Below are 55,014 nucleotides of genomic sequence, written 5' to 3' on the forward strand. Positions count from 1 at the left end.
TTTTATTTTTTTTAAAGGAAAAAAAACATTTTCACTTAAAGATCTAAGTTGAACAGAGCTACACTTGGATGCTAGATCGTTATTAAATATCAATTTTGAAAGATGTGCAGCCGAACGATTGGAGTAAACAAAGATCAGGTCGATGCTCTGGTCTTTTAAAATTGTTAAAGTTTTCTGACCGAAATCTGGATTGAGAGAAGTGGTATAGTTAATGACGCTGTCGATACGATAGCCACTTGCTTTTAAGTCTTCTTCAAGGTTATGAGCAATGTCTTCTCCTCTGATGTATAAAAATTTTCCATCATTTTTGTCTGCCATATTTAAGATCGTTTCTTTGAGCTGCAAGTAATTTCCTCCAGCAGTAATAATGTTATTAAATCCTTTTTGTTTAGCCTGTTCTGCTGTTGCTTCTCCCACACAAAAACATCTAATATTAGATTGGATGTTTTGATCTAAACACAATGCTGCATTGGAGCTAGTAAAAACTACAGAGTTATAATTAGTAAAATTTATATCTATAATTTTTTTTTTAACAATATTGAGAATTGGAAACACACTCACTCGGTGTCCTAATTGAATAAATTTTTTAGCTGAATAAACTGAATCTATTTCAGGTCTTGTGAATAGTATGTGCAAGTTTAGTCTCCGATACTACAAAATCATGGCCAGCTTTATCTAAAATTTCTTCAGCAACATCCAGCCCTATGCTTACTGCTTTTTCCGAAATACCCGTTCTATGAGCATTAAATACTTTTTTTCCATCTAAAGATAGTATCTCCGCTTGAATAAAAACTTCACCATCGTCATTTAAAACAGCATTTACAGCAACAGGGGTATCGCAAGCACCATTTACTCTGTGAAGAAAACTTCTTTCTGCACTAACAATAATTTCTGTTTCTTTATCGTTTACAGATTTTAACAACTTAATTAGCTCTCCATCATTAGACCTACACTGGATTGTTACTACGCCCTGTCCTGCAGCTGGTAGCATTTTTTCCTTATCTAAAATTTCTGAAACATGAGTATGAAATCCTAATCTTTTTAATCCCGCATAGGCTAATACAATGGAATCATAAATGCCCTCTTTCACTTTTTCAATTCTTGTGTCGATATTTCCCCTCATGCTCACAATATTCAAATCACTTCTTAATTTTTTTAATTGGGCAATTCTTCTAACTGATGATGTCCCAACGGTAGACCCTGGCTTAAGTGTCTCAAAAGATTTTGCAACAGGGGAAATAAAAGCATCCCTTTCATCTTTTCTTTTTAAAAATGCAGCTAGCTTTAAAGAAGGTACACCAAAAGTGGGTACGTCTTTTAAAGAATGAACTGCACAATCAATATTGTTCTCGAGGAGCTCTTGTTCGATTTCTTTTACAAAAAGGCCCTTACCTCCCATGCTTGCCAAATTTTCTGTCTTAAATTTATCTCCAGATGTTTTAATAACTTTAAGCTCAATTTGATCGGGGCGAAGATCTGGATTGGCAAGAAGCAGCTCATCTTTAAAGTGCTCGGATTGAGCCAAGGAGAGCCTGCTGCCACGACTACCAATTATTAACTTTTGTTTTGCGATCATTTTTTCTGTTTAAATATTATTTTTCATTATATTAGTATTAAATATTAAGCGACGGGAGGTCGCATAAAAATGAGCAAAGAATTGATTTTTTTAGGTATTGAGAGCAGTTGTGATGAAACTGCGGCTTCAATTGTCAAAGAAGACAAAAAAGGCAATGTTACTATTTTGTCTAACATTGTTTCTAGTCAAGTAGAAGAACACAAGCCTTTTGGAGGAGTAGTACCCGAATTGGCAGCAAGATCTCACGTAGAGAAAATTGATACTATTATTAAAAAAGCAGTTCAAAAAAGCGGTGTTGTGCTTGAAAATATTACTGGAGTTGCGGCTACGGCAGGACCAGGGTTGCTTGTTTGTTTAATGGTTGGAATGAGTGCGGGAAAAACGATTGCAACTTTTTTAAAGAAACCATTTTTAGCAATTAATCATTTAGAAGGTCACGCATTAACTCCGAGACTAGTAGAGAGGATTAGGTTTCCTTATTTGTTATTATTAATTTCAGGAGGTCACAGTCAATTCTTAGAAGTGCTAGGAGTTAATAAATATAAAAGATTGGGAACTACTATAGACGACGCGTTAGGCGAAGCTTTTGACAAGACTGCAAAAATACTTGGGATAGATTTTCCAGGTGGTCCACAAATTGAAGAGTATGCAAAACTTGGAGATGAAAATGGGTTCGTTTTACCAAAACCGATTCTAAACAAGAGTGGCTGCAACCTTTCTTTTGCTGGACTAAAGACAGCTGTGCTTCATGCTTCCAAAAAAATAAAAAACAAACAAGACAAGTATGATTTAGCCGCATCTTTCCAGTTTACTATTAATGAAATTCTAAGGGTAAAGAGCAAAAAAGCTATGGAATTATTTTTGAGTAATAATAAAAAAAATAAAAAAATTATTTTGTTATTGCGGGAGGGGTAGCGTCCAACAAAACTATTAGGTCTAATTTACAACAAGTCAGCAAAGAAATGGGTTTTGAATATATTTTTCCTCCAGCAAATCTTTGTACAGATAATGCAGCTATGATTGCATGGGCTGGAATAGAACGATATAAAAAAAACCTAATAGATGATGTGACTTTTTCTGCTAGACCGAGATGGCCTCTAGATGAAAAAGCGCCATTTTTAAAAGGAGCAGGAGTGGATCATTCATGAAATATTGGTTAATGAAATCAGAACCTAACGTATGGTCTATTGATCAGCAAAAAAAAGTTGGCGTCAAAGGAACTGCTTGGGACGGTGTACGAAACTATCAAGCTGCAAATAATCTGAAACAAATGTCTAAAGGAGATCTCTGTTTTTTTTATCACTCAAATATTGGAAAAGAAATTGTTGGGATAGTGGAAGTTATTAAAACTGCATTTATAGATGTAACCGATCCAGATAAACGATTTGTCGCGGTTCAAGTAAAATTTAAACAAAAATTAAATCAGCCAGTTACGCTAGAAAATATTAAAAAAACTAAGGAACTGCAGGACTTATCGCTCGTCAAGCAAAGTAGACTATCCGTTACGTCTATTGACCCAAAGAGCTGGAAAATCTTATGTAAGATGGGTAAACTGTAAAAAATTCTAACGGGGGAAAACTAAGTGTCAAATACAGATAAGGTTTTTAAAGTTAATGATGAGTGGTCGAAAATTGCTCACGCTAATAAAGAAATTTACGAAACAAAATATAAAAAATCTTTAGAAGATAATGATGCTTTCTGGGCAGAAGAAGGAAAGAGAATTGATTGGATTAAGCCCTATTCTAAAATCAAAGATGTGATTTATAGTAAGGCCAAAACTGAAATAAAGTGGTTTTATGATGGAACGTTAAATGCTTCATACAACTGCATTGACAGACATCTAAAAAACAAAGCCAATCAAACTGCCATTATTTTTGAAGGAGATGATCCTACCGTCTCTAATAAAATCACCTATCAAGAATTAAGTGATGAAGTTTGTAAATTAGCCAATGGCTTTAAAAAAATTGGAATTAAAAAAGGAGACCGAGTTACTCTATACATGCCCATGGTTCCAGCTGCCGTATATTCTATGTTAGCATGTGCAAGAATTGGTGCAATTCATTCTGTAGTATTTGGAGGATTTTCTCCAGAATCTTTAGCTGGAAGAATTGTTGATTGTAAATCTGAATATGTCATTACGGCAGATGAGGGTGTTCGGGGACAGAAGTCTATTCCTCTAAAAAAAAATACAGATGAAGCATTAAAAAAATGTCCCAATGTTAAGAAAAATATTGTTTTAAAACATACGGGTGGTTCTATTGATTGGAATGATAAAATTGATGTTTGGTATCATGATTTAATTAAAGATGAATCTACTACCTGCAAACCTGAAGAAATGAATGCAGAAGATCCTCTATTTATTCTTTACACGTCTGGTTCTACAGGAAAACCAAAAGGCGTTATGCATACGACGGGTGGTTACATGGTGTACGCATCCATGACCCATGAATATATTTTTGATTACAAAGAAGGTGATGTTTACTGGTGTACGGCGGATGTAGGTTGGGTAACAGGCCATAGTTACATTGTGTACGGTCCTCTTGCAAATGGAGCTACTACTTTAGTGTTTGAGGGAGTTCCAAACTATCCAGACGCTGGAAGGTTTTGGCAAGTATGTGACAAGCACCAAGTAAATATTTTTTATACTGCTCCTACAGCTTTACGAGCTCTCATGAGAGAAGGAGATAGTTTTGTCAAAAAACACAATCGAAAATCTTTAAAACTTTTAGGATCTGTTGGTGAACCAATCAATCCTGAGGCTTGGCTTTGGTATCATAAAGTGGTTGGTGACTCTCGATGTCCTATTGTAGATACGTGGTGGCAGACTGAAACGGGTGGAATATTGATTTCCCCCCAACCAGGTGCAATCGATTTAAAACCAGGATCAGCAACAAAACCGTTCTATGGCATTAAACCAATTATTGTCGATGAAAAAGGAAATGAGCTAGAAGGTGCTTGCTCCGGAAATTTATGCATTGGTCAATCGTGGCCTGGACAGATGAGAACTGTATATGGAGACCACCAGAGATTTATTGAAACATATTTTGCAGCCTACGAAGGAAAATATTTTACAGGTGATGGCTGTAGACGAGATGAGGATGGCTACTATTGGATTACTGGACGAGTAGACGATGTCGTTATTGTTTCAGGTCACAATTTAGGAACTGCTGAAATTGAAAGTGCCTTTGTATCACATCCAAAAGTAGCTGAAGCAGCAATTGTGGGTTACCCTCATGATATTAAGGGACAGGGTCTATATTGTTATGTCACTCTTAATGCGGGCCTAGAAGGGTCGGAAGAACTTATCAAGGATTTAAAACAATGGGTTCGAAAAGAAATCGGTCCCCTTGCAACGCCTGATCTAATTCACTTTACTCCAGGTTTGCCCAAAACCAGGTCGGGGAAAATTATGAGAAGAATTCTAAGAAAGGTTGCTGAAAATGACTATGGTAATCTTGGAGATACCTCGACTCTAGCAGATCCAACAGTGGTACAGAGTTTAATAGACAATAGGTTAAATAAATAATCTAAAAGTCAGAAACTATTCCCTTTTTTTCCCAATCTCCATACCTGGTAGGCTCAGGTCCGGCAGGACCATTTATTTCCTTTGGAGCTTTTTCTACAGATTTTAACTTTTTCCTTTTTTTGGCCTCTTCTAGCGCCTTCTTAGCCATTTCTTTAAAATTTTTGCTCATATTTTTTTTACCAATTGATAAAATTCCTTCTGTACGTTTTCCCATTTTAAAATCATCGAATTTAATACTATTTTTCTATCTAAAATTTTTAAGTTTTCGGCAATAGGCGCCCACTCGTATAAAGCCAAAGCGCTTTCATTAAATGGCCAAGATTCGTAGTATTTATTCCAATCTATTTTTGTTAGCCTTTCTTCAAAAAGATTTTTACCCTTCGAGACAATGTCTTCGGGCATTCCATTAATTATTTCATTATTTAAAATTTCTTCGTAAATTTCTTTTGCCTTTGTTGTTTCGTGTGAATTGTAAAAAACTTTTAAATAAGAAAGCGTAAAGAGTGTTAGATCTTGTAACGCTATAGAGTAAATATTCCACTTAGCCAAATTGATGGAGGCTAAAAATTTTTCGTCATTAAACATAAGAACATATCTAGTTCCCATTCTTGTTTTTAAATAACCATACAGTGTTACTTGGGATACCCATGCTGACTGCTTTTGAACATAGGACTTAAGGTCATCTAGGTTTTTTATTTTTTTTTTAGGCAGAATAGATTTAAAGAGCCCAAAAAAATAGGTATCGAAGTAAGTCTTGAAATCATCCCACTTAATATCCTTAATTTTTAACGAATATTTTAAAGCCATAATTTGTTTGGTGAGCCTAGTTTAGCTGAGTTAATTTACACATTTAGATCCTAATATATTATAAAAACCTTTATTTTTCGAGGGTTTTTAATGCTTTTCATACATGATCGAAACGAGTATGTTTTTTTCAGTTAACTATAGGGAGAAAATAAAAATGTCAAAACAATCAGAACACTGGGAAAAAACCAGAGGATTGCTATTCAAGACTTTAGCAATTTGGTTTGTATTCTCAATCGGCATCTTTTTTTTCGGAGCAGAAATGCAAGCATCTTCCTTCAAGCCTTTTGGATATCCACTGTCATATTACATGACGTGCCAAGGGTCTCTTTTAGCTTTTGTATTAATCATTTTTTGGTTTGCAAATAGTCAAGAGAAAATTGATGAAGAGTTTGGCTACTCAGAAAGAGGAGATTAATATGATAAAAGGTAATTTTATAGACAACTTGCCTAAAGTATATGGAATATATACTGGAGGCTTTATTGTTTTCATCATATTGATGGCAATATTGGAACAAATGGGCGTAGGTGCGAAAGCAATTGGTATTGCATTCGTTGCCTTCACCGTCGGTATCTATGCATTTATTGGATGGTTATCGCGTACCATGAACACGGGTGCGTATTACGTAGCAGGAAGACAAGTCCCAACTGTATTCAACGGAATGGCTACTGCAGCAGACTGGATGTCTGGTGCTTCATTCGTTGCAATGGCAGGTGGAATTTACTTTAAGGGCTATGGATACATGGCACTTCTTGTTGGATGGACTGGTGGTTACGTTCTAGTCGCTTCGCTGTTAGCACCATATTTAAGAAAATTTGGTTGTTACACGGTGCCTGACTTTGTTGGAACACGATATGGTGGAAATGCTGCAAGGCTATCTGCTGTTCTTGTTTTAACTGTAGCTTCATTCACTTATGTGACTGCACAAATCAATGCAACGGGAACTATTGCCTCTGTGGCACTAGACATTCCTTTTGAGATTGCTGTGTATGTTGGATTAGCAAGTATATTACTTTGTTCTATGCTTGGTGGAATGAGAGCTGTTACATGGACACAAGTTGCGCAATATATCGTTTTAATTATAGCGTACCTACTTCCTGTATTCTGGATCAGTAGCAAAATGGGAGCTGGATTCTTTCCGCATTTAATGTTGGGTGATGAGGTTGCTAGGATTGCTGAACTAGAGGGTCAATTTGGTTTTGTTAAAAACTCTGCAGCAGACTTAGCTACAGTACCAAAAGGCTTAGCGGGAATAACTAAAGCTCACTCGGCGGTAAACACAACGCCTTGGAAATTTATTTCATTAGTGATTTGTATGATGGCAGGAACTGCTTCATTACCTCACGTTATGATGAGATATTTCACAAGTCCAAGTGTTAAGTCAGCAAGAAGATCAGTGGCATGGTCACTATTTTTCATCTTCTTATTGTACTCAACTGCACCGATGCTAGCTACACTATCAAAACTTTCATTGATGGATCCAACTCTTGCAACTGGTATTATTGGTAAGCCAATAGCACAGGTTCAAGCGTTAGATTGGTACCAAAACTGGAACCAAGCGAAATTGATGTTTGTCAGCGACTTTAACGGAAATGGAACTCTTGAGTTAAACGAGTTTTTCATGGGTGGTAAAGCCGTAGTGTTAGCTACACCAGAAATTGCTGGTTTGCCTTACGTGATCTCAGGACTAGTTGCGGCTGGTGGTATGGCTGCTGCCATGTCAACTGCTGATGGTTTGGTTTTAGCAATTGCAAATGCTTTGTCTCATGACTTGTATTACAAGATCATTGATCCAAAAGCAGAAACTGCAAAAAGACTAATTGTTGCAAGGGTATTACTTGTTCTAATTGGTTTTGCTGGAGCAACTATCGCTGCAATGAAAATCCAAGGTATCTTAGGTTCCGTTATTTGGGCCTTTGACTTTGCGATGTCAGGATTGTTCTTCCCACTTGTACTAGGAGTATGGTGGAAAAGAGCGAACAAACAAGGAGCTGTTGCAGGTATGCTACTAGGTCTTGCTTCCGGAACTGCGTATCTAGTTTGGGTACGTAATGGTGGAGCTGGATTCTGGGGTATAACTCAACTTACCTTCGGTATCGTTGGTTCATTGGTTAGTTTAGTATCTATGGTGGTTGTTAGTTTAGTAACACCAGCACCAGATGCCAAAATTCAAGCAATGGTTGACGAAGTTCGTATCCCTAGCGGAAGAACCGTTACAGGAAACTAATAAACTATTCTTTAAGGGGCGAATTTTTTCGCCCCTTAATAGCAATACCCACTCCAACACAAATCAAAATTCATGGGCAATATTCATCCGTTTATCTTATTCATCGACTACGTCATGGGTGTAGTGATGTGGACTCTAATTGGAAGGGTTGCGATGAACATCTTTCAAAGAGAAGATTCAGAATTTTTCTTTATGAAAGTATTTGTTAAACTTACCAATCCAGTTATCCGTCCATTTAAAATTATAACCCCTAATTTTATAGTAGAGCCTCTAATACCTCTTTATGTAGCTTGGTTTTTTTTCATGTTTAGATTCTATTTTATGCCTTGGATATTGGGATATCACGTAATGGGGATGCTATCATTTCCACTAGAGAGTGAGATCGCACTAGAACTTCTAAAATTAAAGCACTTTTTGTTGGGTAACTGATAAAAAAGAATTCAAATTAAAAAATAAAATTGATACTAAGTTAGTTAGTATTAATGAAAAAAATAAAAATCTCTCCTTCTATCCTATCATCTGATTTTGGTCAGCTAAGCACTGAAATAAAAAAGATAGAAGATGCTGGAGCAGACATGATTCATGTAGATGTAATGGATGGACACTTTGTTCCCAATATAACTATTGGAGCTCCTGTTGTTAAAGCATTAAGAAAACACACCTCGTTACCTTTTGATGTGCATCTAATGATAGCTCCTGTCCATAAATACGTAAAAGATTTCGCTGCTGCAGGTGCCGATATTATTACTGTTCACCCAGAAGCCACGGATAACTTACTTCAAACTATAGAGCTTATTAAATCTCTTGGCAAAAAAGCAGGCGTTTCTATTAATCCCGAAACTCCTTTGGACTCGATATTTCCTGTTCTTCACTTAATTGATCTTGCATTAATTATGAGCGTTAACCCAGGATTTGGTGGACAAAAATTTATTCCAGAAGTTTTATCTAAAGTAAAAATTCTAAGAGAGAAAATAGATGAGGAAAATTTAGAAGTTGAAATTGAAATTGATGGGGGAATTAATTTTGAAACTGGCAAATTAGCAAAGGAAGCTGGCGTGGATATTTTAGTATCTGGAACCACCTTGTTTGCGGGTAATGACGGTCTTAAAGAAAACATTAAGAAATTAAGAAATTGCTAAGAGACTAATGAAAGCCGGGTCTTTAATTTTATGGCTAACTGCAATTTGCAAGTTTCTAAGAAATAAATATAGATTTATTTATTTTAACACTAAATATTATAATCATTCATTAAAAGCAGAACCGGTATCTAGAATATACGATCTTCACAACACTCATTTTTTAGGTGAACTACATGATAAAAGTAATAAAAACTATTTATTAGCTTTAAAATTTAAAAAAAATATTTGGAAATTAAATAATCTTGATCAGAATAGTATTAATGACTTGCATAAATTTTCTTGGCTTAATTATATAAATGCAAATAAGGATCTTGAATATTCTAAAAATATTATCCAAGAATGGTTGAATAACTTTTCTAACTACAATTCAAAAATTTGGCATCCCACTGTCATTGCGCATAGGCTTATTTTTTGGATTTCAAATACTTCCTCCACTATTCGAAGTGAAGACTTGGTATTTCGAACAAAAATTATTCATAATATTTTAAAACAAACACTGCATCTTTCTAAAAACATATCTCTCATTAATAGCAAATTAGACAGGATTTTAGCTATTTTTTCGTTAATTTTAGTTAGTACTAGCTTTGAAGGATATAAAAAACTTTTCGATTCTTCTTTAAAAAAACTTAATGAATTGGTTAAAGAGCTGATTGATAAGAGGGGTTTGGTTAGAAGCAAAAGTATAGAAGATCAATTTTGGCTACTCCACCACTTAATTGCAATTAAAGAAAGTCTTAAAATTTCTCAAAATTTAGTTCCAGAAACCTTGGAAGATAACATTGAAATTGTTGGTAAAAATTTTGTATCTCTTTTATATGCCAACAATACAGTTCCTCTTTTTAATGGTTCTAAATTTTATGATTGTTCCAACTTTTTAAAATTTATTAAATTAAAGGGTTATAAATTTGATAACAGCTCCAACGATACTAATTTTTTATTTGGTAAAATAAATAAATTAGAAGTCTGCATGGATACCAATTCACCTCCTCCTGACACCCACGCTCGTCATTATCAGGCGGGCTGTTTATCTTTTGAGCTATTGTACAATGGGACTAAAGTTATAACTAATTCAGGTTCAGCTAAAAACTTTTCTAAGGAACTTTCTTATTTAGCTCAATCTACCGCTGCCCATTCTTGCTTAACTATTAACGATACTTCTTCTTGCCTGTTTCAAAAAAATTCTTTTATCAAAAAATATTATGGGGATGCTTTATTACAAAGATTCAAAGTAAATCGGAAAGAGTTTGTGCAGAACTCTGTCACTGCCACTTTAAGTGGGGGCCACGATGGATATCTTAAAAAATATTCTACTTTGTTTGACAGAACTATTTCTATGAATGGTGCAGACAACATAATTCAAGGAGAAGATTTACTAACGGTTTCTGAAAATGACTATGCTTTCCTAAATTTTTCAATCAGATTTCATGTGCTTCCCGATACCAAACTAATCAAAACGAACGGCGGAGATGTATTGATTAGTATTAAAAATCAGGGTTGGAAATTTAAATCACAGGGTCAAAATATAAAAGTTGAAAGCAGTTTGTACTTTGCGGAACACAATAAAATACAAGAAACTAGCTGTATTTTAATAGAAGGAACTCTCAAACAAACAATAAACAAAATTCTTTGGTCTATAGAAAAAACTAATTAATAATTTATAAGTTGTGAACGAATGGAATTAAAAAAAATCTCAAGAGCTCTTATCTCCGTTTCAGATAAGGCAAATCTTGCAGACATGCTCCAGATTTTAAAAGAGTTTGATGTTGAAATTTTAAGTACGGGCGGTACTTACAGAACCATTAAGGACCTTGGGTATAAATGTATAGAAATATCAAGCTACACTGGTTTTCCTGAAATGATGGATGGTAGGGTTAAAACTTTGCATCCTAAAATACACGGTGGCTTATTGGGAGATGTTGAAAAAAAATCTCACTGGGATTCTATGCAGAATAACAATATTCCTGAGATCAATTTGGTGATCGTAAATTTATACCCCTTTGAAGAAAAACTTTTAGATAAAAAATCAACTAAAGAAATTCTTATTGAAAATATTGATATTGGTGGTCCTTCAATGCTTCGGTCTTCGGCCAAAAACTTTAAACATGTCACGGTTCTGCCCTCAACTAAATATTATGAAGAATTTATTACAATAATGAAAAAAAATAATGGTTCGATAGATTTGAACTTTAGAACTAGAATGGCTAATGAGACCTTTAATGAGACTGCATACTATGACTCCATGATTTCTAATTGGATGAATCAGATCAACAAAAACAAATTCTCTGAAAAAAAAGTAATAGGTGGGAAATTAACAGCTAAATTGCGCTATGGTGAGAATCCACATCAAGAAAGTGCTGTTTATGAAATACCAAATAACGAACCCGGATTTTCAAACCTAATACAACTTCAAGGAAAAGAATTGAGTCATAATAATTATTTGGATAGCTACAGCGCCTACAGTTTAGTGACTGACTTTAGAGTACAAGATCAAATTTGCGCTATTATTAAGCATAATAATCCTTGCGGTTGTGCAATAGACCCGGATGGCAAACTTGCCTATTTAAAGGCCCTTAGCGGTGACCCAATCAGTGCTTTTGGAGGGGTTGTTGCTTTTAATTATGAAATTACAAAAGAAATAGCTGAAGAACTGGTAAAGACATTTTATGAAGTAATTTTAACGCCTCTTATCACCAATGAAGCTTTAACAATTTTGGCACAAAAGAAAAATTTGCGCGTTTTAAAATATAACTATCCCGAAAAAAATAAAATTCAGCACTTAACCTTCCTACAAAAAACTTTTCTAGCACAGGATGAAAATATTAAACAACTAACAAGGGCTGACTTAAAAATTGTAACTAAAAAAACACCCAGTAACGAAGAAATTGAAAACTTGTTATTTGCTAACCAAGTTTGTAAGCATGTTAAGTCTAATGCTATTGTTGTTACCAAGGCCAATAAAACTTTAGGGATTGGTGCAGGTCAAACTAGCAGAGTTGGCTCTAGCGAAATTGCATGCGAACATGCAAACAAATTTTTTTCGGGTAAATTAGAAAATTGCGGTGCAGCTTCAGATGCTTTTTTTCCTTTTGCAGATGGTCTAGAAAATCTCATCGAGCTAGGAGTAAAGTCAATTATTCAACCAGGCGGATCAATTCGTGATCAAGAAGTAATTGATGCGGCTGATAAAGCTGGAATATCTATGGTGTTTACAGGCACTAGGAATTTTAAGCACTGATTTGGTCAATTTTTGCGGCTAATATAAAATCACTTTCTGTTAAACCTCGAACGGCATGAGTAAAAATAGTGATGTTTGCATAACCCCAACCAAATGAGATATCAGGATGATGTCCCTCATTCTCCGCAATAGTAGAGGTCTTGTTAATAAAAGCCAAACTTTCTTCAAAATTTTTAAATTTAAAATATTTACTTAGCATAAAAATACCGTCCTGGTTTTTTATGGAATTCCAATTATTAATTTGTTTATTAAAAGTTATAATTTCTGTCTCAGAAAGGGCAGGAGTATCTCCGCTGCAAGCGATGCACTTTTTTTTATGAAGGTTACCCATCTTTATTTATTAAAAAAATTTAGGAAATGATTAATAGTATCTTTGGGCTTTTCTTCTTGAATGTAATGACCGCAGTCAACTGCAGCTCCGACAACTTTTTTACTACAATAGTTTTGCCATACGTTTATTACGTCTCCCCAAATAATTCCTGTGTCACCTTTTCCTCCCCACAAAACTAAAGTGGGACAATCAATTTTACTTTGGCTATCATAATCTTTGTTATCCATATCAAGATCGCAAGAAGGTGAGGCTCTATAATCTTCGCAGGATGCTCTAATCGTTTTAGAATTAAAACACCTTACATACTCTTGAAAAGTATCTTTACAAAAATCTAATCCTCCACCTCTTTTGGACATTTTTTTTTCTAAATAAAATTCTGCTGGGACGGAAGAAAGCATGCGCTCCGGAAGATCATAAGGTTGCATCATTAAAAGCCAGTGCCACTTGCTCTTAGCCCAATCTTTTTTCTGAACCGTCCAAATATGCCTATTCGGCATAATATCTAAAATGGCTGCTTTAGTAATTTTATCTTTATGATCGAGGCACATTCTATGAGTGGTTCTTGCTCCACGATCATGACCCGCAACTTGGAAGGATTTAAAACCACATTGTTCCATTACATGTATTTGGTCCATAGCCATCGCTCTAAACGAGTAGTTAATATGATTGGTTCCGCCATCCTCCGGTCCAATGCTGTCTCCATAGCCTCTAAGGTCAGCTGCAATTATATGAAAATGTTTTTTTAGTTTTGGAACTATTTTGTTCCAAGTAATGTGCGACATGGGATTTCCATGTAATAATAAAAGAGGTGGGCCGTCTCCTCCTCTTTGTAAACGAATTATAGCCTCTCCATAACCCTGGTCAGGCACTTTCATGTCTTGCTTTTCGAAACCCTCGAACATAATTTAATGGAGCGGGTCAAGGGAATCGAACCCTCTGCCTAATCGTTGGCAACGATTCGCTCTACCAATGAGCTAGACCCGCTTATAATTTTTTTGTTTAAAGTATTATCTATAATGTATATTTTCAATATAATTATTAAATGAATAAAAATAAAATTAATTTAGAAAATATTCCGCAGGAAATTCCTATATTTCCTTTGTCCAATGCAATTTTTTTTCCTAATACTGTTATGCCTCTAAATATATTTGAACCAAGATATAAACAAATGATTGAAGATGCTCTTGATAAAAATAAATTTATCGGAATGGCCCAGCCTAATTTACAAAATTTACAATCAGAAAAACCAGATTTATTTAATATTGGGTGCGTGGGAATGATTAGCAAACACAACAAAACTTCCCAAGGAACTTACCTGGTTAACTTGGAAGGTGTTGTTAGGTTTAAAGTTATTAAAGAAGTAGAAAATAAAAAAATGTACCGAACTTTTAGAGTATCTTACACAGAGTTTTCGGATGATTTAGATGAAAAGGTTAAAAAAGAAATAGACGATCAGTCCTTACTAGAATTAATTGATAAAACAAAAAAATTTTTTAAAATGTTTCAACTATCGACTGATTGGAGTGTGATAGAAAAAGTAGAGCCTAGTCAATTAATTAATTCGCTAGCTATGATTTGCCCTTTTACTTCTGGAGAAAAACAACGTCTTTTAGAAACAAGTTCTCTTCAAGAAAGGAATAGCATTTTAAACCAAATTATTAATTTTTATATTTTGGGTAACACAACTGACTCTCACAAAAAAATTCACTAATGGATTTAAGGACCGATTTAACGTCGATGCTTGTATGTCCCTTGTCTAAAGAAAAGTTAATTTATGATAAAGATAACCAAGAACTCATTGCTAAACGTTCGGGCTTAGCCTATCCAATAAAAGAGGGCATTCCTATTATGCTTCCAGACGAAGCACGAAAATTAAAAGATTAAATTGTATTTTAAGACTTATTCATAGAGTCAAAAAACTCTGCATTATTTTTTGTCTCTCTTAATTTTCCAATCATAAATTCAACCGCATCCATAGTTCCCATCGGGTTGATAATTCTTCTTAGTACATTCATTTTAGAAAGTTCTTCTTTAGACAAAAGCAGTTCTTCTTTTCTAGTTCCAGACTTGGTAATATCTATTGCAGGATAAATTCTTTTATCAGCAACTTTTCTGTCCATAATTACTTCTGAGTTACCCGTACCTTTAAATTCTTCAAAAATAACTTCGTCCATTCTCGAACCTGTTTCTATTAGTGCTGTTGAAATAATAGTTAGTGATCCACCTTCTTCTATGTTTCTTGCAGCACCAAAAAATCTTTTTGGTCTTTGTAATGCGTTCGCATCTACACCACCAGTTAACACTTTGCCGGAACTTGGGACCACAGCATTATAAGCTCTTCCTAATCTTGTTATAGAGTCTAGTAAAATGACCACGTCTTTTTTATGCTCCGCAAGTCTTTTTGCTTTTTCTATTACCATCTCAGCTACTTGTACGTGTCTCATTGCTGGTTCATCAAAAGTAGAGCTTACGACTTCTCCTTTTACAGATCTCTGCATATCAGTTACTTCCTCTGGTCTTTCGTCAATCAACAAAACAATTAAGTAAACCTCTGGGTGATTGGTTGTAATAGAGTGAGCAATGTTTTGTAACACCACTGTTTTTCCGGTTCTAGGAGGCGAAACAATTAGTGATCTTTGTCCTTTTCCAATAGGCGCGATTAAATCTATAAGTCTAGTTGTGACGTCAGCCTTTTTTTCAATTTTAGTAGTTTCAATTTCTAGTTTTAATTTATCCTGAGGATACAGTGGAGTTAGATTGTCAAAATTAATTTTATTTCTAGTCTTTTCAGGATCTTCAAAGTTAATCTTGTTAACTTGAAGTAATGCAAAATATCGCTCTTGTTCTTTGGGCGCTCTAATTTCACCTTCTACCGTATCTCCTTTTCTCAAACCAAATCTTTTAATCTGGCTCGGACTAACATAAATATCATCTGGTCCAGGTAAGTAATTAGACTCCATTGCTCTAAGAAAACCAAAACCATCTTGCAAAGTTTCCAAAACCCCGCTGGCCGTAATCTGTTCATTTTTTTCTGCAAGTTTTTTTAGAATTGCAAACAAAATTTCTTGTTTTCGCATTGTACTAGGGTTTTCAATGTCTAGTTTTTCTGCTTCTAAAATTAAATCGGCGGGCGTTTTATCTTTGAGTTCTTGAAGGTTCATTTGTATTAGGAGGGTTTTTTTACTTTTGAAATTATTTTATAGCGGATACTAAGTTTTTTGCAAGTCTACAGTGGTTTAAAGATAACTAAAAAAATAATAATAACCATTAAAACAGTAGGAATTTCATTAATTAATCGATAAAAATTTTCAGTCTTAACGTTTTGATTATTGATAAACTTTTTTCTACATACGCCTAAAAATCCATGAAAACCTGACATTGCAATTACCAAGACTATTTTTAATTGAACCCAAAACTGCATAGCCGTCTCATGTCCCAACATTCCCAACAATCCAACTCCCAAGATCCAGGAAACAATCATGGCAGGGTTCATGATAAACTTTAATAATCTATATTCCATTTGGACAAACTTTTCATGTGTCTCGGAACCAAAAGAGGTTTGACAATGATATACAAAAATTCTTGGTAAATATAAAAGTCCTGCCATCCAAGCAATAATGGAGATGATGTGCAAAGATTTTAATAAAAGGTAAATATCCATAACTAAACTATATGTTTCTTAATAAGATATTCTAAGAGATTTATATGATCATTGCTATCATTTAAACAGGGCACCATAGAAAAATTTTGTCCTCCGTGCTCTCTGAATGTCTCTTGCCCTTCCATTTCTATTTCTTCTAATGTTTCAACACAATCAGAGGAAAAGCCAGGGCATATAATTAAAATATTTTTCTTTCCTTCTTTTGCCAATCTTTCTAACGTTTTGTCTGTGTAAGGTCGTAACCATGACGCCGGTCCAAATCTAGATTGAAAAGAAAGTTCTATAGGAATTTTGGTGCCAAACTTTTCTATTAAAAGTCTGTTTGTTTTGTGACAATAACATTGATACGGATCGCCTTTGTCAAAATATTTTTGCGGTATTCCATGGTAAGAAGATAAAATTACATCTGGAATCCAATCAATTGTTTTTAAGTGATTCTCAATGCTATTGGCTAGAGCCCCAATATACAGCGGCTCCGACTCATAGTGTGGAATAATTTGTAGACTTGGTTGCCATCTCATTGTCATTAGATTTCTATAAACCTCATCGCATACTGTTGCTGTTGTTGCTGCGGCATACTGCGGATACAGGGGTAGAATGATTAATTTTTCGCATCCTTGCTCCTTCATTAATTTCATTTTGGAACGTATGCTTGGATTGCCATATCTCATAGCATAATCGACGTGAATATTTTGATTAGAAGAAAATTTTTGAATAAGTTTTTCTGATTGGTTCCTAGTGTAGAATCTTAGAGGAGATTCGTTGGTTTCTTTCATCCAAATTTTTTTATATGCCCTGGCTGTTTTGTGGGGCCTTAGGTTAAGAATAATAAAATTTAAAATAACCCACCATAAGATCGGGTTTGTTTCAATTACTCTTCTGTCCGATAAAAATTCTTTTAAATATTTTCTAATATCCCACCAAGAAGTGCTATCTGGGGTGCCCAAATTAACAATTAAAACACCGGTCTTTCCATACTTTACTTCAGGGTGATTAATTTTTTCTAAGTTGGTGTTCATGAAAAAGATCTTACTACTTTAACCAGCTTATGAACAGTGCTGGGGCTTGTTTCTTTTGGGACCCCGTGCCCCAAGTTAAAAATATAATTTCTGCTTTTAAATTTATTTAAATAAAAATGTATTTTTTTTTCCATTAGTTTTTTTTTCGAGTTTAAATACTTAGGGTCCATTCCTCCTTGAATGGTAATTTTTTTGCCGATTTTTTTTAATATTAGATTCACATCTATTTTACTATCTATACTTAGGCCATCTGGCTTAACAACATTACAAAACTCCACTACTTTTTTGCCTATGCCTTTCGGGAAGCAGACAGTGGGAATGTGCGGGTATTTTTTTTAATTTTTTTAACAATCCTTTTGGTTGGTTGAAAACAAAAAAAATCGTAGTGTTTTTTTTCTAGCAGACCGGCCCAGCTGTCAAATAATTGAATAGTGTCTGCTCCTGCCTTTATTTGCTGTTCAATATGGATGTATATAAATTTTTCTATTATTTTTAGTAATTCTTTGGTTTGTTTTGTGTTTTTTAAAATTTCTTTGTAGACCTGACTTTTTTTTGGGGATTTTTTATTTAAGATATAAACCAAAATAGTCCATGGAGATCCTGCAAATCCTATCAAAGATTTTTTTTTGTTTAGTAATTTTCTGGTTTTTTTAATTGCCAAATAAACATTTTTTAATTTTTTAATAAATTCTTTTTCTTGTGTTTTTTTAAATGTGCTTAATTTAAAATCTCCTAAAATGGGTCCTTCGTTTTTCTTAAAGTCCACTTGCTGCCCCAGTGCATAAGGTATTACCAAAATGTCTGAAAATATAATTGCAGCATCCAAATCATATCTTTGAATAGGTTGTAATGTAACTTTTGTTGCGGCGTTTACATCCAGACAGAAATTAATGAAATTTTTTTGTTTTTTTCTTATTTTTTGATATTCAGGTAAATAACGACCTGCTTGTCTCATTAACCAAAGAGGATTTTCTTTATTTAGCGATTTTTTAAATAGTTCACTCATATATATAATAATTAATTATAAGTATTGGTATTGGTAGGTGCTGTTAGTTTCGTGGTTAAGTTTTAATTAACATTTTATACATAAGTTTTGCAAATTTTAATCTTTTAATCGTTAAGAATTTGTACTTTATAAACACAACTAACTTGTAATAAAAAACTCACAAAATCTAACACTTTTTTAACAACCGACTATCAAAAAAAGGACCAATAAACCGGCCGCACAAGAAGAGTGTATTAATCCGGGTTATATATTATTATTAACAAGCTTATGAACAAGAAATATAATTTTTTTTTAGTTTCTGACTCCACGGGAGAAACCCTAGATCGTATTTTTTTGGCTATAAAGGCCCAGTTTAGAAATATAAAATATTCCCTTCACCACTTTTCTTTTATCAGAACAAGCGCTCAGACAGCCCAGTTAATGAATAAGTGTAAGCAAGTAAAAAGTCCTATTATTATTTATACTTTAGTTGAGCCCTCAACTTCTAATTTTATTATAAATGAAAGCAAAGCTTTAAACATACCTTGCTTTGGCGTTCTGGATCATCTCATTCCTAAATTTGAAACCTTGCTTAATGAAAAAGCCACCAGAATGCCAAGTGGCCAGCATGAACTGAATAAAGAATATTACAAAAAAATAGAAGCCATTCAGTACACCCTTGCCCATGATGATGGACAACAAATAGAAAGCATTGTTGATGCAGATATAATTTTAATAGGTGTCAGTAGAACCAGCAAAACACCAACATCAATTTATCTTGCAGAAAAAGGATTCAAAACAGGAAACATTCCATTGGTTAATCATCAGGAAGTTCCAGATTCTGTTTTTCAATCAAAGGCATTATTAATAGGGCTTTATATTGACCCAGAGAGGTTGGTAGATATTCGGAAAACAAGAATGAATATTTTAAATGATAAACAGGAAGATCATGGATATGCAAATATAGAATTTATCAAGGAAGAGGTTGCAAGATCTAAAAAAATGTTTGCCTTAAAAAAAATACCTACGATTGATGTTACAAGAAAATCGGTGGAAGAAACTTCTGCTGCGATTGTAAAAATTTTTGAGATTAGACAAAATTCATGATTAAAAATATTATCTTGGCTTCTAAAAGTGAAATTAGGAAAAAGATTTTGGAAAAAGAAGGCTTTGATGTTCGTGTAGAAGTGTCCTGTGTAGATGAGGATATTATTAAAGATTCCATGAAAGCTGAGGGTGCAACTAGTATTTCCATTGCCAAAAGCCTAGCGGAGCACAAAGCGAACAGGATTAGTTCAAGATTTTCTAACCTTTTCGTTTTGGGAGCAGATCAGGTATTAGATTTTAATAATGATCAAATTAACAAACCCAACAATTTAGAAGAAGCCAGATTCATTATGACTAAATTGCAGGGCCAAACGCACTTACTGCACAGTGCTGTTTGTGTGTCTAAAAATGGAAGCATGATCTGGAATTATCATGAAACCTCAACATTAAAAATGAAAACCATTTCACCCAAAGATCTAGAGCTTTATTTAGAGGATGTAGGTATAGAGCTTATGCAAAAATATGGGGTTTATCAAATAGAAGGAAAAGGGAAAAAACTGTTTGAAAAAATTGATGGAGACATGAATGCAATTATGGGGATGCCCATTGTTGCTGTAACTAACTATTTTAACCAACAGGCATAATGAAAAAATTTTTTGTTATTGGTAATCCTATAGAACATTCTTTGTCTCCCACTGTTCACCAGCATTGGTTTAAAAAAAACAATGTTAAAGCTACCTATGAAAAAAAATTATTAGAGGAAAAAGATTTAAAGAATATAATTAAGGATATTAAAAACGATCACGTGGCAGGCATTAATGTGACGGTACCGTTCAAACAAAGAATTATTCCTTTGCTGGATGAGCTTTCCACAGTTGCTCAAAGCACACTGTCTGTGAATACAATTTATAAAAAAAATAATAAGGTAATAGGTGACAACACGGACGTTGGAGGTTTTCAAAAATCTTTAATGGACAATATTTCCAAAGAATCCATCAAATCTGCATTACTAATAGGGGCTGGAGGAGTTGCTCCGTCTATTGTTTACGCTCTAAAAACATCAGGAGTAGAACAGATTTTTATTGCTAATAGAACGGTGGAAAAAATAGTTAATTTACAAGAAAAGTTTGGTCCCCTATTAACCAAAATAGCGTGGGAAGATTTGAGCAAGCAACAACTCAATGTTGATATTATTATCAATGCTACTAGTCTCGGTTTAAATAACGATCACATGATAGATTTGAATTTTTCTAGCATAGATAAAAAAACTATTTTTTATGATGTTATTTATAATCCAAGTGAAACCAGACTTTTACAAAAAGCAAAAAAACATGGATGTCATACAGTAAATGGAATGAAGATGTTTTTATACCAAGCACAGCTAGCTTTTGAAATTTGGAATCACATTAAACCAGTTATAGATGTGGATTTAACAAATATTTTAGCAAAGAAGCTATATGATTAAAATATGTGTAGTTGGAGAGATTGGATCGGGAAAAACATATATATCTAAATTGTTTTCTCCTAAAAAAAATTTAATATTTAATGCGGATATTGAAGTAAACAAAATTTACAAGCGACACAGACCTACATTTGCTAAATTAAAAAAAAACTTACCTCTTTTTATTAGAAGCTTTCCTGTAAAAAAATCAGAACTTTATGATTCTATTTGTTTTAATAAAAATAATTTAAAAAAAATCATTAAGATTGTGCACCCAGAAGTGAGAAAAAAAATGAATTCTTTTTTAAAAAAAAACAATAAACAAAAATTTGTTATTTTAGATGTGCCGCTGCTATTAGAAAATAAACTAAATAAACCCGAAGATGTTATTATTTATATTGACGCAAAGAAAAACATATTACAAAAATTTATAAAACAAAGACCTGGCCATAACCCAAAAATAATTAAGTTGTTAAAAGAATTGCAAATTACACCGAAAAAGAAAAAATTTTTATCCGATATTATTATCAACAACAATTTTAACCCTAAAAAAATGAGATTGAGAGCCAAAGAGCTTATTGATAGTATTATTATTTAAATGTTAGAAATTATTTTAGATACTGAAACTACAGGCCTTTCTTTTAATACAGATAAAATTATTGAAATTGCTTGTATTGAGCTCGAAAATCAAATTCCAACCAAGAATAAATTCCACGTTTTCATTAATCCCAACATGGACATTTCAGATGGTGCGTATCAGACTCACGGAATTTCAAGAGATTTTTTACGAGACAAACCAGTCTTTAAAGACATAGCGAAGGAATTCTTAAACTTTATAAAAGATTCCAAATTAGTTATTCATAATGCTGACTTTGATTTGGCTTTTTTAAATAAAGAACTTCAAGAATTAGATCTAGAGCCTTTGTCTAAAGATCGTGTAGTAGATACGTTGTTTCTAGCTAGACAAAAATTTCCAGGATCTCAGGCTAGCTTAGATGCTTTGTGCAAAAGGTTTAAAATAAATACCTCAGAACGAGAAAAACACTCTGCGCTAGTAGACTGCAATTTACTTACGGAAGTGTACATCGAGTTACTTGAAAAGAAAGAACCTTTGTTAGATTTGCAACCATCACAGGCTGATATTAATGACTTAGATAGTTCTAAAACAATAAACACAAATAGAAAAAAAATTATTGTTCCAATCACAGAGGAAGAAAGAAATCTACATAGAAAATTTTTAAAAGTTCACGTTCCTAAGTCTTCTATGCTTAACTAGGAAACTGCTGGTTATACAATTCTTCAAAATTTACCTCTTTAGTAAAAGAGAATTCTTTAAATCCTGATTTTTGAAAAATAGTGGTAACCATTTCTTTCATAAAAGAAAAATTTTCAGTTGGTAGTTTTACTAAAATTAATTTTTTTACCTCATCGGTAGTTAGTTTTGTATTTATTATTTTAAAGACAATAGCCAAACAAACCTCCGTATGAATTTTCTTCTTCGTCGGTTCTGGAGCTTCTAAAATAAATTTGCAGTTAAGTTCAATGAGATTATTTTTAAAAGGTTTGCTGCTTAGATCTAACTTAGTAGCATAGGTCCCTAAGTTTTGAGCTGCATCAATAAAGCAATCTGGATCAGGAATTTCAAAAGAAATGTCTTTGATATATTTGGCAACTACCTCATAATCTTTATTTAAATCTGTCATGCTCGTCTATTTCCTCTGGTTTAATTTCTATAATATTGTCCTCTACGTTTTGAGGTTTATTAAAAAAATTTTTTAGAATAAAATTTCTTGTAAATGGTACCAATAGTAAAAACCCAATTGTGTCAGTTAGAAAACCCGGAAATATTAAAAATAAACCAGCTATAAGCAGGCAGAAGCCACTGAGCATATCTGCAATAGGTTTTTTATTCACTCTTAGGTTTTCCAAGGCAGAACGTAAAGTTGCAATACCCTGAAGCTTTGCAAAATACATTCCCAGAATAGCAGTTAAAATTGTTATAGAAATTGTATTGAAAGCTCCAATCGCAGATCCAACTTTGATCATTAGATAGATCTCGGTGAGTGGTAATAATATTAAAATTAGTAGTGCTATTTGCATATTGATGATTTATATATAAGCATTAATATTAAATATTCAAATATGAGCGAAAACTTTGGTTTTATAGACATAATTTTGCTGGCTATGATTGCTGGTTTCATCTTTTTACGTTTACGAAACGTCCTTGGAAAAGGAGCAGATAATTCTCCCATCAAACCAAATTTTGCAAACAAATCGCGAGATGATTTTTCTTTTGTAAAAGAAGTTAGAACGGAATCTAATAAACCTGTTTTTGACGAAGCCTCTTTTAAAAAAGGAGCAGAATATGCTTACGAAATGATCATTAATGCCTTTGCTAAAGGAGATAAGCAAAGTCTAAAACCACTTCTTACAAAAAAATTATATCTAGATTTTGAGAAAATTATAGATGATAGGAATGAAAAAAAATTAACTTCAAGCTTAACATTTATTGGAATTGAAAAAATGTCTATTGATAAGGTCAGTAACGTAAACACAAAATATAAAGTTACTGCACGTTTTATAAGTCAAATAATTAACTGTCTTAAAAACGAAAAAGGCGAAGTGGTCGAGGGTGATGCGGAGAAGACCAAAACCACCACAGACGTTTGGAGTTTTGAAAGAGATCTAAAAGATTCAGATCCTACTTGGTACTTAACAGAACTATCTGCTGAAACAGAAAATAGTGAAAAAGAAACTAAGCACTAAAATATCTAAAGAAGACTTAGAGACTTGGGATAATTTTATTAAAGAAACAAGGTCAGTAGAAGATAAAGACATAAAGTTATCTCCTGAACAAAACTTTGAAAATACCAAAACGTATGATCTTCGAATAGATTTGCATGGATATACTATTGAAGAGTCTTTTCGCAAAATTGATCAGTTATTTATTTTTGCAAAAGAAAACAACGTTAAAAAAGCCCTGATCATTACCGGCAAGGGTATTCATTCTAATAAAGAAAATGATCCTTATGCATCTAAAGATTTAAGCCTTTTAAGATATGCTGTGCCAGATTATATAAACAAAAATTATTCTCAAAACATCATATCTATCGAAACGAGTCCCATTAGTCTTGGAGGTGAGGGGTCGATGATAGTTACACTAAAAAAAATGTAGCTTAGTTGATAGCTTTTAAAGAATAAACTTAGATAAGTCTTTGTCTTTGATAATATCACCAAGATTTTTTTGTACAAAAGATTTATCTACTACAATCTTTTCCCCACTCTTGTCAGGAGCTGAAAAACTAATTTCTTCTAACACCTTTTCCAAAATAGTATGTAATCTTCGAGCACCAATATTCTCAATAGTAGAATTAATTTGACTAGATATTTCTGCAAGCTCCTCGATTCCATCGTCAGTAAATTGTAGCTCTACATTTTCTGTTTTCATTAAAGCGACATACTGTTTGATTAAACTGTTATCTGGCTCTTTAAGTATTCTAACAAAATCTTGTTTTGTAAGTGGTTGTAGCTCTACTCGAATAGGCAATCTTCCCTGAAGCTCTGGTAATAAATCTGATGGTTTTGCTAATTGGAATGCACCAGACGCTATAAATAGAATATGGTCAGTTTTAATCGGTCCGTGCTTAGTGTTAACCGTAGTACCCTCAATAAGTGGCAATAAATCACGCTGAACACCTTCCCTAGAGACATCTGTCCCAGAGCGTTCGCTCCTAGCCGAAACCTTGTCAATTTCATCAAGAAAAACGATACCATTATTCTCAACAGAAAATTTTGCTTCTTTTATAATCTGATCTTGATCTATTAATTTATCTGATTCTTCCTGAATAATGTATTCATAAGATTCTTTAACAGACATTTTTTTCTTTTTCTTTTTCCCAGCAGACCCTTTGCCAAAAATATCTCCAATATTAACCATGCCGACACCACCTTGCATTCCTGGAATTTCAAATGAGGGTGTAGATGGATTGTCCTGAACAGCAATTTCTATAACAGTGTCATCCAAGTCTCCTGCTCTTAGTCTTTTTCTAAAACTTTCTCTTGTAGCGGGCGTTGCACTTTTTCCAACTAGCGTATCTAAAACTCTTTCCTCAGATGATAGCTGGGATTTTGCCTCTACTTCTTTTCTTTTTTTCTCTTTAACAAGAGCAATAGAAATTTCTATTAAGTCTCGTATAATTTGCTCAACATCCTTACCAACATAACCAACTTCAGTAAATTTAGTTGCTTCAACTTTTATAAATGGAGCTTCCGATAGTTTAGAAAGTCTTCTGGATATTTCTGTTTTTCCAACACCTGTTGGACCAACCATTAATATATTTTTTGGAAGAACTTCTTCTCTCAAATCGTCTGGCAATTCCTGCCGCCGCCATCTATTTCGAAGAGCTATTGCTACTGCTTTTTTCGCGTCCGCCTGTCCAATTACATAGCGATCTAACTCAGACACAATTTCTCTTGGTGAAAAAGAAACTATTTTTTGTTCGTTTTCCATTTATAATTTTTCGATAGTGATATTGTTATTTGTGAATACACAAATGTCCGAAGCTATTTCTATAGATCGTTTGGCAATTTCTTCTGCAGTTTTGGTCTTGTCATCTATCATAGCTCTAGCAGCAGCAAGTGCATAATTTCCACCCGATCCAATGGCTACCACTCCGTATTCTGGTTCTAGAACGTCACCCTGCCCAGTAATTACAAAACTCTTATCTTTATCGGCGACTAGCATTAGCGCCTCTAGTCTTCTCAAATATTTGTCTGATCTCCAGTCCTTTGCCAATTCCACAGCAGCTCGTGTTAGCTGTCCTCCATGTTTCTCTAGTTTAGATTCTAACCTTTCAAACAAGGTAAATGCGTCGGCAGTAGACCCTGCAAATCCTGCAATAATATTTCTTTTTTCAATTTTTCTAACTTTTTTAGCAGTACTTTTCATAACAGTATTGCCAATGCTCACCTGTCCATCTCCTGCAATTACTACGTCTCCATCTTTTCTAACCAGTGCAATGGTAGTTCCGTGCCAGCTATTATTGTCCATATTTTGCTTTATTTAATTATTAAATATATGTGGTGACGAATTCCATATCTTCAAGGTATAAATTTTATAGTATTTATTATATTAAATAAGCATACTTCATTATGAGAACAGCAAGCATAGAAAGAAAAACAAAAGAAACTAGTATTAGCGTTGATATAAATATTGATGGTACGGGGAAGTACGATATCCAAACTGGAATTGGTTTTCTAGACCACATGTTAGAACAAGTTTCAAAACATTCTTTGATCGACCTAAAGGTTAAAGCTAAAGGAGATCTGCACATTGATTTGCATCATACAACTGAAGATACAGGAATTGCAATTGGAGAAGCTTTATTAAAAGCCTTGGGAGAAAAAAAAGGAATTAAGCGATATTCACATGCCCTTATTCCAATGGATGAAACATTGAGCAGAGTAGCTTTGGATATTTCAGGTCGTCCATATTTAGTTTGGAATGTAAAACTAAAAGTTGAAAAACTTGGAGAAATGGACACGGAGTTATTTAAAGAATGGTTTCAAGGATTTGCACAAGCAGCAGGTATTACCTTGCATATTGAAAATATTTACGGAGACAACAGTCATCACATTATCGAGTCATGCTACAAAGGTTTGGCAAAAGCTTTGCGAAGTGCCTTAGAGATAGATCCTCGACAAAAAAATTCTATCCCTTCCACTAAGGGCACAATTTAATTTTTAAATGATCATATCCATCTTTGATTATGGATCTGGCAATATCAAGTCAGTTTCAAAAGCTGTAGAATCAGCCGCTAATAATTTACAAAAAAATGTTTCCGTTCAGGTTATTCATGATCCCAAAAAAATTAAAGAGGCAGACAAAATTATTTTACCGGGACAAGGTTCGTTTAAGCAATGTGCACAACATTTACGAGGCATTCCTGGAGTTGTAGATGAGCTCAATGACTTTGTGTTAAATAAGAAAAAAAATATCTTTGGTATTTGCGTGGGCATGCAATTATTTGCAGACTTTGGAGAAGAAGATGGAGGCTCTAAAGGCTTAGGATGGATACAAGGAGAGGTCAAAAAAATTAAAATTATTAATCCAGAATTAAAGCTTCCTCATATGGGATGGAATGAGATTGTTTTAAAAGAAACTAATCCTTTGTTTCAAAATTTAAGTGAGGACAAGCATTTTTATTTTGTTCATAGTTATGAATTTATTGCACAAGATCAAATTAATGTTGCAGCATCTACATTTTATCAGGACGAGATAACAGTAGCTATTTTTAAGGATAATATTTTTGGGACTCAGTTTCATCCAGAAAAAAGCCAAAAAAATGGGATCCAAATATTAGAAAATTTTATAAGTTGGTAATATTATGATTATTTATCCAGCCATCGATCTTAAAAATCAGAAGTGTGTAAGGCTTTATAAGGGAGACTTTTCCAAGGAAGAAATTTTTAATGATTCTCCATTAGACCAAGCACAACAATTTGAGAAACTAGGCTTTCAGAATTTACACATTGTAGATCTGGATAGAACATTAAGCTCCAACAACACAAACTTAAATTCTATAAAAGAAATTGCGAAAAACACTTCTTTAAAAATCCAAGTGGGGGGTGGATTAAGAACTTTAGAAAACATCGAAGAGGTTTTAAGGTTGGGTGTTGAAAATGTTGTTATGGGTACTGCTGCAGTAGAAAATATCGATTTATTAAAAGAGGTTTCTATAAAATACCCCAATCAAATTTCAGTAGGGATAGATGTTAGAAAAGGATTTTTAGCTTTAAAAGGATGGACGGATCAAACGCAATTGTTAGCATTTGATTTTGTAGATCAGATTAAGGAATGTCCAATTAAAAGTATTATTTTTACCGATATTGATAAAGATGGAACAAAAGAAGGCGTAAATCTTGAGGAAACATTAAAGCTAGCGACTATAAGCAAAGTTCCAGTAATTGCTTCAGGGGGTGTTGCAAAAATAGAGGATGTGTTTGATATACAAAAAACCCAAAAGATTGGTGGAGTTATAATTGGCAAGGCTATTTACGACGGCTCTATTAATTTAGAAGAATTGGTTAAAGTTAAGTAGATGTTAAAAAAAAGAATTATTCCCTGTCTCGATGTAAAAAATGGAAGGGTGGTAAAAGGTATTAATTTTGTTAATTTAGTAGATGCTGGTAACCCGGTAGAGCAAGCAAAAATTTATAGCGACGGTGGAGCAGATGAGATTTGTTTTTTAGACATTACTGCTTCTAATGAGAATAGAGATATTTTATTAGACACAGTTCAAAAAACAGCAGAGCAATGTTTTGTTCCTTTAACGGTCGGAGGCGGAGTAAGATCAATTCAAGATATACGAAATCTTTTGATGGCAGGGGCTGATAAAGTTTCTATCAATACAGCAGCAATTAAAAATCCAAATCTTATTAAAGAAGCAGCTCTACAATTTGGCTCTCAATGCATAGTGGTTGCTATTGATGTCAAACATGTAGCATCCAATAAATGGGGTGTCTTTACTCATGGTGGAAGAGAACCAACAGAACTGGATGCCTTAGAGTTTGCCTTATTGGCGGAAAATAATGGTGCAGGTGAAATTTTACTTACCTCTATGGATAAAGATGGAACAAAGTCAGGATACGACTTGCAGCTAACAAAGAGCATGACAAACAGCTTAAAAATACCAGTAGTTGCCTCAGGAGGGGTTGGAACTTTAGAGCACATCAAGGACGGAATTGTTAAAGGAGGGGCAAGTGCTGTTCTGGCTGCATCCATTTTTCATTTTGGAGAATTTTCCATCTCTCAAGTAAAAGAATATTTAAACTCAGAGAATGTTCCTGTAAGAATATAAATATGTTTAAAACTTTAGAAGAATTAATAGAAATTATTCGTTCTAGAAAAAATGCAACTAAAGACAAATCTTATACGAACCAACTGCTTAACAACAAGACTCTAAGCAAAGAAAAAACAGAAGAAGAACTTCAAGAATTGCTGGAAGCGATTCAACTCAATAAAAATCAAACGCATGAAGCTGCAGATTTAATCTATCATTTATTGGTACTTCTAGAATGTAACGATATAAAAATCGAAGATGTCATGGATGAACTAAAAAAAAGACAACAACAGTCCGGGTTAGATGAAAAAGCAAGTCGTTAAATTATGAGTTATGATAGGAACAATATTTTTGCAAAAATATTAAGAAAAGAAATCCCTTGTGATAAAATTTATGAAAACGACCATGTGTTAGCATTTAAGGATATAAATCCTCAGGCCAAGATTCATGTGTTAGTCATTCCAAAAGGTGCTTATGTTAATATGGATGATTTTTCTCAAAATGCTAAGAACGATGAGATTGTAGCTCTTACAAGAGCTTTGGGAGAAGTTACAAAAATAGTTGGCCTGTCATCTTATTCTGAAGGAAAAGGTTATAGATACATAGGGAATAATGGACCAGATGGAGGACAAGAAGTTCCTCACTTACACTTTCACATTATAGGTGGTGAACCCCTTGGAAGAATGGTTTCTAAAAAGTAACCATGACTCAAAGAGTTCAAAGATATTTTTTAGAAATGAAGAATAAAAAAGATTTTAACCCAGCGGTGTGTGGAATTTTTAATTTAAAAATTTTAGAACAAGGAAAAGAAGACCCCCAGTTTTGTAAGTTTTTATACCAAAAAATAGGAGAAGATTTTCATTGGAAAGATAGGTTGGGTTGGAGCCTAGAAGAGTGGAAAAATTATTTAGATAGTAAAAAATTAAAATTTTACACAGCATATATCGGAGAAGAACCCGTTGGTTACTATGAATATCTTAACCATGAAGAGACTAAAGAAGTAGAAATTACTTACTTTGGAATTTTTAAAAATTATTATGGAAAAAAAGTAGGGGGTTATTTATTAAGCCATGCTTTAGAAACAGCATGGAAACATAGCCCCAAAAGAGTCTGGGTGCATACGTGTACTTTAGATCATCCTAACGCTTTGAGAAATTATATTGCAAGAGGGATGAATATTTTTAAGAAGGAAGCAGTCTCAGTTCCCGTCTAGATCAAAATTGGGAACCTCAAATTTCTCTTTAGTATTAACATTGGTCTGGCTATTTTTTATTATAAAGGAGGTTGGTTGCTGATCGTAGCCAGCTGTTTCCCACCCAGCTATATTGAAGGTGTCTTTATTTATAAACAATCGAACAGAACCAGCGTTTTCATTATTTTTAAATTCAATCACAAAATTATTATCTTTTATTGCGATCTTTCGAATCTGATTTATTTGTTTAATAATTTTTTTTTTATCTAATATGGTTGTAAAAACAGAGTTAGCCATACGGTAGTAATAAATTTTTTGATATTTTTTTTTATAACTATTAGCGTATTATTTTTTATAATAATTTCTTTTTGTTCATCACCTAAATATCTGCAAACTAATTTTTTGGTATAGGAGAGAAAACAAGAACCTTTTTCAATAAGCTCATTGTTAGTTTGAATAAAATCAAATTGGATATTGTTTATATCGTCAAATCTACTTGCAATTTTTTGAATAATTTCTTTGTTGCTTTCTGCTTTAGCTGAGATGGATATTACAAAAAAAAAATTAAGAGACTTATTTTTTTGAGCATTAAAAGGGAAGTATTTCTCTTTTACCAGCATGGTTTGCTGGACTAATTATTTTAGATTCTTCCATTTGGTCAATAATTCTTGCTGCACGGTTATATCCAATCTGCAACTTTCTTTGTAGATAGCTAGTTGAAGCTTTGCCTTCTGCTTTAATTAAATGTACCGCCTCATCAAATAAATCATCTTTATCATTTCTCCCCACTTGGTTTCCATTTTCATCGGTTACTTCTTGAATCTTTGTAACTTCATCCAAATAATCAGGAGCTCCTTGAGACCTTAAAAAAGTTGTAATTTTTTCGATTTCTTCATCTGATACAAAAGGACCATGAATTCTAATTACCCTGCTCGCTGAAGACATGAATAGCATATCTCCTTTCCCAAGGAGTAATTCAGCCCCCTGCTCTCCCAAAATAGTTCTACTGTCAATTTTAGAAGTAACTTGAAAAGAAATTCGTGTTGGAAAATTAGCTTTGATGGTACCTGTAATAACGTCGACACTGGGCCTCTGAGTGGCCATAACGATATGAATTCCAGCCGCCCTAGCCATTTGAGCCAAACGTTGAATGTAGTTTTCAATTTCTTTACCAGCGATCATCATCAAGTCTGCCATTTCATCTACAATTACGACAATATAAGGAATGACTCTTTTAGGATCCTCCCCCACTTTCTCATTATATCCAGATATATTACGTACCCCTTCTTCTGTCATTTTTCGGTACCTATTTTCCATTTCACCCACTACCCATTTTAATGCTGCAGTGGCTTTTTTGGGTTCTGTAATAACGGGTGATAACAAATGTGGAATACCCTGATAAATTGAGAGTTCTAACATCTTAGGGTCTATTAAAATAAGTTTGCAGTGTTCGGGTTTGTGTTTGTATAAAATAGAAAGTATCAGAGTATTAATACAAACTGATTTACCTGAGCCAGTCGTACCTGCTATTAACAAATGAGGCATACTCACCAGGTCTCCTACAATAGGATAACCAGAAATACTTTTTCCAAGAGTAATAGGAAGTCTAATGTTTTTATTTACGAATTCTTTGCTAGATAAAATTTCTTTTAAATAAACTGGTTCAATATTTTTATTAGGAATTTCTATTCCAATGGTATTTTTGCCTGGAACAGTTGCTACTCTAGTTGCAATAGAGCTGGTACTTCTAGCAATATCATCTGATAAATTTATAATTTTTGAAGTTTTAATTCCAGCGGCAGGTTCAAATTCATAAAGAGTTACTACTGGACCTGCACTGACTCTTTTAATTTTTCCCATAATTCCAAAGTCCAACAAGGTGTCCTCTAAAAATTTAGACTGCTTCTCGAAGCTATCGCTCAGTTCTGTATCTGACGTTGCATTATCCGGTTCTTTTAAAAAAGATATAGAAGGCATTTTATATTCAAAAGAATTTAACCTGGTACTTCCTTGCAACGGAAGGCTAGATTGAAATTCTTGGGATGTAGGCGGCTCTAAAGTTTCGGTTTCTATCTGAGTTTTAAAAGTTTCTATCTCTTGATCTTGACTGATAGATTGATGGTTTAATATTTTAGATTTTAAAAAAGCAAATGCTTTATAAATAGTTTTGAAGATAATTTTCCAGTTAGAAACAGATAGCCCCAAACTTAAAATGAAAAAAATAAGAGCAAGAACAGCAGATGCATAAGTAACAATGTCCAAATTTAAAGAAAAAGAGGACATTAGCTTTAACAAGTAACTTCCTAAAAACCCCCCATTGCCATTTGTAGATAGCCAGAAACTTTGATCGTTATTAATTGTAAAAAATAAAGATCCGAAAATTAAGTAGAGTGTGATGAGCAAAAAAGAAATAGAAGTGCTAACTTTTTTCTGCATTCCAACCTGCACACCCAAAAAACAAAAATTGATAGCTATTCCAAAAGCCATTAGGCCAAATGCTTGAAGTATAAAATCTGTAAAGTTTACTGCGTATCTAAATAACCAAAAAATCTGTTTATCATCTGGAAAAATTAAAGTGGGGTTATTTGGCGTATAATTAAAAACTAAATAGAAAAGGCAAATACCAATTATAACAGCTATCAAACCTGCAATTTCAAGGGTTCTTTCTTTAATAAAATTTAGAATTTTTTTCATATACAACGAATCATTTACTGTTGTTTTTTAGCATTTTTTATACAATTGATAAAAATTAATCGTGAAAAATTTAATTAAACAAAGAGTAGCTGTTCTTGGATCTGGTCTAACCGGTAAAGCTATAGCCATGGCCCTTTTAGACCTCAATATAGCAGTAGATTTAATCGAACAGACTTCACCCGCCAAAAATTTCAAATCCAATGTTACTTTATCCATAAGTGATGCTTCCCTAAAAATACTTCAAAGTTTAGGAATTAAGAAAAATAAGTATAGCTTTTGGCCTCTTCAAAAAATTATTCTTTTTGATGGCCTTAAAAAAGAAGCAAAACCTGATACAGAATTTTACAATACAGATAACAAAAAATTTTTAAGTCATATTGTTAAAAGAAATATTCTAGAAAAAGAAATAAGCAATAAACTAAAAAAAGTTAAGTTTATTAAAAACAAAATTATTTCCATCGAAGGTAAAGGGTTCTTAAAAAAGATAACTTTTCAAAATAAAAAAACGTCAGAATATAATTTAATTATTGCAACTGAATTTAACAATTTAAAATTATTATCAAACGAAAAGAAATTAAATTGGGATTATTCTGAAACTGCTTATACTTTTGTTCTCCACCATAAGAAGTTAAACAATAATTGTGCTAGACAATTTTTTTTAAAAGATGGTCCTCTAGCCTTCTTGCCAATTTCAAATACACACACTTCCATTGTTTGGTCTGTTAAAAATAAATCTAATGCAGAAAAGATTATTTTAAATTATGAAGCCAGATTAAATTTTTTAAAAATGATTTCAGTGAGCTTCTATGAGGTAATTAGTTGCACGAATAGGTTGGAAAAATTTGGCTTAACTTTTGAGTTCTTGAGAAGGACTGTGCTTTCTAGAGTTTTATTTATGGGCGATATTACTCATAAAATTCATCCTATCGCAGGACAAGGATGGAATATGACTTTAAGAGATATCAACATCTTAGTTAACATTTTAAAGGAAAAATTAAACAAAGGTTATGACATTGGCGATCTTGGGATACTTAAAGAATATGAAAAAAAAACCAAGGCAAGTAATCTATTATTTGCTATGTCGATTGATTTAATAAGAAAAGCGTTTAGAAGCCAATCGCTTGCTATTACTCAATTAAGAAAGAAAAGTTTTTCTATAGCTTCGCAACCTGCAGTAATGAATAAAATTATTGATCTAGCGGACAAAGGATTGAGATTTTAAAATGACAATTTATGCACTATCAACTCCACCAGGAGTTTCTGGAATTGCCATCATTCGCTTGTCTGGACCAAACTCTCTAACAATCACTAAAGATATAATTCATGGCACAATTGATAAACCAAGAATGGCTTTGCTCAAAACCTTTTACGATTCAAAAAAAGAAATTATAGATGAAGGAATTGTTGTTTGGTATCCCAAAGGACAGAGTTATACGGGAGATGATCTAATAGAGTTTCATGTTCATGGTAGCAAAGCTGTTATCAATAAATTTTTAAATGAGCTGTCATTACGGTCTGATTGTCAACTTGCAGAAGCTGGAGAATTTACTAAACAGGCATTTTTAAATAATAAAATTAATTTATACGAAGCTGAAAGTATTGCGGACCTTTTAAATGCTGAAACAGAAGGACAAAGAATTCAGGCTTTGAGATTAAAAAATAGCTCACCTTTATTTATGAAATGGAGAGAACAAATTCTAGACGTTAGAAGCAAGTGTGAAGCTGCCATTGATTTCTCCGAAGAAGATCTTCCTGCTAGTATTCTGGAAGGAAATGTTCAAAAAATAAAGGAAATTTCTCAAGAAATCACTGTAATGCTAGATGATAGCAAAGTAGGGGAGATCATGAGAGAAGGCTTTAAAATAGCTATTTTTGGACCTCCTAACTCAGGGAAATCAAGCTTTTTGAACTTATTAGCCAAAAGAAAAGCGGCTATTGTCTCCGAAATCAAAGGAACAACTAGAGACGTTATAGAAGTTCAACTACAAATTAAAAACTTCCCTGTTGTGCTGTCAGACACGGCAGGCATAAGAGCTGCAAAAAACAAAATTGAAAAAATAGGAATTGCTCTGGCTCTTAAACAAATTACAAAATCAAATTTAAATATTTTAATATTAGATGGAACAATTAAAACAATATCAAATGAAATAAAAAAATTAATTAATGAAAAAACTTTAATAATTATTAATAAGCAAGATAAAAAAAACTTTGATGGAAGGCTTGTTTTAAAAAACATAAAGGGAAAAAAGTTTTTAGGAATTCACAAAATTTCTACTTTAACAAAATTTGGCTACAAAAAGTTAATTGAAGATCTAAAAAATATTTTGAATAGTTTACATGATCATGGTGATGATACGCTAATATCAAGGTCTAGGCACAGAACTTTACTAAGCAAAACGTCTAAACATTTGAAGAACTACCTTAAAATCTCTCAATCTGCAGAAATAGAAAAAACAGCTGAAGAGCTGAAAATAGCCTCAAACTACTTAAGCGAAATAGTAGGTTTTATAGGAGTAGAAGAGGTGCTTGGAAGAATCTTTAAAGATTTTTGTGTTGGGAAATAAGTCATAAAATTTGCTATTAAGCCAGATTCCTCACTTGTAAATTAATCCATGAGATATACATTTCGTTCATGGAAAATTTTGATGTCGTTGTAGTCGGAGGAGGTCACGCAGGTTGTGAAGCAGCAGCAGCGTCTGCTCGTATGGGAGTAAGTACTGCTCTTGTCACAACGAATAAAAATTCAATTGGTGAGATGTCTTGCAACCCTGCAATCGGAGGCCTAGGTAAAGGACATCTGGTAAGAGAGATTGATGCTTTCGATGGAGTGATGCCAAAAGTTTCTGATGCATCAGGAATCCAATTTAAACTATTAAATGCAAGTAGAGGTCCTGCAGTTCGTGGTCCAAGAACGCAATCAGATAGAGCACTATACAAAAAAAACATGCTAGAAAACTTAATAAGTCATTGTAATTTAAACATTATTTATGATCCTGTTACATCCTTTGTTTTTGAACAAGACAACATTAAATCAATCATCTTGGCTTCAGGAAAAGAAATAAAATTTAAAAAAATAATCTTAACTACCGGAACTTTTTTAAATGGGGTGATTCATATTGGATCACAAATGACCCCCGCTGGAAGATTTGGCGAAGCTCCTACTTCTGGTTTGTCAGAGCAATTACAAAAATTCAATTTAATGTTTGGACGATTAAAAACTGGAACTCCTCCGCGCCTCGACGCACGTACAATTAATTTTGATAGTTTAGAAAAACAGGTTGCAGATGAAAATCCTTTTTTCTTTTCTACAGAAACTAAAAAAATTAATTCCAAACAAATTGCATGCAGCATTACTTATACGAACGATGAAGTTCATAAAATTATTTCACGTAATATAAAAAAATCTGCAATGTATTCGGGGAACATTAAAGGTGTTGGTCCAAGATATTGTCCATCCATAGAGGACAAAATCGTCAAGTTTGCAGATAAGCAACGACATCAAATATTTTTAGAACCAGAAGGACTAAATGATCATACTATTTATCCCAATGGCATTTCTACATCACTTCCTGAAGACGTACAAAGAGAAATATTGTTTAATATCAATGGCTTATCTGAAGTTAAGATGATTAGACCTGGATATGCTATAGAATACGATTATGTTGATCCAAGAGAGTTAAAATCAACACTTGAATTAAAAAAAATTTCTTCATTTTACTTGGCAGGACAGATAAATGGAACCACAGGTTATGAGGAGGCCGCAGCCCAAGGCTTGATGGCAGGTCTTAATGCATCCCTTGCCGTCAAAGGACACGAGCCCTTAATCTTAGACAGATCGCAGGCTTACATAGGGGTAATGATTGATGATTTGATTACCAAAGGAGTAGCAGAGCCCTATAGAATGTTTACTTCCAGGGCTGAATATAGACTGACTCTTAGGGCTGATAATGCTGATTTGAGACTGTCTCCAATAGCAATGAGAATCGGATGTGTGAGTCTTGAAAGATGTAAAAAGATAGAGGAAAAAATTAAAAAAATAGACATGGTTAAAATTAGTCTTTCAAACGTATCTTTATCGCCTAATGAAGCCAAAAAACATGGTATTTCGATATCAATGGATGGAGTTAAGAGAAATGGAATAGATCTGCTAAGATATAAAAATGTTGATTATGATAAGTTAAAATCGATATTTAAAGAACTTCCGGATTCTGAAGAAGATATAATAGGTCAGCTAAAGATAGAAAATCACTACAAAGGGTACTATGCAAAGCAAGATGCTGACATAAAAAAATTTAAGAAAGATGAGAATTTAAAAGTACCTAGCGATATTGACTATGATAAAATAAGTGGTCTCACAGAAGAGGTGAAGAACAAATTAAGAGTAGTTAAGCCAGAAACATTTGGTCAAGCCCTGAGAATAGATGGAATGACTCCAGCTGCAATAAACCTTTTGCTTGCTCACACAAAAAGATATAAATTTAAGCATTTAGCTTAAATTAAATGATAAAAACTGCATATTTAGATAGTATTGTTTCACGTGAAACATCGAAGAAAATAGTGAAATATTGTGATTTTCTCATAAAATATAACAAAAATCTTAATTTAATATCTAAATCTACAGAGAGTATCATTATGAGTAGGCACATTGAGGACTCTGCTCAATTGCTTAAATATATTAATATTGAGGACAACAATATCCTTGATATAGGCTCAGGAGCTGGTTTTCCAGGAATAGTAATGTATATTATTAAAAATGATCTTAATATCAACTTCAAGCTAGATATTGTAGAAAAGAGTTCAAAGAAATGCACTTATCTACAGGAGCTTTGTAAATTTTTAGAAATAGATGTGGCAATACATAATCATGATGTTAACAATTTAAAAAAAAAGGATTACACAACTTTAGTAAGTAGGGCATTTAAACCGCTAGATTCTTTTTTAAATATTTTAGATATGAGCAATATTAAGTTTAACAAAATTTTACTCCTTAAGGGCCAAAGTTATAATATTGAGATTGATGAAGCTAAGAAAAATTGGGAAATAAACTGTGATACACATGAAAGTGTTACAAATCCAGGTTCGAAAGTTTTGGTAATAAATAGTGTGAAAAAAATATAATTATGAATCATGTTGTCTCAATCATAAATCAAAAGGGAGGAGTCGGGAAAACTACCTCAACTATAAACCTTGGTTGTGCCTTTGCGAACTTAGGCCAAAAAATTTTAATCATAGATTTGGATCCACAAGGTAATGCATCAACAGGCGTTGGAATAGAAAATAACGATAGAGATAATTCTATCTATAGACTCTTAAACGACAGAAATAACTTGCAATATTACGTGAAGCCAACAAAAATTGAAAATTTAGATATAATTTGCGCAAATGTCGAATTATCCGGATTTGAAACAGAGGTTGCTGAGGTTAAAAATAGAGCCTTTATATTAAAAGAGATATTAGGCGATTTAAAAGAAAAAAATCAATATAATCAAATACTTATTGACTGTCCACCATCCTTAAGCCTTTTAACGGTGATGGCTCTGGTAGCGTCTAATTCAGTTATAGTCCCCTTGCAGGCAGAGTTTTTTGCTCTTGAGGGTCTTACGCAGCTCTTAAAAACAATAAATAGAATTAAATCCAGCTTAAATAAAAGCTTAGAAATAGAGGGGATAGTCTTAACAATGTTTGATAAAAGAAATAAGCTTTGTTCTCAAGTAGAAGATGAAGCTAGAAAATTCTTTAGTGAACAAGTTTATCAAACAATGATTCCTAGAAATATTAGAATTTCTGAAGCGCCTTCTCATGGTTTGCCAGTTCTTGTCTACGATAAATATTGTGCAGGTTCAATGGCTTATGAAAAATTAGCATTAGAGATTATAGATAAACAAAAAAAATTAACTTTGCAGCATAATGGTATTAAATAATTTTAAATCAAAAGGATTGGGAAAAGGATTGGCAGCATTGTTGGGTGAATCAGAAACTAAAGAACCATTCATTGAACAAAATTTTACTTCCGAAAAAGTTGCAACTCATCTTTTAAAACCAAATAGATTTCAACCAAGAAAGAATTTTGATAAAAAACAATTAGATGAATTGGCTCAATCTATTAAGACTAGAGGAATTATTCAGCCCATTGTTGTGAGACCATCTAATGACAATACATTTGAAATTATTGCTGGAGAAAGAAGGTGGAGAGCAGCACAGCTAGCACAACTTCATGAGATACCAGTTGTTAAATTAGATGTAGATGACACGTTAGCGGCTGAGTTTGCTGTATTGGAAAATATTCAAAGAGAGGGTTTGAATGCATTAGAAGAAGCAGATGGCTACAAACTATTAATGGATAAGTTCGGCTACACCCAAGACAAGCTTTCGGAAATGATAGGAAAGAGTAGAGCTCATATAGCAAATACTTTGAGGCTTAAAAAATTGCCAGTAGAAATACAGGATATGATTACCCAGGGAATACTAACGCCTGGACACGCAAGAACTTTAATAGATGTGTCTGGTAATGTTGAATTAGCTAAGACTATCGTGAATAATAACCTGTCGGTACGTCAAGCTGAGTTTCTGGCTAAAAAAACACATTCTTCATCCATTCCAAATAGTGATAAATCTAATAAGGCCATAGATCCTAACCTCAAAGAGCTCATAGAAGATCTTCAAAATAAAACGGGAATGACGGTTAATATCTCTCATAAAAAAAAATCTGGAGGTACTATCGGTTTTCACTATAAGAACCTATCGCAACTAGAATTTTTGATTAAAGCTGTTAAAGAAAATTATTAAAGTTAAATATATCTATTATCTAAGCAAGACTTGTTAGAAGTAGAAACAATAAATTGTTGTAGGATTATATTAGAAACATCGTAATTCTTTTTACATTCTACTTCAATATCGTAAACAATTTCCATCAGCTGTTTTAATTCAGATTTATCCCATCTCCTCAGTTGTTCTTTGACCATACTCTTTTCTTTCCAAAAGATAGGAGGCTTAAAGCTTTCAACAAGTTGATTGGGGTCCTTATCAGCAATATCAGATTCTAGAATATCTATTAGTTTTTTAACTTTGTATTTAAGTGCAGCTAAAATTTCATTGAAATTAATTCCCTGTTCGTAAATATTGCTAAGCACTTTATTAATATTTTTTTTATCACCTAATAAGCAAAAATTTATGATTTCAAAATTATTACTATTCTCTGAAGAATGAAAAATAGTTTTTAAGTTTTCCTCAGTAATTTTGGATGTGTTTTGAATGAGTTGAACCTTACTAACGGCATCATTAATATCCTGGCGGTTAAGAGAGTTTATCTCAAAAATAGAGTTTATAAATTCCCGAGAAACTGAGATCTTGTTGTCTTTTAATTTTTGAAACAAAATAGATTGAAGCTGTTCAGGGGTATCGTTGTAGCAAGCTATGCACGTAAAATTTGTAGATGTTTCTGCTAAATTTCGTAGTTTAGATTTTTTAGTTAGAGGGCCTGATAAAAATATTATCTGTTTATCATTATCTTGTGCGTTTTTTTCATCATATAATTCTATTATCTTATCTGTTGATTTGGATATGACCACCATCTCCTGGTCTCCAAATAGACTTTCTGCGTTTATTAACTGGTCGAATATATCTTTATTTTGTAATAAATACTCTTCTTGGTATTTCTTTATTGTTAGATTCTTAGTAGTCTTTGCTTCTGCTGTAATTATGTTTTCTATTTCGGATATTAATGAAAGATTTTCTCCATACAAAAGAGTGAATTTTTTTTTAAGAAGTTCTTGAAAGTTTAAATTAAAACTTTTGACTATCATTTCTGTTGTCTAGAAATAAGTTGTAATTTAAATTTAATTTTTTGAGTTAGATTTTGCATTAAATTATTTTTTTCAATTCTACGTGTTTCTTGATCTGAGCTTAAATTATTAGAAATGGGAAGCTTCCTGGAAGCAGAAACGCTATCTGTAAGCAGACTTACATTTTTATTATTTAATATATTTATAGTTATATTAAGAGTAATCTGTTCTTCTGTAACTATCCCAGAAGTGTTTTGTGCAGTTGAGGTTGAACTTTCTGAAATTACAAAATTTACTACCAATCCTTTTGTTCCCTTTTTTTCTTCTAAATTTAAGTAATTCTTGGCCAGATAAATTAAGTTGTTATTTCCAGTATAATTAATTTTTTGTATATTTAGATTGGATGAATCAAAATCTTTCAGCATAGGAGTAAATCCACAGCTAGATAGGACCACAAGAATAGAACAAATAATAACCTTTTTAATCATGAACAACAAAATTTATTAACTTATTTTTAACATATATCTTTTTGATAATTTTTTTATTTTCTAAAAACTTTTTAACATTATCCAGCTCCAAACTCATTTGAAATAAATACTTTTCGTCCATATCGTTTTTAGCCTTTAAAATCGACCTTTTTTTACCATTTATTTGTACAACAATATTCAACTCGTCTTGTTGCAAAAGGCTTTCTTTAAATGAAGGCCATGGCTGCAGGTGTAGATTTTTGTTTTTAGTAATTCTTTCCCAAATTTCTGAAGCCAGATGTGGAATAAAAGGATAAATTAAAACTACAAATTTTTTGACAATAGAAATAAATTCATCACGGTCGCAGTTTTCATTTATTATATGTTTATTAAAACTATTCACAAATTCATAAAATTTTGCAACTGCAACATTGAAGTGAAAGTGTTCTATATTCAATGTAATTTCCTTAATACATTTGTTGATGAGTTTTTTCAGTTCTAGCTTTTTGTCTTTTGATATTCTTGTTGTATCTGAAATGCTTTGTATCATTTCTGTCATTAACCAAACTTTTTGAATAAACTTATGGCAGCCTACAATCCCTTCTTCACTCCATTGAATGTCTCTTTCGGGTGGACTATCAGATAGCATAAACCATCTAACTGCATCTGCACCGTAAATATCGATAACAGACTGAGGATCTACAACATTTTTTTTAGATTTAGACATAGACTCTGATGAGCCAACAACTATCTTTTTCTTACTTGTCTTTTCAAAAGTATTTCCATTTTCTTCAACAACGTCTTCGGGATATACCCATTGACCATCTTCCGTTTTAAATGTTTTATGACAGACCATGCCCTGAGTAAACAAACCTTTAAATGGCTCTTTAATTTCGTATTTAGTTTTTAAACTTATGGCTCTAGAGAAAAAGCGTGAATATAATAAGTGTAAAATAGCATGCTCCACACCACCGATATATTGGTCCACAGGCATCCAATATTTTGCATCATCCAGATCATATCCAACATTGTGATTGTTGCTTGAACAAAATCTTAGAAAGTACCATGAGGAATCAACAAATGTATCTAATGTATCTGTCTCTCGCGTAGCTTTCATACCTGTCTTAGGACAAGTGGTGAATTTCCATGTTGGGTGGTGTTCTAGAGGATTCCCAGGCTTATCAAAATTGATATCTGCTGGAAGTTTTATGGGTAAGTCTTTTTCTGGAACTGGAATAACAGCTCCATCTTCTCTATAAAGAATAGGAATGGGACAGCCCCAATAACGTTGTCTAGATATACCCCAGTCTCTTAGACGAAAAGTAGTTTTTCCCTTACCTTTATTTTCTGATTCAAATTTTTCTATAATTTTTTCTTTAGCATTTTTGATAGTCAGTCCATTCAAAAAATCAGAGTTAATTAAAATCCCATCTTCAATGTAGGCTTTATTTTTTATTTCAAAAGATTCTTCTTTTTGTTTTGATGGAAGAATAACAGGAGTTACTTCTAAGTTATATTTTCTAGAAAAATCTAGATCTCGCTGGTCATGAGCTGGACATCCAAACACTGCACCCGTTCCGTAATCCATCAACACAAAGTTAGCAAAATAAACTGGTATCTTTTTATCTTTAATAAAAGGATGGTCTGCTAAATAGTCACTTTTAAAACCAAACTTATCAGTTTTGGCGATCGCTTCATCAGTATTACCTATTTTATAACACTGCTCCTTAAAGGATTTAAATTCATCGCTTTGTTCGTATTCTTTTGCAATAGGATGATCGATTGCAAGAGCAATAAAAGATGCTCCAAAAATAGTATCAGGCCTCGTAGTAAAAATAGTTATTTTTTTATTCTCTTTAGAGGAAGTAAGATTGAATTCAATTTCGCAGCCCTTAGATTTTCCAATCCAGTTCTTTTGCATTAACTTAACTTTTTCAGGCCAATCTTTTAACGTTTCTAAAGATTGATCCAAATCTTCAGCAAAATCTGTAATTTTAAAAAACCACTGTGATAGTTTTTTTTGAACAACTTCTGCACCCGACCTCCAGCCCTTACCATCTACCACCTGCTCGTTAGCTAAGACCGTGTTATCTACTGGATCCCAGTTCACTAAACTTTCTTTTTTATAAACAAGATCTTTTTTATAAAGATCTAAAAAAAACTTTTGCTGATGCTTATAGTAATCTTCATTACAAGTGGAAATTTCTCTTTCCCAGTCTATAGAAAAACCCAGCAACTTTAATTGGGATTTCATGGTTTGGATATTACTATTGGTCCAATCTTTTGGATGAAGCTTATTTTGAATAGCAGCGTTTTCTGCAGGCATACCAAATGAATCCCATCCCATAGGGTGCAATACATTAAATCCATTTAATCTTTTAAAATTAGCGACCACATCACCTAAGGTGTAATTTCTTACATGCCCCATGTGAATTTTGCCCGATGGATATGGAAACATCTCTAGGCAATAAAACTTTTTTTTAGTTTTATCTTCTCCCGCTTTAAAAATTTTATTTTCTTCCCAAAAGGAATGCCACTTTTTTTCAGCAACAGTGTGATTAAATTTTTCTACGATCATTTTGTACAATTAGCGCATTACATTTGATCGCGCAATTAAATTAAGAAAACCCAAGCTTTTTTGAGTTTGTTTTTTATTTAAATAGCTTTTTAAAGCAAAGCCAAAGATGTTTAAAGATCGAGCTTTATGAATGTTGCTTTCGTTAACCCCTCCCAACGCACAAATGTTAATTTTTGATGTAAAATTATTTTTTAAGAGATTAAATTTTACTATTCCCATAGATTTTTTTTCTGGGTGAGAAGAAGTAGGGTAGAGAGGAGAAACAAAAACTTGTGAACAGCCTTGAGCTTTTTTTATTCTTACTTCTAGATGATTGTGAGCAGACCCAATAACACTTATTTTTTTTTGACAGCTATGATTTAAATATCGAAGTTGTTTGTTAAAATTTGGAATGTAGAGATTAGCACTTAGTTTCGTTGCTAATAAAAGATCATTTGAAATAAAAAGAGAATGTCCTTGTTTTTTTACAAATTTTTTTATTTTTAAAGCTCTAGCTATATAATCTTGTTTTGAATAGTTTCGATAAATAATAGATACATTTTTTAACTTTTTTAGCAGTGGAATATTGATACTATTCAACTCTTCTAAAAAAAAATAAATTTGAGTTTTTCTCATTATGAACAACATAGTACAAAATTTTTTAAATATAAGAGATGAATTAACCAACTCAAACCTTAACCCTACTGTGATTGCTGTTAGTAAAACTTTTCCGCTAGGACATATCAAACCACTCATTGACCACGGCCATAGAGTTTTTGGAGAAAATAAAGTTCAAGAAGCAAAGCAAAAGTGGTCAGAGCTGAAAGATTCCTTAAAAGGCTTGGAGCTTCATTTGATAGGAGGATTGCAGTCTAATAAGTCCAAAGAGGCAGTGCAGCTCTTTGATTATATACATTCAGTAGACAGCATGAAGCTTGCAAGTGAGCTATCAAAAGCTGAGGCTAAACTGAGTGTAAAAAGAAAATATTTTATTCAAGTAAATGTTGGAATGGAAGAACAAAAATCAGGTGTTTCTAAAAAAGAGGTTGAAAATTTATTGAAATACTGCGTGAATGAAAAAAATCTAAATGTAATAGGGTTGATGTGCATACCTCCATTTGATCAAGATCCCACCCCACATTTTAATCATTTAAACGAACTTAATAATCACCTTGGTTTAAAATTTATTAGCATGGGTATGAGCGACGATTATATGAGTGCTGGAAAGTGCGGGTCTACTCATGTCAGAATAGGTAGTAAAATATTTGGTTCTCGATCTAACCAATAATTTTAATTTTTTCCTTTTTTTTATTTTTTTTAGCAAATTTAAAAAATCTTTTTTTGTAAGCGCTATACATCCTTGGGTTGGTTTATATTTTGGTTTTGTTATATGAATAAAAATAGCACTTCCTTTTCCTCTTATTATTTTTTTTGTATTATATTCAACAACTAAAATTAAATCATATAGGTGATCTTTTCTATAAAGCCGTTCTCTATGAGAGTTTTTTTGCAATGCAATTAATTTGTTATAATTTTTTCTTCTTGGGTTATCTTCCCACGCCATATTTTTTACAATGGGTATAGTTTTAATCTTAGTGACAATTGTTTTAATTCTATCCTTCCTGAGAAAGAGCTTGTTTATATGAAATGTCCCAATTGGGGTGCATCCATCACCCTCTTTTTTAGATTTAATGAAGCCATTTTTACCATATGCACATTTGTAGCAAATTTTATTGTACCAAAGCTCACTCTTATTATTTACTATCATCATAAAAATTTATAATTTCATCATATGCACAATTATTCAATAGTCACAGTCGGTTCAAAGGACTTCTTCGAGTGCCTTCAAGAACAAAAGCTAGACTACAATGTAAATCAATTGAGCACGTTCAAGGAAGCTAGCCACTTGTTTAAAAACTATAATGTTCAGGATGGTTTTGTTTTTTTATTTTTTTTAGACAATCTAGAAAAAATTAAAATTGCAGAGGCTAAAAAAATTATGTTTCCCAAAATTTTTTTCTCTTCTGATCCTAAACAATTCAAAGATTTAAAAAAAGATAATTTATTTAGTACTTTTTTACAAACTCCTATCAGCTTTCTTGATTTAGAAAAAATTATCAAACTATCAATTTTAAAATTTAAGTTTCACTTCCAAGCAAAAATTGAAATTGGACGGTATATATTAGACAAAAACAAAAGAACTTTGTCTATTGGTAGAAAGAATATTAAGCTAACTGAAAAAGAACAGGACATTATTGTTTATTTGTTTGGGAAAAAAGACGGTGCGAATAAAAAAGATATTATGAAAGACATTTGGTCTTACTCAGATGAGGTAGATACTCACACCTATGAAACGCACCTTTATAGATTACGACAAAAAATACAGTTAAAACTAAAAGATAAAAATTTTATTGAGATTAAAGAAGGTAAATATTTTCTTAATCAATAAGAAATGAAAAAAAGAAACCCTATAGCCAAAGATTTAAGAACTCCAAAATATAAAAAAAGAATTGTGAAACCCAAAAAAGGAAAGGGTGCTTTCAAAAGAAAAAAAACTAATTTTATAAATATTATTTTTTATAATTATTAAAAAAATTTAAAGTCAGATCTACAGCTTCATCTAATTTTTCACGAGTTTTTCCAACGCCAGACTGTTTTGTAAAACATTTTTTTGTAATTTCTTGACGATTTGTTGACTTTCCGTCTGCGAATTGCCACGAGCCGTCGGGGTATCTTAATGCAATATTATTTGTGCACCCATTAACTGCCACACCTTTTCCAATAACTCCATTTAAACTAAAAAAATGATTTACTTTTGGAATTGTGACCAATTTTACATTGTTACCTACTTTTTGAATTAGTTTATGATAATAGATGCAAGCTGGAAGATAATAATGACTTTCTTCACCTTTAATGATCAATCCTGGAAATGGTACTTTAACTGGGTATTGAACAGTATTACATCCAGGCTCAGCAGCCGCTATGGCTCTCCAAGGAGGATTAATTTTATTTAATCTTGAACTATACAATTTTAAAGCAGTGGCAGCACCATAACTAAATCCTGCGTAAAAAAAACGATTTTGATCAAATCTTTGGTCTTTAGATAAAATATTTTTTAATTTAATTGCATAAAAAATAGATTGAGGAAATTTTCTTTTATTACTAGGCTTAATTCCTTTTTTATAAAAAGCATCGATCAAAACTACTGCATATCCTTCTTCAGTTCCTCTTTTTGCAATTCGCTTACCCATTTCATCGGTTTTGCCACCCCACCTCTTGAACTTCATTCCATCTCTGGAACTTCCATGTTGAAATATAATAACTGGTATCTTTTTTTTAATTTCTTTAGGAAAATGAATTTGTGCTACTACATCGTCCTTACCTGGAAATTTTCTATCAGGACTCTGAAATTTAATTAATTCGATGTTTTTATTTTTTATTTTTTTAATTTGAATCTTAGCTTGAGAGTTCAAAGATAAAGATAAAGTGAAAAAAATAATGACAAAAAGTATTATTCTCATAACTCAATCTAACAATTTTAATTTAATCTCGCACCTATTTTTTGAATAATTTTAGATGCCATTTCTGTGCCTTTTTGAAGACTTTCTTGAATAGACATTTTGTTGATATGGCCGTGTAAAAAGCCTGCAGCGAATAAGTCTCCAGCTCCAGTAAGATCAACCAATGTAAGGTTTTTTTCACTTTCACATTCAAAAACTTCATTGTTATGAATGGCAACACTACCTTTATCCGATCTGGTGATTACTAATAATTTTCCAAGATTTTTTCCAAAATCCAACACCTCATCAAAAGACTTTGCTCCAATGAGATGAATAATCTCTTGTTCATTTGCAAAGGTAATATCCAGTTTATTTTTTACTAAATCTAAAAAACTTGTCTTATGACGCTCTACACAAAATTGATCCGATAGCGACATGGCAGTTTTATTTGCTAGCTTAAAAGCTTTCTCAAATGCGGCTTTCGGATCTCCTTCATCCCACAAATAACCTTCTAAAAATACAAGTTCACTTTGTTTAATTGCATCTTCTTGAATATCTTGTTCACTAATTTTTCCGGCAATCCCAAGGAAAGTGCACATCGTTCTTTCAGAATCGGGAGTAATTAAAATTAAGCAGGTTCCTGTAGGAGTGTCTTCTTTTTTTTTATTATAAAAGTAGCTAACATTTTCTTTTACTAAACTTTCTTCATATTTATTTCCAAGCTCGTCATCATTCACTTTTCCAATAAAAGAGACTTTATTTCCTAGTTGGGACAAACCCACAATACTATTGGCAGCAGATCCTCCAGCAACTGTTTCTTCAATTGTCAGATTAAATAAAAGCTTTTTAAATTCATTTTCATCTACTAGTTTCATGGTGCTTTTGGTCAGACCATTTTGGGCTAAGAATTCATCATTCACTTTACAAATGACATCTACAATTGCATTCCCGATTCCAACTACTTTCATTATACTGACATCTCCCAAAAGTTTGCTTCAAGTTTTGAAGCTTTTTTAAAAATTTTAACTAAAGACTTATAGCTATTTTTGTTAGCTTTAGTAAATAACTTATCTAGATACAGAATATTTTCCTTTGAAATATTTTGATATTCTTTAGATGCGTACATTTTAATCCAAGAAGCATATTTACTTTTCTTCCAGCTTTTTACCTTACTAAGAGTATAGCCAATTTCGCCATAACCTATGATGCAAGGTGATAGAGCCACAAATAATTCTAAATTACTTTTTCGAATACCAACCTTTAATACGTAGTCAGTATAATTCTTGTTTGCTTTTTTTTCTTTTGTTTTTAAAAGTTTATTCATAGAAATGTTGAATTTTTTACAGTAATTCTCGTGTAAACTTAATTCATGTTTAATCCCAATAATAAAATCGACTGATCTATTCCTGTCTTTTGAGTTTTTTGCTTTATAGGCAGACAAGGATAATATTTTAATAAATTTTTGTAAGAAAATATAATCTTGAAGCAGATAGTCTTTAAATGAGGACAGTTTTAATGTTCCATTTCCCAGTCCAATTACAAACTTATGTTTTGTATATTGCTTCCATTCTTTTGGTGCGTCTTGCTTTAGTTTAAAAAATAAGTTTTTACTATTATTATATATACTCATATTAACTCATTACTTTATTTTTAAATTTACAAAATTTTATAATTACACATTCTTTGCAATTTGGAGTTCTTGCTTTGCAAGTATATCTTCCATGAAGCAAGATTAGGTGATGGGCTTCTTTTAAATATTTATCTGGAACTACTTTATATAAAGCTTGCTCCACTTGGTCTGGACCTTTTCCAGGAGCTAATCCCGTTCTATTACTCACTCTAAATATGTGTGTATCTACAGCAATAGTAGGCTTTCCAAACCCTTCATTAAGTACAACATTAGCAGTTTTTCTTCCAACACCTGGAAGAGCAAACAATTTATCAAAATTATTAGGGACTTTGCTTTTATGTTTTTCGACGAGAAGTTTAGAAAGATTATAAACGCTTTTTGCCTTGTTTCTAAACAGGCCTATTCTATTGATTAATTTTTCTATTTTTTTTTGTCCTAATTTAACAAAATCTTCTGGTGTATTATAAAGCGGATAGATATCTTTGGTTACATTATTAACATTTACATCTGTGCATTGCGCTGAGAGAACCACAGAAACCAAAAGTGTAAATTTGCTTCTATATTTTAAATCACTTTTAGGATTTTTAATAATCTTGCTAAGCTCTTTGAAGATATTGTCGCTTTGAATGGTCACTTTATCTTATTTTTAAGACATCGTGCATATTGTATAGACCAGGCTTTTTTTTAGCTAACCACTTGGCAGCACTAATTGCTCCATCTGCAAATAGGTCTCTTGATTTTGCAGTATGTTTTAGTTCAATAGTTTCTTTAGCTGTTTGAAAAATTACGGAGTGAGTTCCTGGAATTTTTCCTTTTCTTTTTATAAAGAAATTTATTTTATTTGCTTTACCTTTGCCTTTTTTATTTAAAAAAATATTTCCTTTTACCTGATCTAAAGATTTTCCCTTACCTTTAGCAACTGCATTTCCCAACATCAGTGCAGTGCCAGAGGGGTAATCTATTTTCATTTTGTGATGAGAGTCGTGTATTTCCATGGAATACTCTTTTAAAATTTTTTTGGATAAAATGCCCGACAGATATTGCATCAAATTAACACCCAAGCTCATATTCCCAGATTGAAGAATAGCAATTTTTTTAGATGCTTTATTAATCTCTGCCTGTTGTTTCTTATTAAATCCTGTAGTTCCAATAATTACTTTCTTTTTAAGTTTTGTTGCTAACTTTAAAATTTGAGAAGTGCAGTTTGGTCTCGTAAAATCAATGATTACATTAGTCTTTTTAAGAGATTGAGAAGAGTTTTTTTCAAATAGAATTCCATTTTTTTTTAATTCTCTTTGCTCAGTAACGCTAGATAGATTTAAAATTTTATCTTTTCTTACTTTTTGAATAAGCAAAGACCCCATACGTCCTAACCCACCACTAATAGTAATATTTATTTTTTGCATTGATTTTTTGCAGAATTATATGCGTCTGTAAACCCTAGCAAAGAATAAGTGTCTGTAGTTTTGTTTCCTCTTGCAGAGATGCCAATAACTTTTGCCTGATTACCTTTTTTCATTTGGCGAACAATTTTAATTTCGTTATTCTTGCTTGGAAGCCATGCAAATTTTTCTGAAGATGAAAATTTAAAATTATTACTTCCAATGCTTACGTCTACTGGAATTTTTTTTTTATAAGGATAGCCCCCTGTAACACTAACCTCATCTCGAATGTTGTCCTTAGTTCTGAAGGTTACAAAAATTCTTGCTTCAGCTCGGTTTAAATTTTTTGGCTTCATTGTCATGGGCATTGATATTGCAAAACAAATTAAATCATCACCTTGTTTAGTAAAATGAGATTCCCAATTTTTAAATTTTCCTTTAATCTGAATTGCAGCAGAAGCCTTTCCAGCAATGAGCAGAGATACAAGTAAATAAAGTATGGATTTTTTTATGGACATGGATTTGAATATATTATTTGAACTTCATTAATGTCTTTTATTACTTCTTTGCTTAAGTTTAAAGAGATACTCCCAATATTAGTTTTTAATTGTTCCATAGTAGTCTGTCCAATTATTACAGAAGAAACAAATTTTTGTATTTCGCAAAACTTAATGGCCATTTGGCATGGATTTAAATCATATTTTGAAGCAACAGCATGATATTTTTTAGCAGCAGCTTCGGCATTAAGTGTTTTATATCTGGGATACCTGTGTCCAAAAAGATCCATACGACTTCCTTTTGGTAGCTTTCCATCAAAATACTTTCCGGTCAGAACTCCACTAGCTAAAGGAGAGTAAGCTAGTAAGCCCACCTGTTCTCTAATAGATATCTCTGAAAGACCTACTTCAAAACTTCTATTTAAAAGATTGTAAGGGTTTTGTATGGAGATTATTTTCGACATCTTTTTTTCAGATGCAACTTTTAAAAATTCACTAGTACCCCATGCAGTTTCATTGGAAAGGCCTATGTGTCTAATTTTTCCTTGTTTAACCAATTCGTCTAAAGCTGTTAAAGTCTCTTCAATTGAAATCGCATCTCCGCTGTCGGTGTGTTCATATTCCAATCCTCCAAATACATTGATAGGTCGGTCAGGCCAATGTAGCTGGTAAATATCCACATAATCCATTTCAAGATTTTTTAATGTTCTATCCAACGCAAATTCAATTTGTTTTTTATTTAGTCTTGTTTCTATTCCCTCAGGGCGAAACCAATTCATTCCAGACCTGCCCACAATTTTATCTGCAATAATTACTTTGTCCCGTATTTTTCGACTTTTAACCCATTGTCCTAGAATTTTACTTGTTACTCCTTGAGTATCTGCAGAAGGGGGCACAGGGTACAACTCAGCACTATCAAAAATATTTATACCTTCTTCATAAGCATAATCCATTTGTTCAAATGCTTCTTCCAGAGTATTTTGCTCCCCCCAAGTCATAGTGCCCATGGAGATCGTGCTTATGTTTAAATTAGAGTTACCAAGTTTTTTATAATTCATTTTTTTTTATCCTAGCAAAATTTTAACAAAACTATAGCTATAGTTAATTAATTTCTTTATCTAAAGGTCTTGAAATTGACAAATTTTATAGTCATATTAACTATTAATTAATTTGTAGAATTAATAACAAAGGAGAAAAATGAATTTAAACGATCGAATTAATGCAATTAAGTCCACAACTACTAGATCTGAATCAGTAAACGAAGGCTTAAGAACCTACATGTTATCTGTTTACAATTTTATGGGTTCGGGAGTTCTTTTAACGGGTGTTATTGCTATGATATTTTTTAAACTTGCAGTCGTTACAGACGGTTCAGGTAATATTGTTGGCTTAACGGGTTTGGGAAATGCGATGTATAACTCGGCTTTGATGTGGGTGGTGGCGTTAGCTCCTCTCGGAATTGTTATGTACATGAGTTTTGGAATTAAAAACATGAGTGCCTCTAGAGCACAGACTGTTTTTTGGATTTTTGCAGCTTTAATGGGTGCTTCATTATCATCTATTTTTGTTCAATACACAGGAACTAGTATTGCAAGAGTTTTTTTTATTACAGCTGGAACTTTTGGAGCAATGAGTCTCTATGGATATACAACTAAAAAAGATTTAACAGGTTTGGGATCTTTCTTAATGATGGGTCTATTTGGTATAATTATAGCATCTATTGTTAATATATTTTTAAAGTCTAGTGCTATGCATTTTGTAATTTCAATTTTAGGAGTTTTAATTTTTGTAGGCTTAACTGCTTACGATACTCAAAAAATTAAGAACATGTATCTTGCTAGTGATGGAAACGAAGTAATGAGCAAAAAAGCCATCATGGGTGCTCTAACGTTATACTTAGACTTTATTAACCTATTTATTATGCTGCTTAGACTTTTTGGTCAAAGAAGATAGTTCAGCATTAATTAATTAAATAAAAAAGCTTCCAGGTTAAATCTTGGGAGCTTTTTTTGATCCAGCACATTTTTTAGAGCAGTATTTAACTTCGTTCCAGCATCGCTCCCATTTTTTTCTCCAAGCAAAGGATAGTCCACAATTTACACAGTTTTTTTTTGGCAAATGAGCTTTGCGATGTATCACTTAACTAGTTTTAATTTTTTTTTGCTAATAACTTCCAAAATACTTTTTAATTGGTTTGAATTTTTTAATATAGATCCTGCCTGGTCTCTTATAGAATATTTTTGATTTCTGCTTTTGGCACTTAAGTTCTTTATGATCTGATAAAGCGGGTTTTCCGTTGCTTTTCGATAAATATTAAAACCAACAATATTTTTATTAATAAAAATAGCATAATCTTTCCATTCACCGACAGACACCATGGAACCATATAAATTTAGTATTTCTCCAAGTTCTTTTTTATTAAAAAATTTTTCTTCTTCGAATTTTTGATTATGAATAACCTTATAACGAAACATTATTATTCTATTTTATACTTTTCGATGACCGAAATCTGAAAGAAAGTGTAGACTATGGTAATAGGTATCATTCCAAAAACTTTAAACTGAACCCAGAAGTCCTCAGATTGAGTTCGCCACACCAGCTCATTAAGTATAGCAATAAAAATAAAAAATAAATCCATCTGTCTGTGAGAATATTCCATCCAGTGTCTGTTAACTTTAAGCTTTCGCCAAGAACTTTTTTTAGAAGAGAGGTCTTTAATATGAGCTTTCCATATAATAAAGCGACGGCAAACATCAAGTTGATAATGGTTGGCTTCATGTAAAAAAAAGTTTTGTCATTAAAATATAAAGTAAGTCCACCAAATCCAGCAAGTAAAATACCGCTTATCAAAGGCATAGTAGGAACCTTTTTCTCAGTTAAATAAATGAAAGATATAGCTATAGTAGTTGCAATTATTAAGGGCAAGATAGCTTCTTGCATTCCATATTTTTTATAAAATATAAAAAAAATTAGTAATGGCCCAAAATCTGTAATAAATTTAATTAACGACTTATTCATGAAAAAATTATTTATTTTTATATTTATATTATTTAGTTTTGTAACACAAAATTTGCATGCAAAAGATTTTTTTTATGAAATTTATGGCCTGAACTTAAAATTTATGGAAATCCAGTTCTCCAACAGTCCTCATCGGGAATTAGCAACAAAAATTAAAAGCAAGGGTCTTTTAAATTTGTTTGTTTCTTTTAAAGGAAATGGTTCATCTAAAGCCCATGCTAAACAAACTTCCTATCAGTTTCAATATCAAAAGAAAAAGAAGGCAAGATCAACCACTATTGTTTTTAAAGATAGAAAAGTTATCAAGAACATCTCCCAACCTGCTAGAAAAAAACAAAGAAATACTATTCCAATTGAGGCCCATCACTTACAAAATATTGTTGATCCTCTTACCGCTATAAATCAACTTTTGTTTAATCAAAAAAATAAATTAAATTGCAACCAAATAACGAAAGTTTTTGATGGATCCGATGTTTTTTATCTAATTTTATCGGAGCAGAGCAATAAAGAGCATATTGTTAAGTCTTCAAAAATTACTTTCAAAAAACCATTAAGAAAATGCAAACTGCAATATCAAACAGTTGCAGGCCACAAGGCAAAAGACGAAAAAAAATTTAACAAGTCTTATGTGGATATTTTTTACGGAAAGCAAGACACGATATATTTGCCTTACTTTTTGAGGACGAAATCAAAAATTTCACTTAAAATGTTTTTGAAATAATTTATTTAACGCTTGATTAATTTTGGATCATCACTATCTTCAGAGTAACAATGCAACCTAAACAACTTAAAAAAGCAAAGTTTTCCATCGGTGAAGTTGTCAGACACCGCCTGTTTGAGTTTAGGGGTGTAATTTACGATGTGGATTTTCAATTTAACAATTCAGACGAATGGTACCAATCCATACCAAAAGATGCGAGACCAAGAAAAGACCAGCCCTTTTATCACCTTTTAGCTGAGAATGATGAAATTACCTATGAAGCGTATGTTTCTGAACAAAATTTAGTTCTTGATGACAGAAGCGATCCAATTGGGCATCCTTTATTAAATGAAATATTTAAAGGAAAGACCAAAGATGGTCTTTATCTTAGACCGGTAAACTAAACCTACGTTACTTGCCTCAAATTCAACAAGATTAGTACAATTATAAGACAAATTAACCAAATATATGAATCGTAAGTGTCTGGTTTGGAGTTTTATTTTCATATCTCCCTTCTCCAAACCAGACAAACTTTGTCACATTTTTTCTCATTATTTTTATATATAACATCTCAGCATGTTCAGTTTATTTCAATTAAAAAAAATATTTCAATTGAATGACAATTTTTTTTATTGGTTAAAAATTACTTTTCTTTCCTTAATAATATTTGGATTAATTTTATCATTGATTGTTTCGCCCAAGGATTATTTGCAAGGAGACACCGTTCGCATTATGTATGTGCATGTTCCGGCATCTTGGCTTG

At 32.5% G+C, this 55,014-nt stretch carries 67 protein-coding genes, 1 tRNA gene and 3 pseudogenes (2 of these 71 only partly in view); 38 read left to right on the forward strand and 33 right to left on the reverse strand.

Annotated elements, in window-relative coordinates:
- Together SAR11G3_RS01720 and hemC are read right to left on the reverse strand one after the other, a co-directional pair.
- Positions 1-636, reverse strand: partial view of a uroporphyrinogen-III synthase gene (locus tag SAR11G3_RS01720; protein WP_013695012.1) — the 5' portion only. 54 nt of this gene lie to the left of the window's left edge; only the first 636 of its 690 coding nucleotides appear in the window; the start codon lies at positions 634-636; its stop codon lies off the left edge, out of view.
- Positions 611-1,576: a hydroxymethylbilane synthase gene (gene hemC / locus SAR11G3_RS01725; RefSeq protein WP_013695013.1), complete on the reverse strand. Its 966-nt coding sequence runs from the start codon at positions 1,574-1,576 to the stop codon at positions 611-613. The genes SAR11G3_RS01720 and hemC overlap by 26 nt, the downstream gene beginning before the upstream one ends.
- Before the next feature lie 69 nt (positions 1,577-1,645).
- On the opposite strand from hemC, the pseudogene tsaD reads away from it, so the two are divergent.
- The 3 genes and pseudogenes from tsaD (at position 1,646) to acs (ending at position 5,102) form a co-directional block, all read left to right on the forward strand.
- Positions 1,646-2,724, forward strand: a pseudogene (tsaD, locus tag SAR11G3_RS01730) (tRNA (adenosine(37)-N6)-threonylcarbamoyltransferase complex transferase subunit TsaD).
- Positions 2,721-3,134 (forward strand): EVE domain-containing protein, encoded by a 414-nt coding sequence (locus SAR11G3_RS01735; RefSeq protein ID WP_013695016.1) that lies wholly within the window; start codon positions 2,721-2,723, stop codon positions 3,132-3,134. Before tsaD ends, SAR11G3_RS01735 begins: the two are co-directional and overlap by 4 nt.
- 24 nt (positions 3,135-3,158) lie before the next feature.
- The gene (gene acs, locus SAR11G3_RS01740) at positions 3,159-5,102 is read left to right on the forward strand and encodes an acetate--CoA ligase (protein WP_013695017.1); all 1,944 of its coding nucleotides are present in this window, start codon (positions 3,159-3,161) and stop codon (positions 5,100-5,102) included.
- A 1-nt stretch (position 5,103) separates the two neighbouring features.
- Here the strand turns inward: acs and SAR11G3_RS01745 are convergent, their stop codons facing one another.
- Positions 5,104-5,271, reverse strand: coding sequence for a DUF1674 domain-containing protein (locus SAR11G3_RS01745; protein WP_041862467.1), 168 nt, complete (start codon positions 5,269-5,271; stop codon positions 5,104-5,106).
- Positions 5,268-5,909 carry a hypothetical protein gene (locus tag SAR11G3_RS01750; protein ID WP_013695019.1) on the reverse strand — a complete coding sequence of 214 codons (642 nt, stop codon included), beginning with the start codon at positions 5,907-5,909 and terminating at the stop codon, positions 5,268-5,270. Before SAR11G3_RS01750 ends, SAR11G3_RS01745 begins: the two co-directional genes overlap by 4 nt.
- Before the next feature lie 154 nt (positions 5,910-6,063).
- Between SAR11G3_RS01750 and SAR11G3_RS01755 the strand changes: the two genes are divergently transcribed.
- The 6 genes from SAR11G3_RS01755 (at position 6,064) to purH (ending at position 12,508) form a co-directional block, all read left to right on the forward strand.
- Positions 6,064-6,324 (forward strand): DUF4212 domain-containing protein, encoded by a 261-nt coding sequence (locus tag SAR11G3_RS01755; protein ID WP_013695020.1) that lies wholly within the window; start codon positions 6,064-6,066, stop codon positions 6,322-6,324.
- A 1-nt stretch (position 6,325) separates the two neighbouring features.
- Positions 6,326-8,134 carry a sodium:solute symporter family protein gene (locus tag SAR11G3_RS01760; protein ID WP_013695021.1) on the forward strand — a complete coding sequence of 603 codons (1,809 nt, stop codon included), beginning with the start codon at positions 6,326-6,328 and terminating at the stop codon, positions 8,132-8,134.
- A 72-nt stretch (positions 8,135-8,206) separates the two neighbouring features.
- On the forward strand, positions 8,207-8,563 hold the full coding sequence (locus SAR11G3_RS01765; RefSeq protein WP_041862305.1) for a YggT family protein: 357 nt from the start codon (positions 8,207-8,209) through the stop codon (positions 8,561-8,563).
- Between the two features lie 53 nt (positions 8,564-8,616).
- A complete protein-coding gene (gene rpe, locus SAR11G3_RS01770; RefSeq protein ID WP_013695023.1) occupies positions 8,617-9,273 on the forward strand; it encodes a ribulose-phosphate 3-epimerase in 657 nt (218 codons plus the stop codon).
- Positions 9,274-9,280: 7 nt separating this feature from the next.
- A complete protein-coding gene (locus SAR11G3_RS01775; RefSeq protein ID WP_013695024.1) occupies positions 9,281-10,924 on the forward strand; it encodes a heparinase II/III domain-containing protein in 1,644 nt (547 codons plus the stop codon).
- 21 nt (positions 10,925-10,945) lie between these two features.
- Positions 10,946-12,508: a bifunctional phosphoribosylaminoimidazolecarboxamide formyltransferase/IMP cyclohydrolase gene (gene purH / locus SAR11G3_RS01780; protein ID WP_013695025.1), complete on the forward strand. Its 1,563-nt coding sequence runs from the start codon at positions 10,946-10,948 to the stop codon at positions 12,506-12,508.
- Here the strand turns inward: purH and SAR11G3_RS01785 are convergent.
- The 3 genes from SAR11G3_RS01785 to SAR11G3_RS01795 form a co-directional block, all read right to left on the reverse strand.
- Complete coding sequence (locus SAR11G3_RS01785; RefSeq protein WP_013695026.1) at positions 12,498-12,839, reverse strand: 4a-hydroxytetrahydrobiopterin dehydratase; 342 nt, start codon at positions 12,837-12,839, stop codon at positions 12,498-12,500. The genes purH and SAR11G3_RS01785 overlap by 11 nt on opposite strands.
- Before the next feature lie 2 nt (positions 12,840-12,841).
- Entirely contained in the window at positions 12,842-13,741 is a 900-nt protein-coding gene (locus SAR11G3_RS01790; protein ID WP_041862306.1) for an alpha/beta fold hydrolase, read from the reverse strand.
- 7 nt (positions 13,742-13,748) lie between these two features.
- Positions 13,749-13,823: transfer RNA gene (locus SAR11G3_RS01795), tRNA-Gly, on the reverse strand.
- 58 nt (positions 13,824-13,881) lie between these two features.
- Between SAR11G3_RS01795 and SAR11G3_RS01800 the strand changes: the two genes are divergently transcribed.
- Together SAR11G3_RS01800 and SAR11G3_RS07115 are read left to right on the forward strand one after the other, a co-directional pair.
- A complete protein-coding gene (locus tag SAR11G3_RS01800) occupies positions 13,882-14,550 on the forward strand; it encodes an LON peptidase substrate-binding domain-containing protein (protein WP_013695028.1) in 669 nt (222 codons plus the stop codon).
- Positions 14,550-14,723: a Trm112 family protein gene (locus tag SAR11G3_RS07115; RefSeq protein WP_081456274.1), complete on the forward strand. Its 174-nt coding sequence runs from the start codon at positions 14,550-14,552 to the stop codon at positions 14,721-14,723. Before SAR11G3_RS01800 ends, SAR11G3_RS07115 begins: the two co-directional genes overlap by 1 nt.
- A gap of 8 nt (positions 14,724-14,731) precedes the next feature.
- On the opposite strand, the gene rho is transcribed toward SAR11G3_RS07115, so the two are convergent.
- From rho to hemE, 4 genes and pseudogenes are all read right to left on the reverse strand, one after another.
- Positions 14,732-16,000, reverse strand: a complete 1,269-nt coding sequence (gene rho, locus SAR11G3_RS01805) for a transcription termination factor Rho (RefSeq protein ID WP_013695030.1) — start codon at positions 15,998-16,000, stop codon at positions 14,732-14,734.
- A gap of 65 nt (positions 16,001-16,065) precedes the next feature.
- The gene (gene hemJ / locus SAR11G3_RS01810) at positions 16,066-16,500 is read right to left on the reverse strand and encodes a protoporphyrinogen oxidase HemJ (protein ID WP_013695031.1); all 435 of its coding nucleotides are present in this window, start codon (positions 16,498-16,500) and stop codon (positions 16,066-16,068) included.
- 2 nt (positions 16,501-16,502) lie between these two features.
- Entirely contained in the window at positions 16,503-17,519 is a 1,017-nt protein-coding gene (gene hemH, locus SAR11G3_RS01815; protein ID WP_013695032.1) for a ferrochelatase, read from the reverse strand.
- A pseudogene (gene hemE, locus SAR11G3_RS01820) lies at positions 17,516-18,525 on the reverse strand (uroporphyrinogen decarboxylase). The gene hemH and the pseudogene hemE overlap by 4 nt, the downstream one beginning before the upstream one ends.
- 267 nt (positions 18,526-18,792) lie before the next feature.
- Here hemE and SAR11G3_RS01825 point away from each other — a divergent pair.
- The 5 genes from SAR11G3_RS01825 to dnaQ are packed head-to-tail and all read left to right on the forward strand — an operon-like array spanning position 18,793 to position 22,268.
- On the forward strand, positions 18,793-19,611 hold the full coding sequence (locus SAR11G3_RS01825; RefSeq protein WP_013695035.1) for a pyruvate, water dikinase regulatory protein: 819 nt from the start codon (positions 18,793-18,795) through the stop codon (positions 19,609-19,611).
- Positions 19,608-20,195, forward strand: coding sequence for a Maf family protein (locus SAR11G3_RS01830; protein WP_013695036.1), 588 nt, complete (start codon positions 19,608-19,610; stop codon positions 20,193-20,195). Before SAR11G3_RS01825 ends, SAR11G3_RS01830 begins: the two co-directional genes overlap by 4 nt.
- On the forward strand, positions 20,195-21,016 hold the full coding sequence (gene aroE, locus SAR11G3_RS01835) for a shikimate dehydrogenase (protein ID WP_013695037.1): 822 nt from the start codon (positions 20,195-20,197) through the stop codon (positions 21,014-21,016). The genes SAR11G3_RS01830 and aroE overlap by 1 nt, the downstream gene beginning before the upstream one ends.
- Positions 21,009-21,590: a dephospho-CoA kinase gene (coaE, locus tag SAR11G3_RS01840; RefSeq protein ID WP_013695038.1), complete on the forward strand. Its 582-nt coding sequence runs from the start codon at positions 21,009-21,011 to the stop codon at positions 21,588-21,590. Before aroE ends, coaE begins: the two co-directional genes overlap by 8 nt.
- Entirely contained in the window at positions 21,591-22,268 is a 678-nt protein-coding gene (gene dnaQ, locus SAR11G3_RS01845) for a DNA polymerase III subunit epsilon (RefSeq protein ID WP_013695039.1), read from the forward strand.
- Here dnaQ and SAR11G3_RS01850 read toward each other — a convergent pair.
- Both SAR11G3_RS01850 and SAR11G3_RS01855 read right to left on the reverse strand, forming a co-directional pair.
- Complete coding sequence (locus SAR11G3_RS01850) at positions 22,261-22,695, reverse strand: protein-export chaperone SecB (protein WP_013695040.1); 435 nt, start codon at positions 22,693-22,695, stop codon at positions 22,261-22,263. The genes dnaQ and SAR11G3_RS01850 overlap by 8 nt on opposite strands.
- Entirely contained in the window at positions 22,679-23,038 is a 360-nt protein-coding gene (locus tag SAR11G3_RS01855) for an FxsA family protein (RefSeq protein ID WP_013695041.1), read from the reverse strand. Before SAR11G3_RS01855 ends, SAR11G3_RS01850 begins: the two co-directional genes overlap by 17 nt.
- A gap of 96 nt (positions 23,039-23,134) precedes the next feature.
- Between SAR11G3_RS01855 and SAR11G3_RS01860 the strand changes: the two genes are divergently transcribed.
- Positions 23,135-23,758: a Tim44/TimA family putative adaptor protein gene (locus SAR11G3_RS01860; protein ID WP_041862308.1), complete on the forward strand. Its 624-nt coding sequence runs from the start codon at positions 23,135-23,137 to the stop codon at positions 23,756-23,758.
- The gene (locus tag SAR11G3_RS01865) at positions 23,736-24,167 is read left to right on the forward strand and encodes a Smr/MutS family protein (protein ID WP_013695043.1); all 432 of its coding nucleotides are present in this window, start codon (positions 23,736-23,738) and stop codon (positions 24,165-24,167) included. The genes SAR11G3_RS01860 and SAR11G3_RS01865 overlap by 23 nt, the downstream gene beginning before the upstream one ends.
- Before the next feature lie 15 nt (positions 24,168-24,182).
- Here SAR11G3_RS01865 and hslU read toward each other — a convergent pair whose 3' ends face one another.
- Positions 24,183-25,502: an ATP-dependent protease ATPase subunit HslU gene (gene hslU, locus SAR11G3_RS01870; RefSeq protein WP_013695044.1), complete on the reverse strand. Its 1,320-nt coding sequence runs from the start codon at positions 25,500-25,502 to the stop codon at positions 24,183-24,185.
- A complete protein-coding gene (gene hslV / locus SAR11G3_RS07235; protein ID WP_013695045.1) occupies positions 25,503-26,042 on the reverse strand; it encodes an ATP-dependent protease subunit HslV in 540 nt (179 codons plus the stop codon). It abuts the gene before it with no gap.
- Between the two features lie 101 nt (positions 26,043-26,143).
- Here hslV and hisB point away from each other — a divergent pair, with 101 nt between their 5' ends.
- Genes hisB through SAR11G3_RS01910 form a run of 7 tightly spaced genes read left to right on the forward strand, consistent with a single transcriptional unit; the run spans position 26,144 to position 30,046 of the window.
- Positions 26,144-26,731 (forward strand): imidazoleglycerol-phosphate dehydratase HisB, encoded by a 588-nt coding sequence (gene hisB, locus SAR11G3_RS01880; protein WP_013695046.1) that lies wholly within the window; start codon positions 26,144-26,146, stop codon positions 26,729-26,731.
- A gap of 7 nt (positions 26,732-26,738) precedes the next feature.
- Positions 26,739-27,374: an imidazole glycerol phosphate synthase subunit HisH gene (gene hisH / locus SAR11G3_RS01885; protein ID WP_013695047.1), complete on the forward strand. Its 636-nt coding sequence runs from the start codon at positions 26,739-26,741 to the stop codon at positions 27,372-27,374.
- A 4-nt stretch (positions 27,375-27,378) separates the two neighbouring features.
- Positions 27,379-28,092 (forward strand): 1-(5-phosphoribosyl)-5-[(5-phosphoribosylamino)methylideneamino]imidazole-4-carboxamide isomerase, encoded by a 714-nt coding sequence (hisA, locus tag SAR11G3_RS01890; protein WP_013695048.1) that lies wholly within the window; start codon positions 27,379-27,381, stop codon positions 28,090-28,092.
- A complete protein-coding gene (gene hisF, locus SAR11G3_RS01895) occupies positions 28,093-28,851 on the forward strand; it encodes an imidazole glycerol phosphate synthase subunit HisF (RefSeq protein WP_013695049.1) in 759 nt (252 codons plus the stop codon). It abuts the gene before it with no gap.
- A 2-nt stretch (positions 28,852-28,853) separates the two neighbouring features.
- A complete protein-coding gene (gene hisE / locus SAR11G3_RS01900; protein WP_013695050.1) occupies positions 28,854-29,156 on the forward strand; it encodes a phosphoribosyl-ATP diphosphatase in 303 nt (100 codons plus the stop codon).
- Between the two features lie 3 nt (positions 29,157-29,159).
- Positions 29,160-29,534, forward strand: coding sequence for a histidine triad nucleotide-binding protein (locus SAR11G3_RS01905; protein WP_013695051.1), 375 nt, complete (start codon positions 29,160-29,162; stop codon positions 29,532-29,534).
- A gap of 2 nt (positions 29,535-29,536) precedes the next feature.
- A complete protein-coding gene (locus SAR11G3_RS01910) occupies positions 29,537-30,046 on the forward strand; it encodes a GNAT family N-acetyltransferase (RefSeq protein ID WP_013695052.1) in 510 nt (169 codons plus the stop codon).
- Here SAR11G3_RS01910 and SAR11G3_RS01915 read toward each other — a convergent pair.
- The 3 genes from SAR11G3_RS01915 to SAR11G3_RS01925 are packed head-to-tail and all read right to left on the reverse strand — an operon-like array spanning position 30,032 to position 32,719.
- Entirely contained in the window at positions 30,032-30,322 is a 291-nt protein-coding gene (locus SAR11G3_RS01915) for a hypothetical protein (protein WP_013695053.1), read from the reverse strand. The two genes, SAR11G3_RS01910 and SAR11G3_RS01915, sit on opposite strands and share 15 nt — an antisense overlap.
- Positions 30,292-30,645, reverse strand: coding sequence for a hypothetical protein (locus tag SAR11G3_RS01920; RefSeq protein WP_013695054.1), 354 nt, complete (start codon positions 30,643-30,645; stop codon positions 30,292-30,294). The genes SAR11G3_RS01915 and SAR11G3_RS01920 overlap by 31 nt, the downstream gene beginning before the upstream one ends.
- Positions 30,614-32,719, reverse strand: a complete 2,106-nt coding sequence (locus tag SAR11G3_RS01925) for a DNA translocase FtsK (protein WP_013695055.1) — start codon at positions 32,717-32,719, stop codon at positions 30,614-30,616. The genes SAR11G3_RS01920 and SAR11G3_RS01925 overlap by 32 nt, the downstream gene beginning before the upstream one ends.
- 61 nt (positions 32,720-32,780) lie before the next feature.
- Between SAR11G3_RS01925 and SAR11G3_RS01930 the strand changes: the two genes are divergently transcribed.
- The 6 genes from SAR11G3_RS01930 to SAR11G3_RS01955 all read left to right on the forward strand — a co-directional run bounded on the left by SAR11G3_RS01930 (position 32,781) and on the right by SAR11G3_RS01955 (position 39,505).
- On the forward strand, positions 32,781-33,941 hold the full coding sequence (locus SAR11G3_RS01930) for an FAD-dependent monooxygenase (protein WP_013695056.1): 1,161 nt from the start codon (positions 32,781-32,783) through the stop codon (positions 33,939-33,941).
- Between the two features lies 1 nt (position 33,942).
- Positions 33,943-35,283 carry a tRNA uridine-5-carboxymethylaminomethyl(34) synthesis GTPase MnmE gene (gene mnmE, locus SAR11G3_RS01935; RefSeq protein ID WP_013695057.1) on the forward strand — a complete coding sequence of 447 codons (1,341 nt, stop codon included), beginning with the start codon at positions 33,943-33,945 and terminating at the stop codon, positions 35,281-35,283.
- A 68-nt stretch (positions 35,284-35,351) separates the two neighbouring features.
- Positions 35,352-37,214: a tRNA uridine-5-carboxymethylaminomethyl(34) synthesis enzyme MnmG gene (gene mnmG, locus SAR11G3_RS01940; protein WP_013695058.1), complete on the forward strand. Its 1,863-nt coding sequence runs from the start codon at positions 35,352-35,354 to the stop codon at positions 37,212-37,214.
- Between the two features lie 5 nt (positions 37,215-37,219).
- Positions 37,220-37,837 carry a 16S rRNA (guanine(527)-N(7))-methyltransferase RsmG gene (gene rsmG, locus SAR11G3_RS01945; RefSeq protein WP_041862310.1) on the forward strand — a complete coding sequence of 206 codons (618 nt, stop codon included), beginning with the start codon at positions 37,220-37,222 and terminating at the stop codon, positions 37,835-37,837.
- 2 nt (positions 37,838-37,839) lie between these two features.
- Positions 37,840-38,640: a ParA family protein gene (locus SAR11G3_RS01950; RefSeq protein WP_013695060.1), complete on the forward strand. Its 801-nt coding sequence runs from the start codon at positions 37,840-37,842 to the stop codon at positions 38,638-38,640.
- A complete protein-coding gene (locus SAR11G3_RS01955) occupies positions 38,627-39,505 on the forward strand; it encodes a ParB/RepB/Spo0J family partition protein (protein WP_013695061.1) in 879 nt (292 codons plus the stop codon). Before SAR11G3_RS01950 ends, SAR11G3_RS01955 begins: the two co-directional genes overlap by 14 nt.
- A 2-nt stretch (positions 39,506-39,507) precedes the next feature.
- Here the strand turns inward: SAR11G3_RS01955 and holA are convergent, their stop codons facing one another.
- Genes holA through SAR11G3_RS01975 form a run of 4 tightly spaced genes read right to left on the reverse strand, consistent with a single transcriptional unit; the run spans position 39,508 to position 44,160 of the window.
- Positions 39,508-40,521 (reverse strand): DNA polymerase III subunit delta, encoded by a 1,014-nt coding sequence (gene holA, locus SAR11G3_RS01960; protein WP_013695062.1) that lies wholly within the window; start codon positions 40,519-40,521, stop codon positions 39,508-39,510.
- Positions 40,518-40,988 (reverse strand): hypothetical protein, encoded by a 471-nt coding sequence (locus SAR11G3_RS01965; RefSeq protein WP_013695063.1) that lies wholly within the window; start codon positions 40,986-40,988, stop codon positions 40,518-40,520. The genes holA and SAR11G3_RS01965 overlap by 4 nt, the downstream gene beginning before the upstream one ends.
- A complete protein-coding gene (gene leuS / locus SAR11G3_RS01970; RefSeq protein WP_013695064.1) occupies positions 40,981-43,545 on the reverse strand; it encodes a leucine--tRNA ligase in 2,565 nt (854 codons plus the stop codon). Before leuS ends, SAR11G3_RS01965 begins: the two co-directional genes overlap by 8 nt.
- A gap of 9 nt (positions 43,546-43,554) precedes the next feature.
- Entirely contained in the window at positions 43,555-44,160 is a 606-nt protein-coding gene (locus SAR11G3_RS01975; protein WP_013695065.1) for a thiamine phosphate synthase, read from the reverse strand.
- 1 nt (position 44,161) lies between these two features.
- Here SAR11G3_RS01975 and SAR11G3_RS01980 point away from each other — a divergent pair, with 1 nt between their 5' ends.
- A complete protein-coding gene (locus SAR11G3_RS01980) occupies positions 44,162-44,812 on the forward strand; it encodes a YggS family pyridoxal phosphate-dependent enzyme (RefSeq protein WP_013695066.1) in 651 nt (216 codons plus the stop codon).
- Here SAR11G3_RS01980 and SAR11G3_RS07120 read toward each other — a convergent pair.
- Positions 44,702-45,295, reverse strand: coding sequence for a L,D-transpeptidase family protein (locus SAR11G3_RS07120; RefSeq protein ID WP_081456276.1), 594 nt, complete (start codon positions 45,293-45,295; stop codon positions 44,702-44,704). The genes SAR11G3_RS01980 and SAR11G3_RS07120 overlap by 111 nt on opposite strands.
- A gap of 21 nt (positions 45,296-45,316) precedes the next feature.
- Between SAR11G3_RS07120 and SAR11G3_RS01985 the strand changes: the two genes are divergently transcribed.
- On the forward strand, positions 45,317-45,973 hold the full coding sequence (locus SAR11G3_RS01985; protein WP_081456277.1) for a winged helix-turn-helix domain-containing protein: 657 nt from the start codon (positions 45,317-45,319) through the stop codon (positions 45,971-45,973).
- A 3-nt stretch (positions 45,974-45,976) separates the two neighbouring features.
- Positions 45,977-46,114 (forward strand): alternative ribosome rescue factor ArfA, encoded by a 138-nt coding sequence (gene arfA / locus SAR11G3_RS07855; protein ID WP_013695068.1) that lies wholly within the window; start codon positions 45,977-45,979, stop codon positions 46,112-46,114.
- Here arfA and SAR11G3_RS01990 read toward each other — a convergent pair.
- From SAR11G3_RS01990 to SAR11G3_RS02020, 7 genes are read right to left on the reverse strand one after another with little or no spacing between them, the layout of a single operon-like run.
- A complete protein-coding gene (locus SAR11G3_RS01990) occupies positions 46,095-47,045 on the reverse strand; it encodes a UBX domain (protein ID WP_013695069.1) in 951 nt (316 codons plus the stop codon). The genes arfA and SAR11G3_RS01990 overlap by 20 nt on opposite strands.
- 17 nt (positions 47,046-47,062) lie before the next feature.
- Positions 47,063-47,992 (reverse strand): adenosine kinase, encoded by a 930-nt coding sequence (locus SAR11G3_RS01995; RefSeq protein ID WP_013695070.1) that lies wholly within the window; start codon positions 47,990-47,992, stop codon positions 47,063-47,065.
- Entirely contained in the window at positions 47,992-48,654 is a 663-nt protein-coding gene (gene tenA, locus SAR11G3_RS02000) for a thiaminase II (RefSeq protein ID WP_013695071.1), read from the reverse strand. The genes SAR11G3_RS01995 and tenA overlap by 1 nt, the downstream gene beginning before the upstream one ends.
- A 1-nt stretch (position 48,655) precedes the next feature.
- Entirely contained in the window at positions 48,656-49,288 is a 633-nt protein-coding gene (gene nth, locus SAR11G3_RS02005) for an endonuclease III (RefSeq protein WP_013695072.1), read from the reverse strand.
- Between the two features lies 1 nt (position 49,289).
- Positions 49,290-50,060: a 4-hydroxy-tetrahydrodipicolinate reductase gene (gene dapB, locus SAR11G3_RS02010; protein WP_013695073.1), complete on the reverse strand. Its 771-nt coding sequence runs from the start codon at positions 50,058-50,060 to the stop codon at positions 49,290-49,292.
- Complete coding sequence (locus tag SAR11G3_RS02015; protein ID WP_013695074.1) at positions 50,048-50,554, reverse strand: invasion associated locus B family protein; 507 nt, start codon at positions 50,552-50,554, stop codon at positions 50,048-50,050. Before SAR11G3_RS02015 ends, dapB begins: the two co-directional genes overlap by 13 nt.
- The gene (locus SAR11G3_RS02020) at positions 50,545-51,591 is read right to left on the reverse strand and encodes an aldo/keto reductase (protein WP_013695075.1); all 1,047 of its coding nucleotides are present in this window, start codon (positions 51,589-51,591) and stop codon (positions 50,545-50,547) included. Before SAR11G3_RS02020 ends, SAR11G3_RS02015 begins: the two co-directional genes overlap by 10 nt.
- Positions 51,592-51,730: 139 nt before the next feature.
- On the opposite strand from SAR11G3_RS02020, the gene SAR11G3_RS02025 reads away from it, so the two are divergent.
- Positions 51,731-52,486: a Bax inhibitor-1/YccA family protein gene (locus tag SAR11G3_RS02025; protein ID WP_013695076.1), complete on the forward strand. Its 756-nt coding sequence runs from the start codon at positions 51,731-51,733 to the stop codon at positions 52,484-52,486.
- 36 nt (positions 52,487-52,522) lie between these two features.
- Here the strand turns inward: SAR11G3_RS02025 and SAR11G3_RS07860 are convergent, their stop codons facing one another.
- The 3 genes and pseudogenes from SAR11G3_RS07860 to SAR11G3_RS07865 form a co-directional block, all read right to left on the reverse strand.
- Positions 52,523-52,672, reverse strand: a complete 150-nt coding sequence (locus SAR11G3_RS07860; RefSeq protein WP_445082396.1) for a DUF2256 domain-containing protein — start codon at positions 52,670-52,672, stop codon at positions 52,523-52,525.
- Complete coding sequence (locus SAR11G3_RS02030; protein WP_013695078.1) at positions 52,669-53,007, reverse strand: DUF2794 domain-containing protein; 339 nt, start codon at positions 53,005-53,007, stop codon at positions 52,669-52,671. The genes SAR11G3_RS07860 and SAR11G3_RS02030 overlap by 4 nt, the downstream gene beginning before the upstream one ends.
- Positions 53,008-53,009: 2 nt before the next feature.
- Positions 53,010-53,551 (reverse strand): annotated as a pseudogene (locus tag SAR11G3_RS07865) (septation protein A).
- Here SAR11G3_RS07865 and SAR11G3_RS02040 point away from each other — a divergent pair.
- The 3 genes from SAR11G3_RS02040 to ccmC all read left to right on the forward strand — a co-directional run.
- Positions 53,550-54,272 carry a DUF3108 domain-containing protein gene (locus SAR11G3_RS02040; RefSeq protein ID WP_013695080.1) on the forward strand — a complete coding sequence of 241 codons (723 nt, stop codon included), beginning with the start codon at positions 53,550-53,552 and terminating at the stop codon, positions 54,270-54,272. The pseudogene SAR11G3_RS07865 and the gene SAR11G3_RS02040 sit on opposite strands and share 2 nt — an antisense overlap.
- 50 nt (positions 54,273-54,322) lie before the next feature.
- Positions 54,323-54,655: a heat shock protein HspQ gene (gene hspQ / locus SAR11G3_RS02045; protein ID WP_013695081.1), complete on the forward strand. Its 333-nt coding sequence runs from the start codon at positions 54,323-54,325 to the stop codon at positions 54,653-54,655.
- A 172-nt stretch (positions 54,656-54,827) separates the two neighbouring features.
- Positions 54,828-55,014, forward strand: the beginning of a protein-coding gene (gene ccmC / locus SAR11G3_RS02050) for a heme ABC transporter permease CcmC (protein WP_013695082.1). Its footprint extends 530 nt past the window's final position; only the first 187 of its 717 coding nucleotides appear in the window; its start codon is at positions 54,828-54,830; the stop codon falls past the right edge of the window.

The organism is Candidatus Pelagibacter sp. IMCC9063 (assembly GCF_000195085.1).
GTDB lineage: Bacteria > Pseudomonadota > Alphaproteobacteria > Pelagibacterales > Pelagibacteraceae > IMCC9063.

Bases quoted from the DNA above. Each gene is read 5' to 3' on its own strand.
- hemC (WP_013695013.1), bottom strand. From the start codon at position 1,576: ATGATCGCAAAACAAAAGTTAATAATTGGTAGTCGTGGCAGCAGGCTC.
- SAR11G3_RS01735 (WP_013695016.1), top strand. From the start codon at position 2,721: ATGAAATATTGGTTAATGAAATCAGAACCTAACGTATGGTCTATTGAT.
- SAR11G3_RS01745 (WP_041862467.1), bottom strand. From the start codon at position 5,271: ATGAGCAAAAATTTTAAAGAAATGGCTAAGAAGGCGCTAGAAGAGGCC.
- SAR11G3_RS01750 (WP_013695019.1), bottom strand. From the start codon at position 5,909: ATGGCTTTAAAATATTCGTTAAAAATTAAGGATATTAAGTGGGATGAT.
- SAR11G3_RS01755 (WP_013695020.1), top strand. From the start codon at position 6,064: ATGTCAAAACAATCAGAACACTGGGAAAAAACCAGAGGATTGCTATTC.
- SAR11G3_RS01760 (WP_013695021.1), top strand. From the start codon at position 6,326: ATGATAAAAGGTAATTTTATAGACAACTTGCCTAAAGTATATGGAATA.
- SAR11G3_RS01765 (WP_041862305.1), top strand. From the start codon at position 8,207: ATGGGCAATATTCATCCGTTTATCTTATTCATCGACTACGTCATGGGT.
- rpe (WP_013695023.1), top strand. From the start codon at position 8,617: ATGAAAAAAATAAAAATCTCTCCTTCTATCCTATCATCTGATTTTGGT.
- SAR11G3_RS01775 (WP_013695024.1), top strand. From the start codon at position 9,281: ATGAAAGCCGGGTCTTTAATTTTATGGCTAACTGCAATTTGCAAGTTT.
- purH (WP_013695025.1), top strand. From the start codon at position 10,946: ATGGAATTAAAAAAAATCTCAAGAGCTCTTATCTCCGTTTCAGATAAG.
- SAR11G3_RS01785 (WP_013695026.1), bottom strand. From the start codon at position 12,839: ATGGGTAACCTTCATAAAAAAAAGTGCATCGCTTGCAGCGGAGATACT.
- SAR11G3_RS01790 (WP_041862306.1), bottom strand. From the start codon at position 13,741: ATGTTCGAGGGTTTCGAAAAGCAAGACATGAAAGTGCCTGACCAGGGT.
- SAR11G3_RS01800 (WP_013695028.1), top strand. From the start codon at position 13,882: ATGAATAAAAATAAAATTAATTTAGAAAATATTCCGCAGGAAATTCCT.
- SAR11G3_RS07115 (WP_081456274.1), top strand. From the start codon at position 14,550: ATGGATTTAAGGACCGATTTAACGTCGATGCTTGTATGTCCCTTGTCT.
- rho (WP_013695030.1), bottom strand. From the start codon at position 16,000: ATGAACCTTCAAGAACTCAAAGATAAAACGCCCGCCGATTTAATTTTA.
- hemJ (WP_013695031.1), bottom strand. From the start codon at position 16,500: ATGGATATTTACCTTTTATTAAAATCTTTGCACATCATCTCCATTATT.
- hemH (WP_013695032.1), bottom strand. From the start codon at position 17,519: ATGAACACCAACTTAGAAAAAATTAATCACCCTGAAGTAAAGTATGGA.
- SAR11G3_RS01825 (WP_013695035.1), top strand. From the start codon at position 18,793: ATGAACAAGAAATATAATTTTTTTTTAGTTTCTGACTCCACGGGAGAA.
- SAR11G3_RS01830 (WP_013695036.1), top strand. From the start codon at position 19,608: ATGATTAAAAATATTATCTTGGCTTCTAAAAGTGAAATTAGGAAAAAG.
- aroE (WP_013695037.1), top strand. From the start codon at position 20,195: ATGAAAAAATTTTTTGTTATTGGTAATCCTATAGAACATTCTTTGTCT.
- coaE (WP_013695038.1), top strand. From the start codon at position 21,009: ATGATTAAAATATGTGTAGTTGGAGAGATTGGATCGGGAAAAACATAT.
- dnaQ (WP_013695039.1), top strand. From the start codon at position 21,591: ATGTTAGAAATTATTTTAGATACTGAAACTACAGGCCTTTCTTTTAAT.
- SAR11G3_RS01850 (WP_013695040.1), bottom strand. From the start codon at position 22,695: ATGACAGATTTAAATAAAGATTATGAGGTAGTTGCCAAATATATCAAA.
- SAR11G3_RS01855 (WP_013695041.1), bottom strand. From the start codon at position 23,038: ATGATCAAAGTTGGATCTGCGATTGGAGCTTTCAATACAATTTCTATA.
- SAR11G3_RS01860 (WP_041862308.1), top strand. From the start codon at position 23,135: ATGAGCGAAAACTTTGGTTTTATAGACATAATTTTGCTGGCTATGATT.
- hslU (WP_013695044.1), bottom strand. From the start codon at position 25,502: ATGGAAAACGAACAAAAAATAGTTTCTTTTTCACCAAGAGAAATTGTG.
- hslV (WP_013695045.1), bottom strand. From the start codon at position 26,042: ATGGACAATAATAGCTGGCACGGAACTACCATTGCACTGGTTAGAAAA.
- hisB (WP_013695046.1), top strand. From the start codon at position 26,144: ATGAGAACAGCAAGCATAGAAAGAAAAACAAAAGAAACTAGTATTAGC.
- hisH (WP_013695047.1), top strand. From the start codon at position 26,739: ATGATCATATCCATCTTTGATTATGGATCTGGCAATATCAAGTCAGTT.
- hisA (WP_013695048.1), top strand. From the start codon at position 27,379: ATGATTATTTATCCAGCCATCGATCTTAAAAATCAGAAGTGTGTAAGG.
- hisF (WP_013695049.1), top strand. From the start codon at position 28,093: ATGTTAAAAAAAAGAATTATTCCCTGTCTCGATGTAAAAAATGGAAGG.
- hisE (WP_013695050.1), top strand. From the start codon at position 28,854: ATGTTTAAAACTTTAGAAGAATTAATAGAAATTATTCGTTCTAGAAAA.
- SAR11G3_RS01905 (WP_013695051.1), top strand. From the start codon at position 29,160: ATGAGTTATGATAGGAACAATATTTTTGCAAAAATATTAAGAAAAGAA.
- SAR11G3_RS01910 (WP_013695052.1), top strand. From the start codon at position 29,537: ATGACTCAAAGAGTTCAAAGATATTTTTTAGAAATGAAGAATAAAAAA.
- SAR11G3_RS01915 (WP_013695053.1), bottom strand. From the start codon at position 30,322: ATGGCTAACTCTGTTTTTACAACCATATTAGATAAAAAAAAAATTATT.
- SAR11G3_RS01920 (WP_013695054.1), bottom strand. From the start codon at position 30,645: ATGCTGGTAAAAGAGAAATACTTCCCTTTTAATGCTCAAAAAAATAAG.
- SAR11G3_RS01925 (WP_013695055.1), bottom strand. From the start codon at position 32,719: ATGAAAAAAATTCTAAATTTTATTAAAGAAAGAACCCTTGAAATTGCA.
- mnmE (WP_013695057.1), top strand. From the start codon at position 33,943: ATGACAATTTATGCACTATCAACTCCACCAGGAGTTTCTGGAATTGCC.
- mnmG (WP_013695058.1), top strand. From the start codon at position 35,352: ATGGAAAATTTTGATGTCGTTGTAGTCGGAGGAGGTCACGCAGGTTGT.
- rsmG (WP_041862310.1), top strand. From the start codon at position 37,220: ATGATAAAAACTGCATATTTAGATAGTATTGTTTCACGTGAAACATCG.
- SAR11G3_RS01950 (WP_013695060.1), top strand. From the start codon at position 37,840: ATGAATCATGTTGTCTCAATCATAAATCAAAAGGGAGGAGTCGGGAAA.
- SAR11G3_RS01955 (WP_013695061.1), top strand. From the start codon at position 38,627: ATGGTATTAAATAATTTTAAATCAAAAGGATTGGGAAAAGGATTGGCA.
- holA (WP_013695062.1), bottom strand. From the start codon at position 40,521: ATGATAGTCAAAAGTTTTAATTTAAACTTTCAAGAACTTCTTAAAAAA.
- SAR11G3_RS01965 (WP_013695063.1), bottom strand. From the start codon at position 40,988: ATGATTAAAAAGGTTATTATTTGTTCTATTCTTGTGGTCCTATCTAGC.
- leuS (WP_013695064.1), bottom strand. From the start codon at position 43,545: ATGATCGTAGAAAAATTTAATCACACTGTTGCTGAAAAAAAGTGGCAT.
- SAR11G3_RS01975 (WP_013695065.1), bottom strand. From the start codon at position 44,160: ATGAGAAAAACTCAAATTTATTTTTTTTTAGAAGAGTTGAATAGTATC.
- SAR11G3_RS01980 (WP_013695066.1), top strand. From the start codon at position 44,162: ATGAACAACATAGTACAAAATTTTTTAAATATAAGAGATGAATTAACC.
- SAR11G3_RS07120 (WP_081456276.1), bottom strand. From the start codon at position 45,295: ATGATGATAGTAAATAATAAGAGTGAGCTTTGGTACAATAAAATTTGC.
- SAR11G3_RS01985 (WP_081456277.1), top strand. From the start codon at position 45,317: ATGCACAATTATTCAATAGTCACAGTCGGTTCAAAGGACTTCTTCGAG.
- arfA (WP_013695068.1), top strand. From the start codon at position 45,977: ATGAAAAAAAGAAACCCTATAGCCAAAGATTTAAGAACTCCAAAATAT.
- SAR11G3_RS01990 (WP_013695069.1), bottom strand. From the start codon at position 47,045: ATGAGAATAATACTTTTTGTCATTATTTTTTTCACTTTATCTTTATCT.
- SAR11G3_RS01995 (WP_013695070.1), bottom strand. From the start codon at position 47,992: ATGAAAGTAGTTGGAATCGGGAATGCAATTGTAGATGTCATTTGTAAA.
- tenA (WP_013695071.1), bottom strand. From the start codon at position 48,654: ATGAGTATATATAATAATAGTAAAAACTTATTTTTTAAACTAAAGCAA.
- dapB (WP_013695073.1), bottom strand. From the start codon at position 50,060: ATGCAAAAAATAAATATTACTATTAGTGGTGGGTTAGGACGTATGGGG.
- SAR11G3_RS02015 (WP_013695074.1), bottom strand. From the start codon at position 50,554: ATGTCCATAAAAAAATCCATACTTTATTTACTTGTATCTCTGCTCATT.
- SAR11G3_RS02020 (WP_013695075.1), bottom strand. From the start codon at position 51,591: ATGAATTATAAAAAACTTGGTAACTCTAATTTAAACATAAGCACGATC.
- SAR11G3_RS02025 (WP_013695076.1), top strand. From the start codon at position 51,731: ATGAATTTAAACGATCGAATTAATGCAATTAAGTCCACAACTACTAGA.
- SAR11G3_RS02030 (WP_013695078.1), bottom strand. From the start codon at position 53,007: ATGTTTCGTTATAAGGTTATTCATAATCAAAAATTCGAAGAAGAAAAA.
- SAR11G3_RS02040 (WP_013695080.1), top strand. From the start codon at position 53,550: ATGAAAAAATTATTTATTTTTATATTTATATTATTTAGTTTTGTAACA.
- hspQ (WP_013695081.1), top strand. From the start codon at position 54,323: ATGCAACCTAAACAACTTAAAAAAGCAAAGTTTTCCATCGGTGAAGTT.